40 protein-coding genes and 1 pseudogene are annotated in these 43,051 nt (G+C 71.1%); 40 read left to right on the top strand and 1 reads right to left on the bottom strand.

Annotated features, from left to right (window positions below; genetic code table 11):
• From VFO26_RS04350 to VFO26_RS04330, 5 genes and pseudogenes are all read left to right on the top strand, one after another.
• Window positions 1–1,511: pseudogene (locus tag VFO26_RS04350) on the top strand (hypothetical protein); the annotation flags it as partial.
• A gap of 120 nt (window positions 1,512–1,631) precedes the next feature.
• Complete coding sequence (gene glyA / locus VFO26_RS04345; protein ID WP_325113661.1) at window positions 1,632–2,930, top strand: serine hydroxymethyltransferase; 1,299 nt, start codon at window positions 1,632–1,634, stop codon at window positions 2,928–2,930.
• On the top strand, window positions 2,931–3,587 hold the full coding sequence (gene upp / locus VFO26_RS04340; protein WP_325113660.1) for a uracil phosphoribosyltransferase: 657 nt from the start codon (window positions 2,931–2,933) through the stop codon (window positions 3,585–3,587).
• A 41-nt stretch (window positions 3,588–3,628) separates the two neighbouring features.
• The gene (locus VFO26_RS04335; RefSeq protein ID WP_325113659.1) at window positions 3,629–4,753 is read left to right on the top strand and encodes an MraY family glycosyltransferase; all 1,125 of its coding nucleotides are present in this window, start codon (window positions 3,629–3,631) and stop codon (window positions 4,751–4,753) included.
• Window positions 4,750–5,523: an adenylate/guanylate cyclase domain-containing protein gene (locus VFO26_RS04330; protein WP_325113658.1), complete on the top strand. Its 774-nt coding sequence runs from the start codon at window positions 4,750–4,752 to the stop codon at window positions 5,521–5,523. The genes VFO26_RS04335 and VFO26_RS04330 overlap by 4 nt, the downstream gene beginning before the upstream one ends.
• Before the next feature lie 21 nt (window positions 5,524–5,544).
• Here VFO26_RS04330 and VFO26_RS04325 read toward each other — a convergent pair whose 3' ends face one another.
• Window positions 5,545–6,285, bottom strand: coding sequence for an alpha/beta hydrolase (locus VFO26_RS04325; protein ID WP_325113657.1), 741 nt, complete (start codon window positions 6,283–6,285; stop codon window positions 5,545–5,547).
• Between the two features lie 75 nt (window positions 6,286–6,360).
• On the opposite strand from VFO26_RS04325, the gene VFO26_RS04320 reads away from it, so the two are divergent.
• The 35 genes from VFO26_RS04320 to VFO26_RS04150 form a co-directional block, all read left to right on the top strand.
• Entirely contained in the window at window positions 6,361–6,567 is a 207-nt protein-coding gene (locus VFO26_RS04320; RefSeq protein WP_325113656.1) for a hypothetical protein, read from the top strand.
• Window positions 6,564–6,959, top strand: a complete 396-nt coding sequence (locus tag VFO26_RS04315) for a hypothetical protein (protein WP_325113655.1) — start codon at window positions 6,564–6,566, stop codon at window positions 6,957–6,959. Before VFO26_RS04320 ends, VFO26_RS04315 begins: the two co-directional genes overlap by 4 nt.
• Window positions 6,956–7,828 carry a F0F1 ATP synthase subunit A gene (atpB, locus tag VFO26_RS04310; protein ID WP_325113654.1) on the top strand — a complete coding sequence of 291 codons (873 nt, stop codon included), beginning with the start codon at window positions 6,956–6,958 and terminating at the stop codon, window positions 7,826–7,828. Before VFO26_RS04315 ends, atpB begins: the two co-directional genes overlap by 4 nt.
• 32 nt (window positions 7,829–7,860) lie before the next feature.
• Window positions 7,861–8,127 (top strand): F0F1 ATP synthase subunit C, encoded by a 267-nt coding sequence (locus tag VFO26_RS04305; protein WP_325113653.1) that lies wholly within the window; start codon window positions 7,861–7,863, stop codon window positions 8,125–8,127.
• A gap of 13 nt (window positions 8,128–8,140) precedes the next feature.
• A complete protein-coding gene (atpF, locus tag VFO26_RS04300) occupies window positions 8,141–8,698 on the top strand; it encodes a F0F1 ATP synthase subunit B (protein ID WP_325113652.1) in 558 nt (185 codons plus the stop codon).
• Between the two features lie 10 nt (window positions 8,699–8,708).
• Complete coding sequence (gene atpH / locus VFO26_RS04295) at window positions 8,709–9,242, top strand: ATP synthase F1 subunit delta (RefSeq protein ID WP_325113651.1); 534 nt, start codon at window positions 8,709–8,711, stop codon at window positions 9,240–9,242.
• Window positions 9,243–9,426: 184 nt separating this feature from the next.
• On the top strand, window positions 9,427–10,956 hold the full coding sequence (gene atpA / locus VFO26_RS04290) for a F0F1 ATP synthase subunit alpha (RefSeq protein ID WP_325113650.1): 1,530 nt from the start codon (window positions 9,427–9,429) through the stop codon (window positions 10,954–10,956).
• 3 nt (window positions 10,957–10,959) lie between these two features.
• Complete coding sequence (gene atpG / locus VFO26_RS04285) at window positions 10,960–11,850, top strand: ATP synthase F1 subunit gamma (RefSeq protein ID WP_325113649.1); 891 nt, start codon at window positions 10,960–10,962, stop codon at window positions 11,848–11,850.
• Window positions 11,851–12,031: 181 nt separating this feature from the next.
• On the top strand, window positions 12,032–13,081 hold the full coding sequence (locus VFO26_RS04280; RefSeq protein ID WP_325113648.1) for an ABC transporter permease: 1,050 nt from the start codon (window positions 12,032–12,034) through the stop codon (window positions 13,079–13,081).
• A gap of 172 nt (window positions 13,082–13,253) precedes the next feature.
• Window positions 13,254–14,867, top strand: a complete 1,614-nt coding sequence (locus VFO26_RS04275) for an ABC transporter substrate-binding protein (RefSeq protein ID WP_325113647.1) — start codon at window positions 13,254–13,256, stop codon at window positions 14,865–14,867.
• A gap of 108 nt (window positions 14,868–14,975) precedes the next feature.
• Window positions 14,976–15,947 carry an ABC transporter permease gene (locus tag VFO26_RS04270; RefSeq protein ID WP_325113646.1) on the top strand — a complete coding sequence of 324 codons (972 nt, stop codon included), beginning with the start codon at window positions 14,976–14,978 and terminating at the stop codon, window positions 15,945–15,947.
• A 10-nt stretch (window positions 15,948–15,957) separates the two neighbouring features.
• Window positions 15,958–16,989: an ABC transporter ATP-binding protein gene (locus tag VFO26_RS04265; protein WP_325113645.1), complete on the top strand. Its 1,032-nt coding sequence runs from the start codon at window positions 15,958–15,960 to the stop codon at window positions 16,987–16,989.
• 5 nt (window positions 16,990–16,994) lie between these two features.
• Window positions 16,995–18,041: a dipeptide ABC transporter ATP-binding protein gene (locus tag VFO26_RS04260; RefSeq protein WP_325113663.1), complete on the top strand. Its 1,047-nt coding sequence runs from the start codon at window positions 16,995–16,997 to the stop codon at window positions 18,039–18,041.
• A 23-nt stretch (window positions 18,042–18,064) separates the two neighbouring features.
• Window positions 18,065–18,448 carry a hypothetical protein gene (locus tag VFO26_RS04255; protein ID WP_325113644.1) on the top strand — a complete coding sequence of 128 codons (384 nt, stop codon included), beginning with the start codon at window positions 18,065–18,067 and terminating at the stop codon, window positions 18,446–18,448.
• Window positions 18,449–18,476: 28 nt separating this feature from the next.
• The gene (locus tag VFO26_RS04250; protein ID WP_325113643.1) at window positions 18,477–18,989 is read left to right on the top strand and encodes a zf-HC2 domain-containing protein; all 513 of its coding nucleotides are present in this window, start codon (window positions 18,477–18,479) and stop codon (window positions 18,987–18,989) included.
• 50 nt (window positions 18,990–19,039) lie between these two features.
• Window positions 19,040–20,065 carry a MoxR family ATPase gene (locus VFO26_RS04245; protein WP_325113642.1) on the top strand — a complete coding sequence of 342 codons (1,026 nt, stop codon included), beginning with the start codon at window positions 19,040–19,042 and terminating at the stop codon, window positions 20,063–20,065.
• Window positions 20,062–20,979, top strand: coding sequence for a DUF58 domain-containing protein (locus tag VFO26_RS04240; RefSeq protein ID WP_325113641.1), 918 nt, complete (start codon window positions 20,062–20,064; stop codon window positions 20,977–20,979). Before VFO26_RS04245 ends, VFO26_RS04240 begins: the two co-directional genes overlap by 4 nt.
• The gene (locus VFO26_RS04235) at window positions 20,976–21,890 is read left to right on the top strand and encodes a hypothetical protein (protein ID WP_325113640.1); all 915 of its coding nucleotides are present in this window, start codon (window positions 20,976–20,978) and stop codon (window positions 21,888–21,890) included. Before VFO26_RS04240 ends, VFO26_RS04235 begins: the two co-directional genes overlap by 4 nt.
• Window positions 21,887–22,789, top strand: coding sequence for a VWA domain-containing protein (locus tag VFO26_RS04230; RefSeq protein ID WP_325113639.1), 903 nt, complete (start codon window positions 21,887–21,889; stop codon window positions 22,787–22,789). Before VFO26_RS04235 ends, VFO26_RS04230 begins: the two co-directional genes overlap by 4 nt.
• A complete protein-coding gene (locus VFO26_RS04225; protein WP_325113638.1) occupies window positions 22,786–23,421 on the top strand; it encodes a hypothetical protein in 636 nt (211 codons plus the stop codon). Before VFO26_RS04230 ends, VFO26_RS04225 begins: the two co-directional genes overlap by 4 nt.
• A 14-nt stretch (window positions 23,422–23,435) precedes the next feature.
• The gene (locus VFO26_RS04220) at window positions 23,436–24,398 is read left to right on the top strand and encodes a VWA domain-containing protein (protein ID WP_325113637.1); all 963 of its coding nucleotides are present in this window, start codon (window positions 23,436–23,438) and stop codon (window positions 24,396–24,398) included.
• A 49-nt stretch (window positions 24,399–24,447) separates the two neighbouring features.
• Window positions 24,448–25,023, top strand: coding sequence for a hypothetical protein (locus VFO26_RS04215; RefSeq protein ID WP_325113636.1), 576 nt, complete (start codon window positions 24,448–24,450; stop codon window positions 25,021–25,023).
• A 225-nt stretch (window positions 25,024–25,248) separates the two neighbouring features.
• Window positions 25,249–26,670: a F0F1 ATP synthase subunit beta gene (gene atpD, locus VFO26_RS04210; RefSeq protein ID WP_325113635.1), complete on the top strand. Its 1,422-nt coding sequence runs from the start codon at window positions 25,249–25,251 to the stop codon at window positions 26,668–26,670.
• A 32-nt stretch (window positions 26,671–26,702) separates the two neighbouring features.
• The gene (gene atpC / locus VFO26_RS04205) at window positions 26,703–27,140 is read left to right on the top strand and encodes an ATP synthase F1 subunit epsilon (protein ID WP_325113634.1); all 438 of its coding nucleotides are present in this window, start codon (window positions 26,703–26,705) and stop codon (window positions 27,138–27,140) included.
• 93 nt (window positions 27,141–27,233) lie between these two features.
• Window positions 27,234–27,482 carry a ribbon-helix-helix domain-containing protein gene (locus VFO26_RS04200; RefSeq protein ID WP_325113633.1) on the top strand — a complete coding sequence of 83 codons (249 nt, stop codon included), beginning with the start codon at window positions 27,234–27,236 and terminating at the stop codon, window positions 27,480–27,482.
• Window positions 27,476–27,796: a type II toxin-antitoxin system PemK/MazF family toxin gene (locus tag VFO26_RS04195; RefSeq protein ID WP_325113632.1), complete on the top strand. Its 321-nt coding sequence runs from the start codon at window positions 27,476–27,478 to the stop codon at window positions 27,794–27,796. The genes VFO26_RS04200 and VFO26_RS04195 overlap by 7 nt, the downstream gene beginning before the upstream one ends.
• Before the next feature lie 377 nt (window positions 27,797–28,173).
• Entirely contained in the window at window positions 28,174–31,815 is a 3,642-nt protein-coding gene (metH, locus tag VFO26_RS04190) for a methionine synthase (RefSeq protein WP_325113631.1), read from the top strand.
• 103 nt (window positions 31,816–31,918) lie between these two features.
• On the top strand, window positions 31,919–32,611 hold the full coding sequence (locus tag VFO26_RS04185) for a hypothetical protein (RefSeq protein ID WP_325113630.1): 693 nt from the start codon (window positions 31,919–31,921) through the stop codon (window positions 32,609–32,611).
• Window positions 32,612–32,669: 58 nt separating this feature from the next.
• A complete protein-coding gene (locus tag VFO26_RS04180) occupies window positions 32,670–33,656 on the top strand; it encodes a HEAT repeat domain-containing protein (RefSeq protein ID WP_325113629.1) in 987 nt (328 codons plus the stop codon).
• A complete protein-coding gene (locus tag VFO26_RS04175; protein WP_325113628.1) occupies window positions 33,653–35,062 on the top strand; it encodes a glycosyltransferase family 2 protein in 1,410 nt (469 codons plus the stop codon). The genes VFO26_RS04180 and VFO26_RS04175 overlap by 4 nt, the downstream gene beginning before the upstream one ends.
• A complete protein-coding gene (locus tag VFO26_RS04170) occupies window positions 35,059–36,135 on the top strand; it encodes a PAS domain S-box protein (RefSeq protein WP_325113627.1) in 1,077 nt (358 codons plus the stop codon). The genes VFO26_RS04175 and VFO26_RS04170 overlap by 4 nt, the downstream gene beginning before the upstream one ends.
• Window positions 36,136–36,206: 71 nt before the next feature.
• A complete protein-coding gene (locus VFO26_RS04165) occupies window positions 36,207–37,571 on the top strand; it encodes an MFS transporter (RefSeq protein WP_325113626.1) in 1,365 nt (454 codons plus the stop codon).
• A 10-nt stretch (window positions 37,572–37,581) separates the two neighbouring features.
• Window positions 37,582–38,553 carry a methylmalonyl Co-A mutase-associated GTPase MeaB gene (gene meaB, locus VFO26_RS04160; protein ID WP_325113625.1) on the top strand — a complete coding sequence of 324 codons (972 nt, stop codon included), beginning with the start codon at window positions 37,582–37,584 and terminating at the stop codon, window positions 38,551–38,553.
• Window positions 38,550–39,743, top strand: coding sequence for a threonine ammonia-lyase (gene ilvA / locus VFO26_RS04155; protein ID WP_325113624.1), 1,194 nt, complete (start codon window positions 38,550–38,552; stop codon window positions 39,741–39,743). Before meaB ends, ilvA begins: the two co-directional genes overlap by 4 nt.
• A gap of 217 nt (window positions 39,744–39,960) precedes the next feature.
• On the top strand, window positions 39,961–43,051 hold a 3,091-nt coding region (locus tag VFO26_RS04150; RefSeq protein ID WP_325113623.1), incomplete at its 3' end, for an AAA family ATPase.

Below are 43,051 nucleotides of genomic sequence, written 5' to 3'. Positions count from 1 at the left end.
CCACGCGCGGCGCCCCGGAGGTCGTGACCGGTTCGGCGACGCAGCTCGGGCCGACGTCCGCCACCCTCGGCGGGAGCGTCGACCCGAACGGCCGCTCGACCGGCTGGTGGATCGAGTACGGGACGACGACGCGCTACGGCGCGCGCACCGACACGCGGTCGGCCGGCTCGGGGGCGAGCCCCGTCGCGGTCTCCCTCCGCGTCGGTGGGCTGCGCCCGGGCGTGACCTACCACTTCCGCGTCGTCGGCTCCAGCGACCTCGGGACGACGCGTGGCTCCGACCGGTCGTTCCGCACCGACCGGGCGCCGTCCGTCTCGACGGGCGGTGCCGACACGATCACGGTCTCGTCCGCGCGCGTCAACGGGGCCGTCGACCCGCAGGGCAGGGGCACGGTCGCCTGGTTCGAGTACGGCACGACGGCCGCGCTGGGAAGCCGGACAGGGGAGATCGACGCCGGCTTCGCGACCCGCGCCACCAGGCACTACGCGCAGCTCACCGGCCTCCAGCCGGGGACGCGCTACCACTACCGCGTCGTCGCGAGAAGCGACGCCGGCACGACCGCCGGTGCGACGCGGGCTTTCACGACGAGCGCCGGCCCGCTCGTCGTCACCGGGGCGCCCCGGCCCTCCGGGCTGTCGGTCGTCCTGACCGGGAGCGTCGACCCGGTCGGGCGGTCGACGAGCTGGTGGTTCGAGCTCGGTCCGACGACGTCGTACGGCATGACGACCGTGGTTCGAAGCGCCGGGGCAGGCCGCGGCGCAGTCGCGGTCTCGGAGCCCGTCGCCGGTCTCGCCGCGGGCACGGAGTACCACGCCCGGCTCGTCGCGCGAAGCTCGGCCGGCACGACGCGCGGTACAGACGTGGTCTTCCGCACGTCCGGCGTCCCGGTCGTCGGCAGCGCCGCCGTGTCGGCGATCTCCCTCCACCGCGCGCGGATCACGGCGGACATCGGCACGAGCGGGCTCGAGACGCGGGCCTGGGTCGAGGTGACCCGGCGCGGCGTGCTCGTCTCTCGCACCGCCGAGACACTCGTTCCGGCAAACGCGAGCACGCGCCGCATTCCCTTCCGGATCGCGGGTCTCGGGCCGGGGGCCCGCTACACCTTCCGCATCGTCGCCGTCAACGGCGTCGGTACGGCGACCGGGGCGACGGCCTCCTTCGGGACGGCCGCCCGCCCGCGCGACGAGCGCGGCCGGCTCCTCCGCTGCACGATCGTCGGCACGAACGGCCCCGACCGCCTCGTGGGGACTCGGCGGCGGGACGTGATCTGCGGGCTCGGCGGGGCCGACGTGCTCGTCGGGCGGGCGGGTGAGGACGTCCTCGTCGGGGGGCCTGGCGCCGACTACCTCCTACCGGGTACGGGTCGCGACAGGGTCGTCGCGGGGCCGGGCAACGACTTCGTGGTCGCCCGCGACGCCAGGACGGACATGATCTTCGGCGGCCTCGGCTTCGACCGCGCCCGCTCCGACCGCCGTCTCGACTTCACGCAGTCCGCCACGCGGGTTCGCTAGCACCTCGACAAGGCGGTGTCGGCCCTGCGCCGTCCAGGCGGGGTGTCCTGGTGCCGGGCACGTCGACATGTCCGGACGGGCCGGTCGGCTCCCGCCTTCCCTGCGAGTAGCATCAGACCCGTGGCAGTCGCCGCCGACCACCTCGAGCGCTTGCGGATCGGGGGCCTCGCGGAGCACGACCCCGAGATCGCGGCCCTGATCGGTCGGGAGGCCGAGCGCCAGCGGGGCCAGATCGAGCTGATCGCCTCCGAGAACTTCACGTGGCCCGCCGTGCTGGAGGCGACGGGCTCGGTGCTCACGAACAAGTACGCGGAGGGGTACCCGGGCCGGCGGTACTACGGTGGCTGCGAGGTCGTCGACGAGGTCGAGCAGCTCGCGATCGACCGCGCGAAGTCGCTGTTCGGTGCCGAGCACGCCAACGTCCAGCCCCACGCGGGGGCGCAGGCGAACATGGCCGTGTACCTCGGGCTCCTCCAGCCGGGGGACACCGTCCTCTCGCTGCGGCTCGACCACGGCGGGCACCTGACCCACGGGCTCAAGGTCAACTTCTCCGGGCGGCTCTACACGATCGTCCACTACGGCGTCTCGCGCGAGACCGGCGTCGTCGACGAGGCGGAGGTGACGGCGCTCGCCCGCGAGCATCGGCCGAAGATCGTCATCTGCGGCGGCTCCGCCTACCCGCGCACGGTCGACACGGCGATGTTCCGCCGCGTGGCCGACGAGGTCGGCGCCCTCCTCTGGTGCGACATGGCCCACTTCGCGGGCCTCGTCGCCGCCGGGCTGCACCCCAACCCGGTCGAGGACTGCGACGTCGTGACGTCCACGACGCACAAGACGCTCGCGGGCCCCCGCGCCGGGCTCGTCCTCTGCCGCGAGGAGCACGCGCAGGCGATCGACCGCGCGGTGTTCCCCGGGATGCAGGGCGGTCCGCTCGAGCACGTGATCGCGGCCAAGGCGACCTGCTTCAGGATCGCCGCGACGGAAGGCTTCCGCGCGTACCAGCACCAGGTGCGCGTCAACGCCGACGCGCTCGCGGAGACCCTGCTCGCCGGTGGCGTGGACCTGCTGACCGGCGGGACCGACACGCACCTGCTGCAGCTCGACCTGCGGTCGACGGAGTGGTCGGGGAAGGACGCCGAGGAGCGTCTCGACGAGGTCGGCCTGACGACGAACCGGAACACGGTCCCCTTCGACGAGCGGCCCCCGACGATCGCCTCCGGCGTGCGGGTCGGCACGCAGGCCGCGACGATGCGCGGCTTCGACGACGAGGACTTCCGCGAGGTGGGGAGGATCGTCGTCGACGCGCTCGCCGCCGACGCGGAGCCGGGCGCGCTCGCCGCGCGGACGGCGGCCCTGTGCGAGCGGCGCCCGCTCTATCCCGGGTTCCGCGGGTACCCGGCCTACCTCACGGACGCCTGAGTGACCGGCACCGAGACCGAGATCGAGCTCGGAACCGTCACCGAGGTGACGCATCCCCTCGTCCAGCACAAGCTGGGGCTCCTCCGCGACGTCACGACCACGACGCAGATGTTCCGCCAGCTCGTGAACGAGCTGACGCTCCTCCTCACCTACGAGGCGACGAAGGGCCTCGCCGACGAGGCGGTCGAGATCGAGACGCCCCTCGAGCGCATGACCGCGCGGCGGATCTCCGGGAAGAAGGTCGCCGTCTGTCCGATCCTGCGGGCCGGGATCGGGATGCTCGACGCGGTCCTGTCCCTCGTCCCGGGCGCGCGAGTCGGCTTCATCGGCCTGTACCGGAACGAGGAGACGCTCCAGCCCGTCGAGTACTACGTGAAGCTTCCGGGCGACATCGCCGACCGCGACGTGATCCTGCTCGACCCGATGCTGGCGACCGGCAACTCCACGGCGGCCGCGGTCGAGACCGTGAAGCGGGCCGGCGCCACCTCGGTCCGGCTGATCGCCCTGATCGCGGCCCCGGAGGGGATCGAGCGGATCCACCGCGACCACCCCGACGTCTCGATCGTCGTCGCCGCGGTCGACCGCGCCCTCAACGAGCAGGGCTTCATCGTCCCGGGCCTCGGCGACGCAGGCGATCGCCTGTACGGCACGAAGTAGGGCGGGGTGCCTGGGACACGCTGCCGGGGGACAGACGTCTGATGTTCCACGACCTTCGAGCCAACCCGGAGGTCCTCTGGGGCGCGCTGATCGCCTTCGGGGTCGTCGTGCTGCTGACACCCGCCGTCGGCGGCATGGCCCGCCTGCTCGGCGTCGTCGACGAGCCGGGCACCAGGCGCCTGAACAAGCGGCCGATCCCGCGCCTGGGAGGGCTCGCGATCTTCCTGGGGATCCTCGTCCCGTCCCTCGCGTTCCTCGACCTCTCCGGCGAGATGCGCGGGATCGTGCTCGGAGCGGCCGTCGCGTGCGTCGTCGGCGCGATCGACGACTTCCGCGGCCTCGAGCCGCTTCCCAAGCTCGCGGGTCAGGTGGCGGCGGCGGCCATCCCATGCGCGTTCGGCGTCTGGATCGACCACTTCACGTTCCCGTTCCTCGGTGTCGTGGACCTGCCGGCGTGGGTCGGGATGCCGCTCACCGTCGTCTGGATCGTCGCCGTCATGAACATGGTCAACTTCCTCGACGGGATGGACGGGCTCGCCTCCGGCGTCTGCGCGATCGCCGGCCTGACCTTCGCGACCCTCGCGCTCTCGCTCGGGAAGATCGACGCGGCGGTCCTCTCGGCGGTCGTCGCGGGCGCGTGCATCGGGTTCCTGCGCCACAACTTCTTCCCCGCGCGCATCTTCATGGGCGACTCCGGCGCGCTCGTCCTGGGGTTCACGCTGGCGACGGTCTCGGTGGCGGGGCTCCTGAAGACCGCGTCGACGGTCGTGCTCGTCCTGCCGCTGCTCGTGCTCGCGGTGCCGATCATCGACACGTCGTTCGTCGTCGCCAAGCGGCTCAAGTACGGGCGGCCGATCTCCTCGCCGGACCGTTCGCACCTGCACCACCGGTTCATGGCGATCGGGTTCTCGCAGCGGCGTGCCGCAGCGACGATGTGGGCGTGGACCGCGAGCCTCGGCGCGGCCGCGCTCGCGACCCGGTTCATCCCCTTCCGTGCCGGAGGCGAGTGGCATCCCTGGGAGACGCTCGCAGTCGTCGCGATCGCGCTCGCGGCGATCGCGTTCTCGCTGTACGTCGTCTACCTGCTCGAGATCGTGAAGCTGGCGAACCCGCGGGTGCGCCGACGGCGGTCGCAGGCCGCGGAAGAGGAGAGGCTGAGCGCGTGACCGCGCTCCGCGGCGGCACCGTCACGTTCGTCTTCACCGACATCGAGGGCTCGACGAAGCTCCTCGAGCGGCTCGGCGAGCGCTACGCGGGTGCCCTGGCCGAGCACCGGCGCCTGATCCGCGAGGCGTTCGCCGCACGAGGTGGCCAGGAGATCGACACCCAGGGCGACGCGTTCTTCTACTGCTTCGAGCGGGCACGCGACGCCGTCGCCGCGGCCGTCTCCGGCCAGCGCGCGCTCGCCTCGCACGAGTGGCCCGAGGGGACCGCCCTGCGGGTCCGGATGAGCCTCCACACCGGCGAGCCGATCGTGGGGGAGGAGGGGTACGTCGGGATCGACGTGCACCGCGCGGCTCGGATCTGCTCGGCGGGACACGGCGGACAGGTGCTGCTCTCCGCGACGACGGCCGCCCTCGTCTCCGGGGCGATGCCGGAGGGCGTCTCGAAGCTCGATCTCGGCGAGGTGCGCCTCAAGGACATGGAGGAGCCCGAGCACGTCACCCAGCTCCTGATCGACGGCCTCCCGCAGAGCTTCCCGCCGCTCCGCGTCGAAGAGGAGGAGCCGATGGACTTCGGCGAGCGGCTCGCCCGGAAGATCACGGCGGACGTCGAGCGGCAGATCGAGGCAAGCCTGACGGGGGGCACGCACGTGGGCGAGGGGCGCAAGGCCGGCACGGCCCTGACCGGCCTCGCGCTGGTGGGCCTCGTCGGGCTCGTGCTGCTCGTCGCCGCGGTCGTGGCGATCGTCCTGCTCCTCCTGGCCCTGCTGTAGGGCCCACCGGGCCCCGCGAGCTCAGTCGGTTCCGCGAGCTTTCTCGGCGCGACCGACGAAGTCGAGCAGCGCCCCGGTGAAGGCGGGGTCGAGCTGGGGGTTGTGTCCGTGGCCGGGGACGACGACCCTCTCGGCGCGGAGCTCGCGCTCGAGGACGTCGCAGATCGCCTCGAACGCCGGGTGGTGGTCACCCGAGACGACGAGCGTCGGGAGGTCGAGCGCGGCGAGCTCCTCGAGCGGGATCTCCGCCTCCCATGGGCCTCGCTCGACTGCCAGCGCCCGCGCGCCCTGCTCGAGCGCGGGCGGGAGCGGGGTGGGCGGATCGAAGTCCGAGCCGACGGCCCCGAGGAACGTACGCAGGAACGTCTCCGGTTCGAGGTGTGCGCCGCTCGCGTAGAGCTCGGCTCCAGCGCGGGCGAACGCGGCCACCCCGGGGACGTCGAGCGCGACACGCGTGCAGGGCGGCTCGATCACGGTCAACGACCCGAGCCGCTCCCCGACCGTCGCCGCCGCGAGCAGGGCGATCACGCCTCCGTAGGAGTGACCGACGAGGTGATCCCCCGCGACGACGCGCTCCGCGACCCACTCGGCGTGCCGCTCGAAGTCGACCTCCTCGACGGGGCCCGGTGGGAAACCGGGCCGCTCGAGCACGACCAGCCGGGCCTCACAGGTGATCGATCGCCGTTGCTCTCGCCATGTCGGGCGGCCTCCGACGACGCTTCCGTGGACGAGGACGAGCCTCGGAGCACCGGCCGAAGGCATGTGACGAACCTAGCCGATTTTCGGCTTTGCATGGGCGATCGGGCTGTTACAAGCAGGGTGGTATGCTCCGGCCGGATGGCCGCCGCGACCGCCTCTTCGCCGCACTCGCTCGCGACTGCGTCCGGGCTCCTGCTCGGGACCACCGGCCTCGCGATGGGGGTCGGCGCGCTCCTCGGCTGGCTGTTCGATGCGCCGGGGATCGGGCTCCTGATCGGCGCGATCGCGGGCATCCCGCTCGCGGTCGCGGTCGTCTACGCCGTCTACTCGCGCGCGGGGGCATGAGCGCACGCGTGTTCGAGACGCCGCGCCCGGTCCCCGGGCGCCTCGTTCCCGCGCTGGCGGGGACCGCGGTCGTCGTGCTCGCACTGCCGGTCTTCGCCGCCGCCGGCTGGCCGCTCCGCGGCTGGCTCCTCGCAGCGACCCTGTGGGCGGCGGGCCAGCTGTTCGCGCTGCTGCTGGCGCGACTCCCGCTCGGCACGGGTAACCTCGCCGCCGCAGGCATGCGGGGCATCGGCACGAGCTTCAGGGCAATGGCCATCGGGATCCCGCTCGTCGTGGCCACGGTCGCGGACGAGAGCGTGGGGCTGGCTGCGGCCCTCGTCTACGCGATCGCGTTCACGGTCGAGCTGGCCGTCTCGCTGCTCGAGTACTTCGGCGCCGAGGCCCGGGCGTGAGCCGCCTCCTGACGCTGGCCACCGCGCTCCTCCTCGCGCTTCCGTCCCTGGCGCTCGCGTCCACCACGGAGGTCGCCGAGGAGGAGTTCGACCCGGCGCACGAGTGGGAGTTCAAGACCTGGATCGACCTCCCGTTCGGCCTCGACATCACCAAGCCGGTCGCGTACCTCATCCTCGGGACGATCGTCACCTGCCTGCTGGGCATCGTGCTGATGCGCGTCAAGGTCGGTCGCGATCCGACGAAGCGGCAGGCGGTCGGCGAGATGATCTACGAGATCGCCCAGGTGCAGGTCGCCGAGCAGGGCCTGCCCACGAAGGCGATCGGTCGTTGGTTCCCGTACGTCGCGTCCCTGATGCTCTTCATCTGGACGATCAACATGCTCGGGTTCATCCCGCTCCCGCTCTCCGACGAGACGGTGGACGTCGGCGGCATCGAGCTGCCGACGCTCGCGATCTTCGCCGCGACCTCGACCCTCTCCGTGACCCTCGCCCTGGCGCTGATGACGTGGGTCTTCACGCACGTCGAGGGCATCCGTGCCAACGGCGTCCGGGGGTACTTCAAGAGCTGGATCCCCGAGGTGCCCAAGGCGCTCCTGCCCATGATCATCCCGCTCGAGATCCTCGGCCAGTTCATGCGCCTGATCAGCCTCTCGGTCCGGCTCTACGCGAACATGCTCGCCGGCCACCTGCTGATCCTGACCTTCATCGGCCTCATCTTCCTCACCCACTGGGCCGTGTTCCCGCTCTCCGTCGTCGCCGGCACGGCCTTCTACCTGTTCGAGGTCGTGATCGTCGTCTCGATCCAGGCCTATATCTTCGCCGCCCTGTCCGCCATCTACATCGGCTCGGCGATCGAGCCGGACCATTGAAGTCCTAGCCCACCAAAGGAGGAGCCCTACCCATGCTGTCCTCGTTCTTCTTCCTCGCCGCCGCCGAAGACGGCGCCGATGCGGGCAAGGCGATCGCCCTCGCGCTCGGCATCGGCCTCGGCGCCCTCGGCGCCGGTGTCGGCCTCGGCAACATCTTCGGATCCATGATCCAGGCGGTCGCCCGGCAGCCGGAGCTCCGTGGCGAGCTGACGGGCATCCAGTGGCTCGGCTTCGCGCTCGTCGAGGCAGTCGTGTTCTATGGCCTGATCGGCGGCCTGCTCGCCTTCGTGCTGATCTGAGGCCCTGGACCCGATGCTGACCCTGCTCGCACAGACTGCGGATTCGGACGAGGGCGGAAGCGGCCTGATCGAGGTCGTCCCCGGCCTCATGATCTGGACGCTCATCTGCTTCGGGATCGCGTTCTTCGTCCTCAGGAAGTACGCCTTCGGCCCCATCCAGAAGACGATCGACGACCGCCGCGAACGCATCCGCCAGGCGGTCGAGGAGGCGGACAACGCACGCAACGAGGCCCGGCAGCTGCTGGAGCAGAACCGCGCGATCCTCGCGCAGGCACGCTCGGAGTCCGCCGACATCCTCGCCGAGACCCGCAAGGTCGCCGATGCGCAGATCGAGCGGGCGAAGAAGGAGGCGGAGACCGAGCGCCAGCGCCGGCTGGAGGACACGCGCAAGCAGATCGAGGCAGAGACGGCTCGCGCGATCGGGCAGATCCGCGCCGAGGTCGCCGACCTGACGATCGAGGCGACCGAACGTGTCGTCGGCAAGGTGCTCGACGCCGAGGACCAGCGCCGGCTCGTGCAGGAGGCCGTGCAGAGCCTCGACTTCTCCGCTCTCGAGGGCCGGAAGAGCTGAGCCCGTAGAGATGGCCGTCGCCCACCGCATGTACGCACGCGCCCTCTACGGGGCCGCGCAGGAGCAGGGACGCGTCGACATCGTGCGCGACCAGCTCGACGAGCTCGCGTCGGCGCTCGAGGCGACGCCCGAGCTCGAGGCGTTCCTCGTGAACCCACAGCTCGATCCGGCCGCGAAGGCGAGCGTGCTCGACGAGGTGGCGACCGGCGCCGATCCCATCGTCACGAACTTCCTTCGGGTCGTGGCGTCGAAGGGGCGCGCGGGCCAGCTCCGCGCGATCGCCGAGGAGTTCGAGGAGATCGTCGATCGCGAGCAGGGCCGTCTCAAGGTGGAGCTGACCACGGCCTACGAGCTCGACGAGGGCGAAGCCCAGGCGATCGTCCGCAGGATCGAGCAGTCGTCCGGGCAGAGCGTCGAGGCAAGCCGCTCCGTCGACCCCGACCTGATCGGCGGGATGATCCTCCAGGCAGGCTCGCTCCGCGTCGACGCGAGCGTGCGCGGCCGCCTCGCCCGCCTCCGCCGCGAGCTCGTCCAGCGTGGGTGAGCCCATGGTCCTCCACGAGCCCTCTCCGTTCGAGTCGTGCAACACAAAGGACTGCAGATCGGCCTCCCGCCGGGCATCTCTCGGGGCCTCCGGGAGGCGCGCAGCACTCCCTCGGGCTGAAAGCCCGGCTCCGCCCGCCAACCGCGCCGCACAGGTGTAGCGCAGAGACCAGGAGCGTTTTCCCTTGAAGCTACGGCCAGAAGAAATCACCTCGATCCTCAAGCAGCGGATCGAGCAGTACGACGTCGAGACCGATCTCTCCGAGGTCGGCACCGTGCTCCAGATCGGCGACGGCATCGCGCGCGTGTACGGGCTCGAGAACTGCGTCGCCCTCGAGCGGCTCGAGTTCGAGCACGGCGTCGTGGGCATCGCGTTCAACCTCGAGGAGGACAACGTCGGCGTCGCGCTCTTCGGCGAGTGGCAGCACGTCAAGGAGGGCGAGCCGGTGCGGCGCACCGGCGAGGTGATGAGCGTCCCGGTCGGCGAGGCCCTGCTCGGCCGCGTGGTCGACCCGTTGGGCAACCCGCTCGACGGGCAGGGGCCGATCGAGGCGGCCGAGAGGCGCCCCCTCGAGTTCAAGGCGCCCGGCGTGATTCAGCGGCAGCCCGTGCACGAGCCGCTCTCCACCGGGCTCAAGGCGATCGACTCGATGATCCCCATCGGGCGCGGGCAGCGCGAGCTGATCATCGGCGACCGCGGCACCGGCAAGACGGCGATCGGGGTCGACGCGATCATCAACCAGCGCGGCGCCGATGTGATCTGCATCTACGTCGCGGTCGGCCAGAAGGCGTCCACCGTGGCCCAGGTGGTCGAGCGGCTTCGCGACACGGGCGCGATGGACTACACGATCGTCATCTCCGCGCCTGCGCAGGAGGCGGCCCCGATCAAGTGGATGGCGCCGTTCGCCGGCGCGGCGATGGGGGAGTACTTCCTCTTCAACGGGAAGCACGCGCTCGTCATCTACGACGACCTCACGAAGCACGCCGACGCGTACCGGCAGCTGTCGCTTCTCCTGCGGCGCCCGCCGGGCCGGGAGGCGTTCCCGGGCGACGTCTTCTACCTCCACTCGCGCCTGCTCGAGCGGGCCTGCAAGCTCTCGGACGAGCTCGGGGGCGGATCCCTCACCGCGTTGCCGGTGATCGAGACCCAGGCCGGTGACGTCGCGGCGTACATCCCGACGAACGTGATCTCGATCACGGACGGGCAGATCTTCCTCGAGTCGGGTCTCTTCTACTCCGGGATCCGGCCCGCGATCAACGTGGGGATCTCGGTCTCGCGGGTCGGCGGGAACGCGCTGACGAAGGCGATGAAGAAGGTCGCCGGCCGCCTCCGCCTCGACCTGGGCCAGTACCGCGAGCTCGAGGCGTTCTCCCAGTTCGGCTCGGAGCTCGACGCGGCGACCCAGCAGGCGCTGGCGCGCGGCGAGCGGATGGTGGCGACGCTGAACCAGCCGCAGTACCAGCCCTGGCCCACGGAGGAGCAGGTGGTGGCCATCTACGCCGGCATCCACGGCTGGCTCGACAAGGTCCCGGTGGGTCAGGTCCCTCGCTTCCAGGAGGAGCTGCGCGAGACGCTTCGCGCCGAGGAGTCGATCTATCGGACGATCCGCGAGAGCGGCGACCTCTCGGACGAGACGGCGGCGAAGCTCGACGAGGCCCTCACGAGGTTCGTCGAGGCGTTCAACGTGCAGGAGGAGGCCGGCCTCGTCGGCTGAGCGATGGCGACCGTCCAGGACTACAAGCGCAGGATCCGCTCGGTCCGCAACACGCGCAAGATCACGCGCGCGATGGAGCTCGTCGCGGCCGCGAAGCTGCGGCGCGCGCAGGCGCGGATCGAGGCGATGCGGCCGTATGCGGACACCATGCGGGAGCTGATCTCGGGCGTCGGGCGCGCGGCGGGCTCCGTCCGCGGCCTTCCGCTCCTCCAGCAGCGGGAGACGACGGCGACCACGCTGCTCGTCCCGCTCACGGCCGACCGTGGGCTCGCCGGCGCGTTCAACGCGCAGGTCATGCGCCGTGCCTTCGCGCTCGACCGGAGCCTCTCCGGCGAGGGCCAGACCGTGCGCTGGCTCGGGGTCGGCAAGAAGGGCCGCTCGACGCTCACGTTCCGGCGACGCGAGCTGCAGGGGGCCTTCGCCGGCTTCACGGACGCGCCGGCGTACTCCGACGCCCAGGCGATCGCGCACCGCGCGGCCGAGCTGTTCGTCGAGGGCGAGGTCGACCGCGTGGTGCTCGTCTACAACACGTTCGTCTCGCCCCTGACGCAGACCGTCACCGAGCAGGAGATCCTCCCGATCTCGGCCGACATCCTCGAGACCGACGAGGAGGAGCGCCGCGACGACGCGCTGCGCGGGGACTTCATCTTCGAGCCGGAGCCCGAGGAGATCCTCGAGCGGCTGCTCCCGGTGTACGTGGAGACGCAGGTCTACCGCGCGCTTCTCGAGTCGTCGGCCTCCGAGCAGGGCGCGCGGATGACGGCGATGCGGAACGCGTCGAAGAACGCCGGCGAGCTGATCGACACGCTCACGCTCGAGATGAACCGCGCGCGGCAGGCCGAGATCACGCAGGAGATCCTGGAGGTCGTCGCCGGCGCGGACGCGCTGGCCTAGAAGTCCGGGGTCTGTCCCGGTGGGGACCGACCCCCGAGACGCACTCCTCGTTCATCCGGCGGGGATGTGGGGCGAGAGCCTCGCCGGGGACAGGCCCCTACGGGCCAGCCCCCGTGCAAACAAATTCCCGCTCGCAACGTCCTATTGCGGACAGCGCTGCGCTATTCTCCTCCCGCTCACCGTGTCCACCACGAGCCAGTCATCGGATGTCCTCAGCGGCCGCGAGCTCGGCGAGGCCGACTTCGCGCCCGGCGTCGCTCCGGAGACCCAGCAGGGCCAGGTCCAGGCCCGGGGATACTGGGAGCAGGTCTGGCGCCGCTTCAAGCGGGACCGGGTGGCGCTCGCAAGCGTGTGCTTCCTGATCGTGCTCGTGCTGGTCGTCTACCCCGGCGCATGGATCGCGGAGCGGCTCGTCGGGCACGGCCCGAACGACATCTTCCCGGACGCGCTCGACGACGGCCTTCTCCCGGTGGGGCCGATGAGCCGTGTGACGAACTTCGAGACGGGCGAGACCCAGCTGCTGATCCTGGGCGCAGACGGGACGCTCGGCCGGGACGAGTTCCTGCGCCTCCTGTACGGCGGCCGAGTGTCGTTGCAGGTGGCCGTCATCTCGACCTTCATCGTGATGATGATCGGCGTGACGCTCGGGGCCGTGGCGGGCTACTACCGCGGCTGGGCCGACACGATCGTGGCGCGCATGACCGAGATCACGATGGCCTTCCCGGCGCTCCTGTTCGCGATCGCGCTCGCGAGCACGGCGGGCAGCCGGTTGAACAACATCACGTTCGGCGGCCTGCTCGGCAACGGCGTCGTCACGCTCGTGCTCGTGTTCACCATCTTCGGCTGGTACTACCCGGCCCGGATCATCCGCGCGAAGGTCTTCTCCCTGCGCGAGAAGGAGTTCATCGAGGCGGCGCTGATGACAGGCGCGAGTGACCTGCGGATCATCCGCTCGCACCTGCTCCCGCATCTCGTGGCGCCGATCATCGTCTACTCGACCCTGATCGTCGCGACCTTCATCCTCAGCGAGGCCGCGCTCTCGTTCCTCGGCGTCGGCATCCAGCTGCCCACCGCGTCATGGGGCAACCTGCTCGCCGAGGCGCCCAACTACTACACGACGGTGCCGCTCCTGATGCTGTGGCCCGGGCTCGCCGTCGTGTTCACCACGCTCGCCTTCAACCTGCTCGGCGACGGACTGCGCGACGCCTTCGACCCTCGCTCCCGACTCTAGGGCCGAGCCGCCACATGACGCACGACCCAGGCGCCGAGCCGCGCGCGCGAATGCATCAAAAGAGAAATTCTTCTCCGGTCTCTAACAAACCACCACGCCCTCCGTCATACGAGACGGGCGAATGGTGCCTATTGCCCGGAACCCAGCCGGGCTGCACTCGGAAAGGAGTGAGATGAAGGGACGCATCCTGGGCTCCATCGTGATGACCACGATCGGGGCCTCTTTGCTCGCCGCGGCGATGTTTGCCGGCTCGGCGAGCGGCGCAGGTGCTGCCGCTGAGGCGAAGAAGGGCGGGACGATCACGACGGTCAGCCGGAGTGACTTCGACTACGTCGACCCCGCGCTTGCCTACTTCAGCCACAGCTGGAACATGATGTCGGCGACGAACCTGACGCTGACGTACTACCCGCACACCGAGGGCCCTGCACGGCAGCGGCTCGCGGGGATGGCGGCACCGCTTCCGCGCGTGTCGAACAACGGTAGGACCTACACGTTCCGGATCAAGAACGGCTTCAAGTTCTCGAACGGGGCGAACGTGACGGCCGCGAACTTCAAGCGGGCCTTCGACCGCGGTCGCAACCCGGCCTCGCAGTCGCCCGCCCAGTCGTTCATGGACGACGTTGCGAGCTACCGCGCTGCGGGGCAGGTCTTCACCGTCACGCTCAAGAAGGCGGCTCCGGACTTCATGGCCCGGATGTCGATGCAGTTCTTCTCGGCCGTGCCGGTCAACCTGCCGTTCACCGCCGAGGGCATCAAGGCCCCGGTCGTGTCGGCCGGTCCGTACTACCTCAAGGAGTGGAACGAGAAGAACTCCGCCCTTGCGGTGCGCAACCCGCACTGGAAGAACAACCAGGAGCCGTTCAAGTCGCTCGGCTTCGCCGCCAACGTCGATCAGCTCCGCTGGATCGTCGGGCCCGACCCGGCGACGCAGCGGCTGATGTGCGAGCGGGGCGAGGCGGACGTCTGCGCGTTCCCGCCTGCCCAGGCGAAGGAGCTCGCCGACAAGTACGGCATCAACAAGAGCCAGTTCTTCGTGAAGCCGCAGATCGGCAACTGGTATCTCGCGATGAACACGTCGCGGGGGATCTTCCAGAACAACACGAAGCTGCGCCAGGCCGTCGCCAACGCGATCGACCGTCGGTTCATGGTCGCCCAGCACGGGTACCTCGCCGGTCAGCGGACGGACCAGTTCATCCCGATCGGGATGCCCGGCTTCAAGAACTACGACATCTACTCGCTGAGGGGCCCGAGCATCGCGAAGGCCCGGACGCTCGCACAGGGCAACACGCGTGACGGCAAGGCCGTGTTCTACACGTTCAACACGAGCCAGGGCCCGCCGATCGCGCAGTCCGTGCAGTTCAACCTCAAGCAGATCGGTGTCGACGTCGAGATCAAGCTGTTCGACCGCGTCGTCCAGCACGAGAAGACGGCGACCCGCGGCGAGCCGTTCGACCTCACGCTCGAGGGCTGGCTGGCGGACTATCCGGACCCGGCCAACTTCGTCAACGTGCTGCTCGACGGCCGCCGGATCCAGGCAGACAACAACGTCAACGCGTCGTACTTCAACAACCCGACGTACAACGCGCGGATGGACCGCGCCTACGCGACGTCCGGCGACGCCCGGGCGAACGCGTACGCGATCCTCGACCGCGACATCATGCGTGACCAGGCTCCGGTCGCCCCGTACATCTCCTCGGGCGCACGGTGGCTGACGAGCACCAAGACGGGCTGCTTCGGCTACTCCGGGTCGCAGGGCGTCCTGCTCACCCAGATCTGCACGAAGTAGGTCGAAGGACCACCAGAACCACAGAACCGAAGAACGACAGCGCGGGGGGAGCAACGGCTCCCCCCGCGCCTATCCATCAGAGACGGATTCGATTACCCTCACGACGACGTGGCGCGATACCTGGTCAGACGGTTCCTCTGGGCCTGCGTCCTGTTCATCGCCGTCACGTTCGTCACCTACGTGATCTTCTTCGTCGTGCCGGCCAACCCGGCACGACTGGCGGCCGGGCAGTCGGCGACGCCGGAGCGTGTCCACGAGGTGGAGAAGTTCCTCGGGCTCGACCAGCCGTTCTACGTCCAGTACCTGAAGTTCCTCAAGCGACTCGTGCTCGAGGGGTCGATGGGCCAGTCCTTCGTGACACGCCAGTCCGTCAACGAGGAGATCCTGCGCGCCGCGCCGATCACTGCCTCGCTCGTCTTCGGGGCGATGATCCTCGTGCTCTCGATCTCCATCCCCCTCGGCATCTTCTCGGCCCTCCGGCCCCGATCGCTGCTCGACCGGGCGGCGATGATCTACGTCCTGATCGGCATCTCGCTGCCGTCCTTCTGGATCGGCCTGGTGCTCTCGTACCTCGTCGGCTTCAGGCTGGGCTGGACACCGATCGCCGGCTACTGCGAGGTCTTCAGCGTGCCCGAGGCCGCCGCCTGCGGCGGGCTGTGGGACTGGGCCTACCACATGATCCTCCCGTGCCTCACGCTGGCGATGGTCGTGGCGGGGACCTACGTGCGCTTCGTGCGGGCCGAGGTGATGGACACGCTCAACATGGACTTCGTCCGGACGGCCCGCGCCAAGGGCGCGCCGGAGCGCACGGTCATCCGCACGCACGTCCTGCGGAACGCCATGCTGCCCGTCGTCACGATGGTCGGCATGGACATCGGCCTGCTTCTCGGCGGCGCGATCTTCATCGAAGCCGTCTTCGGCCTGAACGGCCTCGGCGGCACGGCCCTCGAGTCGATCGGGCGCTTCGACCTCCCGGTCCTGCAGGGCGTCGTGATCTTCGGCGCGGTCGCGATCATCATCTTCTCGCTGGTGGTCGACCTCCTCTACGCGTGGATCGACCCGCGCATACGCCTGACGTAAGCTTCCCGCGATGAGCGAGCCGCTCCTGGACGTCCGCGACCTGCGGACCGAATTCGTCACGGACGACGGGATCGTGAGGGCGGTCGACGGCGTCAGCTTCACGGTCGAGCCGGGCCAGGTGCTCGGCATCGTCGGCGAGTCCGGCTCGGGCAAGAGCGTGACGTGCCTGACGGTGATGGGCCTGAACGACCGGAAGCTCTCCCGGTCGACCGGTGAGGTGCTCTTCCGCGGCCAGGACCTGCTGCATGCCTCGGGGCATCGCCTGCGCGAGGTGCGCGGGAACGAGATCGCGATGATCTTCCAGGACCCGATGACCTCCCTGAACCCGGTGCACAAGATCGGCCGGCAGCTCGCCGAGGCGGTGCTCCTCCACCAGGACGTCTCGCGCAAGCAGGCGTACGAGCGTGCGCGCGAGATGCTCAAGGCGGTCGGCATCCCACGCGCCGAGCGGCGGATCGACGACTATCCCCATCAGTTCTCGGGCGGCATGCGCCAGCGGGTGATGATCGCGATGGCGCTCATCAACAATCCGGACCTGATCATCGCCGACGAGCCGACGACGGCGCTCGACGTCACGACCCAGGCGCAGATCCTCGCGCTGCTCAAGCGGCTGCAGGAAGACTTCGGCTCCGCCGTGATCCTGATCACCCACGACCTGGGGGTCGTCGCCGAGACCGCCGACGACGTGATGGTGATGTACGCCGCGCACATCGTCGAGCGCGGCCCCGTGCGCGCCATCTTCAACGAGCCGCGCCACCCCTATACGTGGGGGCTGATGGGCTCCCTGCCGCGGCTCGACGTCAACGTCGAGCGCCTCTACCAGATCCCGGGTCAGCCTCCCTCGCTGCTCAACCCTCCGGCCGGGTGCCGCTTCCACCCGCGCTGTGCCTACGCGATGCCGGTCTGCCGCGAGAAGGAGCCGCGGCTCACGCTCGTTCCGGGCGACCCCGACCACGCACAGGCCTGTCACCTCGACGAGGAGACGAAGCGCCGCGAGGCTGCGGCCCTGCTCGCACAGATCACCGCCGGGGCAGCGACGTGAGCGAGATGACCGGCGACGAGCTCCTCTTCGTCGAGGACCTGAAGAAGCACTTCCCGGTCACCCGCGGGATCATCTTCCAGAAGGAGGTCGCGACGGTGAAGGCGGTCGACGGCGTCTCGTTCTCGCTGCGCGAGGGAGAGACGCTCGGCATCGTCGGCGAGTCGGGATGCGGAAAGTCGACGCTCGTGCGTTGCATCCTCAAGCTGCTCGAGCCGACCGGCGGCCGCATCTTCTACCAGGGGCAGGAGATCACGCGTCTCTCGCGCCGCGAGATGCGGCCGCTGCGCAGGAACATGATGATGGTCTTCCAGGACCCGTACGCGTCGCTCAACGCCCGCAAGCGGGTCGGCTTCATCGTCGGCGAGTCGCTCGAGCTCCACGGGATCGGAACGCCGGCCGAGAGGAAGCGCCGCGTCCAGGAGCTGCTCGAGGTGGTCGGCCTCAACCCGGAGCACTACAACCGGTTCCCGCACGAGTTCTCCGGCGGTCAGCGCCAGCGGATCGGCGTGGCGCGCGCGCTCGCCGTCAACCCCAAGCTGATCTTCTGCGACGAGCCGGTGTCGGCGCTCGACGTCTCCGTCCAGGCGCAGATCCTCAACCTGCTCAAGGACCTCCAGCGCGAGTTCGGCCTCACGTACGTGTTCATCGCGCACGACCTCAACGTCGTGCGTCACATCTCCGACCGCGTGATGGTGATGTACCTCGGCAAGGCGGCCGAGCTGGCGGATCGCGACGAGCTCTACACGAGCCCCAAGCACCCCTACACCGGGGCGCTGCTCAAGGCCGTCCCGCTGCCGAGCCCGGACGCCGGACGGGCGCGCAAGCAGGTGGTGCTCGAGGGGGACGTGCCGAACCCGATCAACCCTCCGGCCGCCTGCAACTTCCACCCCCGCTGCCCGCGCTTCCAGCAAGGGCATTGTGACGTCGAGACTCCGCCGCTCGCGCCGATCGGCTACCGCCACCTCGTCGCCTGCCACTACCCGCTCGAGCGCTGGCCGATGGACATCACCGCGCAACCCGCGACCGCGCAGGCGGTCGAGTCGACCGGCTGAGACAGCGCCCGCGGCGGACCCACGTGCGGGCTGCAGCGCGACGGATCGTCCTCCTCTTCGGCAGCGCGATCGTCCTCATCGCCGCCCTCGCCGCGGCGATCGGGCTCGCCCTCGGCTCCTCCGCCGCCCGGTCGGCGGCCACGGGCCTGTACCTCGTCGGCTGCTTCCTCCTCGTGCTCGGCGTCTTCGCCGGGGTGCGGGGGCCGCTGCGGCCGTCGGGCGAGCCGGGGGAGGACGGCGACGCGATCGGCTCGCTGCTCGGCGTCGGGATCTTCTCGAAGGGCGTTCGCACGGCGACCAGCGACGAGCGCGCCGACGCTCACTCGACCGCCTGGCTCTTCCTCGCCATGGGGATGGCGATGATCATCGTCGGGATCGCGGTCGACCCGCGCACGAAGCTCTTCTGAGCGCCGCATGCGCTAACCATCGGGTCGAGTGTTCGTCTCAGTCGGCATGACGGGTATGCCTCCGTCGCTGTGCCAGCGCACGCGCGCGCTCCTCTCGGAGCGTCTCGACGTCACCCTGTCCGAGGTCGAGCGCCGCGCCGTCGACCGCCACACGAGCGAGTGCGCTGCCTGCGCCGGGTACGAGGCCCAGACCGGCTGGCTCACGGAGGAGCTCCGGTCGGCACCTCTCGAGTCCCCTGCTCGGCCCGTGGTCGTCTCACCGGCCAGGGTCCGCCGCGTGCCGAGCCGTGTGGCTGCGAATGCCGCCTCGGCGGCCGCGATGCTCGTGATCGTCATCGGCGGGCTGGCCATCGGGACCGACGCCCCGGTCGACCAGGCGGAGGAGCTGGCGATCGCGACCGGCCCCACCGCGGAGTCCACGCTCGGTGATCCGCTCCGGGCGATCAGGGTCGAGGCGCTCCGCGCCGGCGAGCTGCCGATCCTGCCGGCCACGGAGCTGCGGCCGGCCGCGAAGCCCGCACGGCCCGCGACCGACTCGTAGCCTCTCGACGGACGAAGAGCCTGGAAACCCCGACTACACTCGTCGGCGTGTTGGCCGACCCCGTTCGCTCGGACGACCTCCAGGAGGCCGTGGCGGTCGCCGATCGGCTGCTCGCGAACATCGAGACGGTGGTCCACGGCAAGCGCGACGAGATCAGGCTCGTCATCACCGCTCTCGCCTGCGGCGGGCACGTCCTGTTCGAGGACGTGCCGGGCACGGCGAAGACCGTCCTCGCCCGCGCCGTCTCCCAGTCCATCGAGGGCGCCGTCGGCATGAGGATCCAGTGCACGCCCGACCTCCAGCCAACCGACGTCACGGGGCTCGCGGTCTACGACCAGCGCACGCGTGACTTCGAGTTCCGGCCAGGGCCGATCTTCGCGAACGTCGTGCTCGTCGACGAGATCAACCGGGCGACGCCGAAGACGCAGTCCGCCCTGCTCGAGGCGATGGCCGAGCGCCAAGTGACCGTGGACGGGGCGACGAAGGCCGTCCCGCGACCGTTCCTGCTGCTGGCAACGGAGAACCCGATCGAGTACGAGGGGACGTTCCCGCTGCCCGAGGCGCAGCTGGACCGGTTTTTCCTGCGCACCTCGCTCGGCTATCCCTCGGCCGAGGAGGAGCTCCAGGTGATCGAGGACCAGCGCGTCCTGCATCCGCTCGCGACGCTTGGCCCCGTCGTCGGGGTCGAGGAGATCGAGGTGCTCGAGCGGGCCGTCGCCGCGGTGTATCTCGACCCGCTGATCGCCGAGTGGATCGTGGCACTCGTCCGGGCGACGCGCGAGATGACGGCGACCTCGGTCGGAGCCTCCGTCCGGGGCAGTCTCGCGCTCGAGCGCGCAGCCCGCGGATGGGCACTGCTCCACGGACGCGACTACGTCGTCCCGACGGACGTCGAGCTGCTGCTCGTCCCCGTCCTCGGCCACCGGGTCGTGCTGACGCCTGCCAAGCTCGCCGAGGCCCGCCAGCGCGGCATGGAGGCGGTCCTCGAGGGGTTCGCCGAGGAGTGCTTCGCCCTCGCCCCGCCGCCGGCCGCGGTGCTCGAGGCTCCCGCGCCGGACGACGCGCACGGCGAATGATCGGCTCGTCGCTCACCTTCCCACTGGTCTCCAGGCGCCGCCTGATCGGACTGGCGTTCGGGTCGATGCACGGGGCGCGGCGTGGTGCCGGCTCGGATATCGCGGGCTCCCGGGCGTACGTGCCGGGCGACGACCCCCACCGGATCGACTGGGGCTCGTCCGCCAGGCTCTCCGCAGCGCACGCGACCGACGAGTTCATCGTCCGGGAGTACCTCGCCGACGAGGCCCCGCGTGTCGTCGTCTGCGTCGACCGCCGGCCCGGGATGTCGTTGTGCCGACCCGGCCTGCCGTTCCTCGACAAGGCGGCCGCCGCGGACGTCGCCCGCACGCTGATCGCGGCGAGCGTCGCCGAGTCGCGCGGGCTGGTCGGGTACCTCGAGCTCGAGCGACCGGAAGTGGTGGGCTGGTGCCCGCCGACGAGCGGGCGGCGGGAGGCGGCGCTCGTCGACCATGCGCTCGCGGAGCGGAGCGGCCCGGACGACGGGATCACGACGATGTTCGAGTTCCTGACGCTCCACCGTCGCCAGGTACCGTCCGCGAGCTTCGTCTTCGTCCTCTCCGATCTCATCGAGCCGACGCCGCTCGAGACCTGGGAATGGGCCCTCGACCGCGGATGGGACATCGTGCCGGTCGTGATCCAGGATCCCGTCTGGGAGCAGGGCTTTCCCGACGTCGACCGGATCGTTCTCCCGCTCCAGGGCTCCGACGGTCGGCTGCGACCCGTCCGGCTCGGCACCGGCGAGTCCCGGCGCTGGCGGGAGCGGCACGAGGAACGGCTCGCCGGCCTCGTCGAGGGGCTGCGCTCGCTGGGGATCGAGCCCGTGCTCGTGAGCCAGGCCGAACGCGAGCACGTCTTCGAGGCCTTCCTGACCTGGTCCGGCGAGCGGCAGGCCGCCTGGGGGCACGCCGCATGAGGCGTGCGGCCCTGATCGGCGTGCAGGTCGTCGTCGCCATCCTCGTCGGCCTCGCGATACGCGAGCTGTGGCAGGCGACGAGGGGGGACGACGTGACCGGCTCCCCGCAGGAGACCATCGGCGTCACGACCAGCGTCACGCCAAACGTCCACACGTTCGGGGCACCCGTGGTCGCGACCGCCGACGTCGTCGTCGACGCACGGCTCGTGCGCCCCGACACGGTCCGGCTCGAGACGGACTTCGACCCCTACGAGCTCGCAGGGGAGCCCACGATCGAACGTCAGGACAGCGGGGACATCGCCCGCGTCGTGTTCCGCTTCCCGCTGCGATGCCTGCGAGAAGGATGCGAGCCCGCCGAGGCTCGGGGCGTCGCCCAGTTCGAGGCCGGCTTCGTCAGGTACCGGTTCCGGAACAGCCCCGGCACCGGCCGCGACCTCGTCGACTGGCCGCCGGTCGAGGTCGTCTCGCGCGTCGCGCCGGTGGACGTCGAGCGCATCCGCTGGATCGCGAGCGAGACCGAGCTTCCCCGCGTGACCACGCGCTTCGGGCCCACGGGGCTCGGCATTGCTCTCCTCGTCGCCGGCCTCGCGCTCGCGGCGGCGGCGGTGTGGCTCGCGCGGCGTCTCTGGCACGTGGAGCCCGTGAAAGAAGAGGTCGACACCCGTCGGGAGCGGCCGCCGCTCGAGCGGTCCCTCGAACTCGCGCGCGCCGAGCACCAGAACGGGGCCGCGGCACCCGACCGCCGGCGGGCGCTCGAGCGGGTCGCCCGCGAGCTCTCGGCAATCGGCCTCGACGATCTGGCCGGCGAGGCGCGCGCGCTTGCGTGGTCGCCGGTGCTCTCGACCTCGGAGGAGGTCGAGAGCTTCGCCCGCAGGACCGAGTCGCAGACGCGCACCGGAGCGCCCCAATGACCGAGCTGCTCCTTCGCCGGCGTGCCACGGGCCTCCCGACCTCTGCCGCGGACGAGCTCGGGCGGGAGCACCGGCGAACCCGGTGGGTGCGCGCGATGCTCGGGGCCGGAGCCCTCGGGCTGCTGCTCGTCGCGTTTCTCGCGTCCCGCGACCTCCACGCGCTGCCGACGAGCTATTTCGCGACCGGCAGCGGAGGCGTGGTCGTGCTCGACCTGTCGACGAGCGTCGACGCGCAGAAGTCCCAGCGCGTGCAGCGGGTGCTGCGGTCGCTGGCCGAGACGGAGGGCCGGGTCGGCCTCGTCGTCTTCTCCGACAGCGCCTACGAGATGCTGCCGCCCGACACCCGGAGCGAGGAGCTCAGGCCGCTGCTGCGGTTCTTCGATCCCGGACCGGGAGGCTTCCGCGGCCCGAGGGGGTTCGGGAGCCGCCGCGGCTCCGATCGGAGCGAGACGCCGACGCCGCGTCGCGAGGAGAGCCCGTGGTCGCTGACGTTCCGCGGCGGGACGCGGATCTCGACCGGGCTCGCAGAGGCTCGCGCGGTGATCGACCGGGAGGGCGACAGGGGGCTCTCGGTGCTCCTCCTCAGCGACCTCGACGACTCCGGGTTCGACACGTCGGCGCTGATCGAGGAGCTCGTGACGTACGAGCGCAACGGGATCGAGCTGCGCGTGATCCCGCTCTTCCCGGCACAGGAGGACCGTGACCTGTTCGCCCGCATCGCGGACGAGCGCGTCTTCGTCGAGCGGGCCGAGCTTCTCCGCAACACGACGGTGCGCGAGACGCTGACCCTCGTCGGCTCGTCTCCCTGGTGGCTTGTCGCGGCCGGCGCGGCCCTCCTCGGGCTCCTGGCCCTGAACGAGCGCTGGTGCACCCGTCTTGCCTGGGGGAGGGTCGCATGAGCAGGCACGCCTGGCTCCGCCCGGTGGCCGGCTCCGTCGCGATCGTGGCGCTCATCGCCGGCGCGGCGCTGCTCGTCGCGCTCGCGGTCGACGTCCTCCGCGTCGATCGCCAGCTCCGGGAGGGAGATACGGCGTACGCCGCGCGCGCCGAAGCGACGTGGGAGCCCGACACGCTGTTGCCGCGGGGGATCACCTCGTCACTCCTCGGAGTCGGGGACGACGTCGCCTTCCGGCGCGCAGTGGACCAGTTCTGGCGCAGCGAGCCCCGGGCCCCGATCCGGGTGTTCGAGGACGTCACGCGTCGAAGCGCGGCCGAGCGAAGGCTGGCGCGGACCGCCGACGACGAGGACAGCCCCCAGCGCCGCTCCGTCCTCGCGATGCTCCGCGGCACGCTCCTCCTCGAGGAGGCTCGGAACTCGCCGACCCAGAGGCAGGTCTTCGTGCGCCGCGCGATCGAGCAGCTCAAGCGCGCGACGACGCTCGACCCGGGCAACGACACGGCCGCCTACGATCTCGAGCTCGCGCTGAAGCTGCTGCGCGCGTCCGGCGCTGGTGAGGCCGGGAGCGGGGACACCCGCGCGCCTCTGCCGAGCCCCGGCGCAGGCTCTGCCACCTCCGGCGGCGGTTTCTGAGCCGACGCTAGGCAATGTCGGTCAGCTTCCTCACCCCGCTCGGCGCGCTCGTCGGCGTGGTCGGGCTGCTGGCGGTCTGGGCGCTCCTCCGCGGTCGGCGTCGCTCCGTCTCGGCCGCGGCGACCCTCGGGCTCCCCCGGGACGGCAGGCGCTCGCTGCTCGTGGACGCGACGCTGCTCGGGCTGGTGGCCGGGCTGATCGCGCTGGCTGCGGCCCAGCCGGTCGTCGCGCGCTCGGAGGACACGAAGGGCCAGGAGAACGCAGAGGTCCTCGTCGTGGTGGACGTCACGCGGTCGATGCTCGCCCGGCGGGCGCCCGGTCACCCGAGCCGCCTCGAACGCGCGCGTACGGTCGCCAAGCGCCTGCGCGCCCAGTTGCCGGAGACCCGTGTCGGCGTGGCCTCGCTCACCGACCGCGTGCTGCCGCATCTGTTCCCGACCCTCGGCGAGAACTCGTTCGCAGCGGTGATCGACCGCGCGATCGGGATCGAGCGCCCTCCTCCGGACAGGCGCAGCCGGCGCGCGACGGCGCTGCTCGCACTCGGCGACCTGGGGCGGGTGGCGTTCTTCAACCGCGAAACCGAGCGGAAGCTCGCGGTCGTCCTGACCGACGGCGAGACGATTCCCGTCGACTTCGAGGCACTGCGCGACCGGCTCGCGAACGGCCGCGTCTCGACCGTCTTCGTCCAGATCTGGCGCGGCGACGAAATCGTCTTCGACGACAACGGCGAGCGCGACCCTGCCTACCGACCGGACCCGACGAGCAGCCGCTCGCTGCGTCGCGTCGCAGGCGCCGTGGACGCCCCCGTGCTCAACGAGGGAGACACACGGGCGCTCGTCGAGGTCGTGCGCGAGCGGGTCGGCTCCGGGCGGCTGGTGCCGCAGGGCAGGCAGCTCGTGTCGAGGGAGCTCGCACCGCCGGTGCTCCTCGCGGCGTTCGTTCCGCTGGTCGTGCTGCTGTACCGCCGTAACTTCTAGTTCACATGCGCCGCACGAAATCGCAAACCCCCTTGGCTACCCTTCCGCCGTGATCGAGCGCCTTCGTTCGCCCGGCTTCGCGCGGGCACTCGTCTGGGTCTCCGCACTCGTCCTGATCGCCGGTGTCGTCGCGTTCGTGACCGTCCAGCTCGGGTCGAGCGACGACACCACGCCGGCGACCGCGGCGAACACGTCGACGGAGGAGGTGGATCCCTTCGCGACACCGCCGTTGCCGAAGGAGAGCGACGTCCCGAAGGCGGCCCGCACGGCCGCCGGCGAGTTCGTCCTCGCCGCGGTGGGGCGCGAGGACCTGCCGAAGGCCTGGAGGCTCGCCGACCGGGAGCTGAAGCAGGCCTGCGGGTGCACGTACAAGCAGTGGCTCACCGGCGACATCCCGGTGCAGTACTTCCCGACGAACGGGCTCAGGGGGGCGGCGTTCTCGGTCAACGAGGTGACGCCAGGCCGTGTCGTCCTCCAGGTGCTGCTCACCCCGGGGCCGAACAAGGACGGGCTCGAGGCGCAGGCCTTCTACATCGGCCTGCGGCAGCGCGGCGGGGCGAAGGCGCCGTGGCTCGTGGACTACTGGGCGCCCGTCAACGTCGTGGCCGTCCCGGCCGCGCCCTAGCTCGCCCCGGCACGTACGCTTCGGGCGTGATCGTGACGCCCACCTTCGTCACCTCCGACGTCTGACGGCTCGACCACGCCGAGCGTGTCGAGGCGCTGACGCAGGGCTCGTGGGATCCCGACGGGGTCCGGCTCGGGCTGCGCGATCGCTTAGCTAGACTCCGTCGCCGGCGGCCCGCCTGGGCGCCTCCCGGTCAATCGACACGCCCATCGGAGCCCGAGCCTCATGCCTGAATCCAATACCTCCGGCCGCAACGTCGGGAAGATCATCGAGATCAAGGGCGTCGTCCTCGACGCCGTCTTCCCGGACAGCCTTCCCGAGATCCTGAGCGCCCTCGAGATCGAGCTCGAGAGCGGCACGCTCGTGGCCGAGGTGCAGCAGCACCTGGGCGACGACAGGGTGCGCGCGGTCGCGATGGACTCGACGGACGGGCTCGCCCGCGGCGTCGACGTCGTCGACACCGGCGGCCCGATCTCCGTCCCCGTGGGGCAGCCGACGCTCGGACGCCTCTGGAACGTCATCGGCCAGAGCATCGACGGCGAGGCCGATGCCCCCTCGGACACGGAGCGCTGGCCGATCCACCGTGACCCCCCGGCCTTCCGCGACCTCTCGCCGAAGATCGAGATCTTCGAGACCGGACTCAAGGTCGTCGACCTGATCGCTCCGTACATCAAGGGCGGCAAGGTCGGGCTGTTCGGCGGTGCCGGCGTCGGCAAGACGGTGCTGATCCAGGAGCTGATCCACAACCTGGCGAAGGAGCACGGCGGCGTGTCGGTGTTCGCGGGCGTGGGCGAGCGGACGCGCGAGGGCACGGACCTGCTGCTCGAGATGACCGAGTCCGGCGTGATCGACAAGGTCGCGCTCGTCTACGGCCAGATGAACGAGCCGCCCGGCGCGCGCCTGCGCGTGGGCCTCTCCGGCCTCACCATGGCCGAGTACTTCCGGGATCAGGGCCAGGACGTCCTGCTGTTCATCGACAACATCTTCCGCTTCGTCCAGGCGGGCTCCGAGGTGTCCGCCCTCCTCGGCCGCATGCCGAGCGCCGTCGGCTACCAGCCGACCCTGGCCACCGAGATGGGGCAGCTGCAGGAGCGGATCACGTCCACGACCACGGGCTCGGTCACCTCGGTGCAGGCCATCTACGTCCCCGCGGACGACCTCACCGACCCCGCGCCCGCGAACACGTTCGCGCACCTCGACTCGACGACGGTCCTCTCGCGGGCGATCGTGGAGAAGGGCATCTACCCCGCGATGGACCCGCTCGACTCGTCCTCGCGCGCGCTCCAGCCCGGGATCGTCTCCGACGACCACTACCGCGTCGCGACGAGCGTCCAGCAGATCCTCCAGCGCTACAAGGACCTCCAGGACATCATCGCCATCCTCGGCATGGACGAGCTCACCGACGAGGACAAGCTCGTCGTGTCCCGGGCGCGCAAGGTCGAGCGGTTCCTCTCGCAGCCGAACTTCGTCGCCGAGCAGTTCACCGGGACGCCCGGGAAGTACGTCAAGCTCGAGGACACGATCGCGGGCTTCGACGCGATCATCAAGGGCGAGCACGACGAGCTTCCGGAGGCCGCCTTCTACATGGTCGGCCCCATCGAGGACGTGCAGGAGAAGGCGCGCGACCTCGAGCAGGTCGCCGCCTGATGCGGCGCCCCGTCTCCGCCTAGGAAGCACGGATGGCCGACGTCAGCGACCACCCTCCCTTCGACGTCGAGGTCGTCACCCCCGACGGCCCGGTCTTCCAGGGGGAGGCGCGCATGCTCATCGTCCCGGGGGCAGCCGGCGAGATCGGCGTGCTCGCCCGCCACGCACCGCTCGTCGCGACGCTCAAGGCGGGCTCGACGCGCGTCCACCTCGGGGGCAGCGAGATCCTCGAGTTCGCGACGGGGCCCGGGTTCTTCAAGGTCGAGCTCGACCGGGCCCTGGCGCTCGTGGACGACGCCGTCAACGTCAAGGAGATCGACGACGGGCGCGCGCAGTCCCAGCTCGAGGCCGCGCGGGCGGAGCTGGAGAAGGTCGAGGCCGGGGAGTCCACCGCGGACCGCTGGCAGCTCGAGCAGCGGATCCGGCACGCCGAGAACCAGCTCGCGGTCTCCGGCCGCACCACCGGCTGAGCCGCCCGGGCGCTACTCGTACGAGTGCTCGGACGGGCCGTCGCGCGATGCCTGCGTGTGCGCCGTTGTAATGCACATTGCTATGCTGTGTGTATGGCGCAGTTCGTTACACGGCTCGAGGACTCGCTCGCCGACCGCGTCGACTCGCTCGTTGCCGCGGGGGTGTTCGCGAGCCGCTCGGAGGCGATCCGCATCGGGCTCGAGCGGATCGTCGACCAGCTCGAGCGCGAGCAGATCGGCCGGGAGATCGTCGATGCCTACACACGGATGCCCCAGACCGAGAAGGAGATGGCCTGGGCCGACGAAGCGGCACGGCGGATGATCGCCGACGAGCCGTGGTGAGATCGACCCCTCGACAGGGCGACGTCTGGTGGGGCGAGGCCGAGGACGAGCGTCGGCCGGTGCTCGTCGTCACACGGACGGAGGCGGTGCCCGTACTGGACTGGATCGTCGTCGCCCCCATCACCCGCAGGATTCGCGCAATCCGAACCGAGATCCGACTCGGTATCGACGACGGTCTGTCGGAGGAGTGCGTTGCGAGCTTCGACAATCTGCAAACGGTGCCCAGGTCGCTTCTCAGCGAGCGCGTGAGCGACGGTACGGCCGCTCGTCGCTCACAGATCTGTCGAGCCCTCGCCGCGCTCGCCGATTGCTGAGGTGGGCAACGCTTTTCGTGCTGCGCCGGCGCCCGCTCGGGTCGGCCTGCGCTACGCTCTGTCGACCTGGAGAGCTTTGACAGGCAGCTTGGCGACCAGGAGAAAAAAACGCCTAAAGAGCCGGTGAGCCTCGATCGGGGCCTCTCCGTCTCGGCGGCAGAAGAGGCCATGGTGAGCGCGACCGACCAACTGAAGGAGATCCTCGCGAAGCGCATCGTGATCCACGATGGCTCTTGCGTGGGGGAACCCATGGTTCCCCCACGAGCCCCCTCCTCTAGGGTGCTTCATGGATCAGCCCTGTGTGGCCTCCCGCCGGGCAAGGCCCGGCTCCGGCCGGGCACGCGCAGCGCATCGGTCGACCGTAGTCAGGGTGTCACGTGAGCGCGACCGACCGACTGAAGGAGATCCTCGCAAAGCGCATCGTGATCCACGATGGCGCGTGGGGCGTCCTCATCCACCGGAAGGGGCTCTCCGAGGCGGAGTACCGTGGCGAGCGGCTGCGCGAGCACGCGCGCGACGTCAAGGGTGACCCGGATCTCCTCAACCTGACTCGCCCCGACATCGTGGCCGAGATCCACGACGAGTACTTCGCGGCCGGGGCAGATCTCGCGACCACGAACACGTTCACGGCCACGTCGATCGGCCAGTCCGACTACGCGCTCGAGGGCCTCGCGGCCGAGATGAGCCTCGAGGGCGCCCGCCTCGCGCGTCGGGCCGCCGACGAGTGGACCTCGCGGACCCCTGACCGGCCGCGCTTCGTCGCCGGAGCCCTCGGCCCGCTCAACGTCTCGCTCTCCGTGTCGCCGAAGGTCGAGGACGCGGCGTTCCGCTCCGTCACCTTCGGGGAGGTGCGCTCCACCTACGCAGAGCAGATCGCCGCGCTCGCCGAGGGTGGGGTCGACCTGCTCCTCGTCGAGACGATCTTCGACACCCTCAACGCGAAGGCGGCGATCGTCGCCGCAGCGGACGTCGCGCCCGACCTGCCGCTGTGGCTCTCGTTCACGGCGATCGACCGCAGCGGCCGCAACCTCTCGGGGCAGACAGCGGAGGCATTCTGGGTCTCCGTCGAGCACGCGAGGCCGCTCATCGCCGGCGTCAACTGCTCGCTGGGCGCGAGCGAGATGCGGCCGTTCCTCGAGGACCTGTCACGCGTCGCGGACACGTACGTCTCGTGCTACCCGAACGCCGGGCTCCCGAACGCGATGGGCGAGCACGACGAGCAGCCGGGCGACACGAGCCGCTACCTCCGCGCGTTCGCCGAGGACGGGCTCGTGAACATCGTCGGGGGCTGCTGCGGCACGACCCCCGAGCACATCCGTCAGATAGCGGCGGCCGTCGAGGGCATCCCGCCGCGGCGAATCCCGGTGCGGGAGGCACGGACGCGCTGGAGCGGGCTCGAGCCCTTCGAGCTCGGCCCGGACACCGGGTTCGTCATGATCGGCGAGCGGACGAACGTCACGGGCTCGGCGCGGTTCCGCTCGCTCGTCGAGGCCGGCGACCTCGAGGCCGCGGTCGACGTGGCGCTCGAGCAGGTGCGATCCGGCGCCAACGCGCTCGACGTGAACATGGACGCCGACCTGCTCGACAGCGAGCGGACGATGACGCAGTTCCTCAACCTGCTCGCGACCGAGCCCGAGGCGGCACGCCTGCCGATCATGGTCGACAGCTCCCGCTGGCCCGTGCTCGAGGCGGGCCTTCGGTGCCTCCAGGGCAAGGGGATCGTCAACTCGATCTCGCTCAAGGAGGGCGAGGAGATCTTCCTCCGACAGGCGGCCACGATCCGCCGCTACGGCGCCTCCGTCGTCGTCATGGCCTTCGACGAGCAGGGCCAGGCGGACACGGTCGATCGCAAGGTCGAGATCTGCGAGCGCGCCTACCGCCTGCTCACCGAGCAGGCCGGCTTTCCGCCCGAGGACCTGATCTTCGACCCGAACGTCCTCGCGGTCGCGACGGGGATCGAGGAGCACAACGAGTTTGCGAAGGCGTTCATCGAGGCGCTGCCCGCCATCAAGGAGCGCTGCCCCGGAGCGCGAACGAGCGGCGGCATCTCCAACCTGTCGTTCGCGTTCCGCGGCAACCAGCAGGTGCGCGAGGCGATGCACTCTGCGTTCCTCTACCACGCCATCCGCGCCGGGCTCGACATGGGCATCGTCAACGCCGGGCTCCTGATGGTCTACGAGGACATCGAGCCCGAGCTGCTCGAGCACGTGGAGGATGTGATCTGGAACCGGCGCCCGGACGCGACCGAGCGTCTCGTCGAGCTCGCGCGCCGCTTCGAGGGGGGCGAGGCCGCCCGGCGGGAGGAGGACCTCTCCTGGCGCGAGGCACCCGTCGAGAAGCGGCTGGAGCATGCGCTCGTCCACGGGATCGTCGACTTCATCGAGGAGGACGCGGAGGAGGCGCGACAGGCGCTCTCCCGCCCGCTCGACGTGATCGAGGGGCCGCTGATGGACGGCATGCGCGTCGTCGGCGACCTCTTCGGCTCGGGGCGCATGTTCCTCCCGCAGGTCGTCAAGAGCGCGCGGGCGATGAAGCGCGCCGTCGCCTACCTCGAGCCGTTCATGGAGGCGGAGAAGGCCGGCGTCGCCCGGAGCGCCGGGCGCGTCGTGCTCGCAACCGTCAAGGGCGACGTGCACGACATCGGCAAGAACATCGTCGGGGTGGTGCTGGGGTGCAACGGGTACGAGGTGATCGACATGGGCGTCATGGTCCCGGCCGAGCAGATCCTCGACACCGCGCTCGAGCAGGACTGCGACGTCGTCGGCCTCTCGGGCCTGATCACCCCGTCGCTCGACGAGATGGTCGTCGTCGCAAAGGAGATGGAGCGGCGCGGGCTGCAGCTGCCGCTGCTGGTCGGCGGGGCCACGACGTCCCGGCAGCACACGGCTGTCCGGATCGCCCCCGAGTACACGCAGCCGACCGTGCACGTGCTCGACGCGTCGCGCGTGATCGGCGTCGTCGGGGCTCTCCTCGAGCCGGAGCGGCGGGCGACCCTCGACGCCGAGAACCGTGTCGAGCAGGAGCGCCTGCGGGCGTTGCATGCCGAGCGCGAACGCCGGCCGCTGCTGCCCATCCGCGCCGCGCGCGAGCGCCGGACGCCGATCGCGTGGCGGGCCGAGGACCTGGCAGTCCCCGGGTTCTCCGGGTCCCGGGTCGTCGAGCCGGCCCTGGCCGAGCTGCGTGGCTACATCGACTGGACCTTCTTCTTCCACGCCTGGGACCTGAAGGGCCGCTACCCGGCGATCCTCGACCATCCGGAGAAGGGCCATGCGGCCCGGGACCTGTTCGAAGCCGCGACCGCGTTGCTCGACCGGATCGTCGACGAGGACCTGCTCACGGCCCGCGGCGTGCACGGCTTCTGGCGTGCGGCCGCCGACGGGGACGACATCGTGCTCGCCACGGGGAACGGCGACGTCCGCCTCCCGATGCTGCGCCAGCAGGGCGCCCACGACGACTCCCGCCCGAACCGCTCGCTCGCGGACTTCGTGGCCCCTGCCGAGACCGGGCTGGAGGATCACATCGGTGGCTTCGCAGTCGGCATCCACGGAGCCGATGAGCTCGCGGGCTCGTTCGCGGCCGAGGGCGACGACTACAGCGCGATCATGGTCAAGGCGCTCGCCGACCGGCTCGCCGAGGCGTTCGCAGAGTGGCTGCACCTGCAGTCGCGCCGCGACTGGTACGCGCCCGACGAGCGACTCGCGACGGACGACCTCGTATCGGAGCGCTTCCGCGGGATCCGGCCGGCCTTCGGCTATCCCGCGTGCCCGGACCACTCGGAGAAGCCGAAGCTCTTCGGCCTCCTGCAGGCCGAGCGCGCCGGGCTCGCCCTCACGGAGTCGTGCGCCTCGACGCCCGGCTCGAGTGTCAGCGGGCTGTATCTCGCGCATCCGGCGTCGCGGTACTTCTCGATCGGCAGGATCGGCCGCGACCAGGTCGAGGACTACGCGGAGCGGAAGGGCGAGGCGCTCGCCGTGGTCGAGCGCTGGCTCCGGCCGAACCTCGCGTACGACCCGCGCTAGACGCTCGAGGTGGGTCAGGAGCGCGCCGCGCGCAGGCCGCCCCCAACCGCGCGTGCCCATCACCCAGATCGAGCCTCTTGATCCCCAGGAGTACAGTGGAGCGATGCGCGCGCTCGCCGCGTCGATCGCGATCGCGTTCCTGGCAGCCCCTCTGGCGGCGAGCGCTGCCGACGGCCAGCCTCGCAAGGCCCTGACGAAGGCCGGCCAGGAGGCCGCGCGCTCGGTCGTCCTGAAGCGCGGCGATCTCGGCCCGGGCTTCGCACCACATGCACGGGGCAAGGACGAGGGCACCCCGAAGGGGGCGCGCTGCCGCGCACTCGACGAGGACGACCTCACCGTGACGGGCGACGCCGCGTCCCCGGACTTCCGGCTCGCGCAGGGTGCGCTGTTCGTCACCGTCGGCTCGAACGCGCAGGTCTACCGAACCCTTCGGGAGGCGAACACCTCGTGGCGGCGCGGAGCGTCGTCCCAGACGACGACGTGCCTGTCCGACATCGTCCGGCTCTCGGCGGGTCCCGGGCAGAAGATCACCGTCGTCTCGGCGAAGCGCGTCCCCTTCCCGGCGATCGCGCCCAAGACCACCGCGTACCGGCTCGTGCTCACCATCGGCCTGGGCGGAAACCAGCGGATTCGCACCTACGTCGACGCCGTCATCCTCCAGCACGGTCGCATTCAGACCGGGCTCCTGTTCACGTCGGTCGGGAGACCCGTCGCGAGCGTCGACCTGGTCGCGCTCGCCTCGGTGGTGGCGGCGCGAATGGCGAAGGCGGCAGGCCCGAAGGGGCCCGTGGCCTAGCCCGCTCCCCCGGAAGGGTGAGCGCTCACCCTTCCCGGTTGCCGACAAAGAGTGGGCGGTGGACGGGCGGACGACCCTGGCGTTGATCTGCGCCCTGGCGGGGGGCGCGTGGCTGCTGCTCGCCGCCGGAGTGTTGGCGTCCCGAATCGGCTCGCGAACCCGGACCGATCTCGCCGCGATCGCCGGGGAATGGCCGCTCTACGACGAGGGTGACAGGACCCGCAGCCCCACTGGAGCGCGCGAGAGCGAGACGCGAATGCTCCTCGAGCGCGGCCTTCGCAGCGACGAGCAGGACGTGCGCGTCGCCAGCATCACGGCGCTCGCCGGCCTTGCCGACCGGTACGAGTGGGCGATCGACGGTCTCGTCGAGGCGCTTGCGAGCGGCCTGGAGAGCCCGGTTCGGGTCGCGGCGCAGCTCGACCGGCTCGCGCCGCGTCCCGGCAGGCGATTGACGCCACTCCTCGGGCACCCGAGCGACGCCGTTCGCTTCATCGCCGTCCGGCTGCTCGCGCGCTACCCGACGCTGGCGGGGCTGCATGTCCCCGATCTGACACGGGACCCGGCTCCCAGGGTCCGCGCCGCTGCGCTCGAGACCCTGCGCGCCGCGCATTCCGCGGAGGCACTGCGATGCTCGCTCCAGCTCATCGGCGATCCGCAGCCGCTCGTACGCGCGCATGCCTGTCGCACGGCGGTCGCAATCGCCGGGCCGGTCACGGCCCCGTACGTCGCCCCTCGCCTCGCCGACGATTCGTGGTGGGTGCGCGAGGCCGCCCGGGAGGCGCTCGTCGGCATCGGACGGGACGTCGCGCTCGTCGTCGAGCCGCTGCTCGAGAGCGACGATCCGGTACTGCAGATGGGTGCTGCGCTCGTGCTCCAGGACATCGGTCCGGTCGACGACCAGCGGGGTGAGAGGTCGTCGGACGGTGAGCTCGGAAGGATCGTCGCCGCCGGCGGCCGCCGCCTCCACGAGGCCGCGGCCGAACGGGCGCGTCGCGGGGTAGGGGTCGACGGACGGACGTGGCCACTTGCCGAGGCCTCGCCTTGACCGCAGAGGCCCTCCTCCAGGGCCTGGTGGTCGGCTGCGCTGCCTACCTCGTCCTCCTCTACGCGACCTACCTGGCGCTGATGCTGGTCGGGTTCGTCGAGAGCCGAAGGACGAGGCGGGAGCTGCGCATCGACGATCTCGCCGTTCTCGGTGGCTCGCGCTTCTCTCCCTCCGTCAGCGTTGTCCTTGCCGCCTACAACGAGGCTGTCGCCCTCCCGCACGCGGTTCGGTCGCTCCTCGAGCTCGACTACGCCGAATTCGAGGTGATCGTCGTGAACGACGGCTCGACCGACGACACGCTGGAGCGACTCGTCGAGGCGCTCGAGCTCGTATCGGTGGAGGCGACGTCGCGTGGCGTCGTCGCGACCGAGCGGATCGCCGCGTACTACCGGTCCTTCCGTCATCCCCGACTCCTCGTGATCGACAAGGCCAACGGAGGGAAGGCCGATGCCTTGAACGCGGGGCTCAACCACTCTCGTTTTCGGTACGTCTGCGGGGTCGACGCGGACATGGTCTTTGCGCGGGACGCGCTTTCGCGCGCAATGCGCGCGATCACGCGCGATCCGGCGAGGATCGTCGGCCTGACGAGCTTCGTCGAGATCGCCGAGGACCCGTCGCGAGCCCTCGTCGGGGGCGTCGAGTACGACATCCCCGAATCGAAGCCGCTGATCGCGTACCAGACGCTCGACTACCTGCGCGCGTTCTACAACAACCGAATCGCATGGTCGCGCTTCGATTTCATGCTCTGCGCGATCGGCGCATTCCAGGTGTGGAGACGTGACCTCCTGGACGAGCTCGGCGGGTGGTCGCGCGACTACACGTGCGAGGACATCGAGCTCACCTTCCGTGTGCACAGAACTCTGCTCGACGCGAAGCGGCCCTACAGAGTCGTCTGCCTGCCCGATCGCGTGGGCGTGACCGAGGGGCCTGACACGGTCCGGAAGCTCGTCGCGCAGAGGGAACGATGGCAGCGGGTGATCCTCGAGACGTGGTGGGCGTACAGGCACATGAGCTTCAACCGCCGGTACGGGGCCGTCGGACTCGTCGGCATGCCGTTCTATCTCCTCTCCGAGATCGTCGCCCCCGTGTTCGAGCTGACCGCGATCGCGACGCTGTTCGCCGGTGCCGCGACCGGTCTCGTGGACTGGTGGCACTTCGTGTTCGTCACGGCCGCGATCACGCTCGTGAACAGCGCATTCAACGCCGGCGCACTCCTGATGAGCGACCTCAATGCGCCGGTCTACCGGTTGGGTGGGATGCTGCGGCTGCTCATGCTGATGCCGCTCGAGCTGCTCGTCTACCGCCCGATCATGGCGTGGGCGCGGGTCAAGGGCACGTGGCGCTTCCTGCGCGGGGACCGGGCATGGCACAAGTTCGAGCGGAACGTCCGGGTCGAGGCGGCATGAGGCTGCCGGCCGCCGCACGGACGAAGGAGGACGCGCTGCTCCTCGGCATTGCGGCCGCCGCGGCTGCGGGCGCAATGGTGGCGGTCAGGGAGGCGATGCCGCCGAGCCTCGGCCTCTGGATCGCGACCGCGGCCGCGCTCGCGCTCGCGCTCGCCGCGGTGTTCGCGTTCTGGCTCGGTGGAGAGGCCCGCCGCGTGGTGGGCGCGACGCTGTTCGGCGAGTGGGAGGCCGCCCGCACCCTGCTCTCCGCGATCCCCGACGGCCTGCTCCTCGTCCACGACGGGCGCGTGCTCTCCGTCAATCGCCGTCTCTGTGAGCTGCTCGGCTTCGAGCGGGAGGAGCTGCTCGGAGCCGCAGCGCCCTTCCCGTTCTGGCCGCCGGAGCACCGGCACGAGATCGAGGCCTGGCACGCCGCGCTCGGGAAGCTGGGCGACCACGACGCCGAGCTCACCTTCCGGCACCGGAACGGGGATCGCATCCGCGTGCTCGTGGCGGGGCGAACGGTCGCCGACCGACGGGGTACCGCCCGGTACCTGGTCACTGTCCGCGACGTCTCGGACAGCTACCGGCGTGAGCGGCGCCTCGCCGAGCTGTCCACGCGTGACCGCGAGACCGGGCTGCTCGACCGGCGTGAGTTCGAGATTCGCCTCGGGGACGCCGTGCGGAGGGCGTTGACCTCGGGAGCGAACGTCACCGTCGCGCTCGCCGTGCTCTCCGTCGACGGCCGCACGGGGCAACAGGTCTTCTGCCGGCCCGAGGGGCTGGTGGCGGTCGAGCGACTCCGGGCGCTCGTGCGCGCGGGCGACGAGCTCGCACGCACGCGCGAGGACGAGCTGGCGTGGATCCTCTCCGACACGGACGCCCACGGGGGCGTCGGCGCGGTCGCGAGGGCGCGGACAGACCTCGCCGTGCTCGACGGCGTCGCGCTGACGGCCGGCATCTGCGACCTCGCGACCGCGGGCGACCCGCTCGCGCTCTACGCCTTCGCCGACCGCGCGCTCGAGACGGCGCGCCGCCGGGGCATCGGGGCGACTGCGGAGTTCGCGGCACCCGCCTCATCGCCGGCCTCCTGACCCGCCGCACGGTCTCGCACTGGCGTTTTCGGCCACTGTTCCGCGTCGCGCGCCGGTGGTAGCGTCGGGCCGTGCTCGACGGAGCGACCGGCCGTCTGTCTCTCCTCCGCCGCAACCGCGACTTCGCGCTGCTCTTCTGGGCGACCGCAGGCTCGGCGGTCGGGACGTACCTCGCGGCACTCGCGCTCTCCGTCCACATCTTCGACAACACGGGATCCGGCCGCTGGCTCGCCGCCCTGCTGATCGCGGACTTCCTCCCGATCGTCGTGATCGGGCTGACGCTCGGCCCGCTCGTCGACCGCCTCTCCCGGCGCCGGCTGATGGTCGTCTCGGACCTCGTCAGGGCGGGAACGTTCGCCGCGCTGCCGTTCGTCGACCGTCCCGCGGTGATCGTCGCGCTCGCGGGGGTGAACGGCATTGCGACGGGCTTCTTCCGGCCCGCCGTGTGGGCGGGCCTCCCGAACCTCGTCACGGACGAGGAACGGGAGCAGGCGACCTCGCTCCTCTCGACCGTGGAGCACCTCGCCTGGACGATCGGGCCGGCCGCAGCCGGGCTGCTGCTCGCCGCATCCGGCGCGGACATGGCCTACTGGGTGAACTGCGTCACGTTCCTCGTCTCGGCCCTGCTGGTCGCGCGGATCCCGGCAAACGCGCTTCGCTCCGACGAGCCGATCACCAAGGGCCACTGGAGCGACCTCCGCGAGGGGATCGGCCTCGTTCTGAGCTCCCGGCACCTCGTCACGGTGCTCGTCGTGTGGAGCACCGCTGCCGCCGCCACGGCCTGCGTCAACGTCGCGGAGGTCGTGCTCGCGAAGGACGACCTCGACGCCGGGAACGTCGGGCTCGGCTTCCTCGTCAGCGCAACCGGCGTCGGCCTCGTGATCGGGAGCTTCTTCGCAGCCTCTGCCCTCGCCGCGTTGGGCATGACACGCGTCTACGGCGGGGCGCTGAGCCTGATGGCCGTCGGCTTCGGCTTGGCGGCCGCCTCGCCGACCATCGTCGTGGCGGCACTGCTCGCGGCGATCGCGACGATCGGGAACGGCGCCGCGATCGTCTGCAACCAGGTGCTCGTCCAGCGCGGCGCACCGGATGCGATGAGGGGGCGCGCGCTGTCCGTCCTGATGTCGGTCTACTACGCGGTGCTCGGGGTCTCGATGGCGGGCGGCGGGTTGCTCGTCGACTACTGGGGCGCGAGGGCCGCATGGGGGCTCGCAGGGTGCGTCTACCTCCTCGCCGCGCTGATGGCGTTCGCGCTCACGCGCCGGATTCCCGAGGCCGCGGGGTCCGAAGGGGCCGGCGACGGGCCCGCGGGGCTCGCGCGGATCAGGTCGTTGATGGACGAGATCGAGGACACCCGCCGACGCGAGCAGCAGCGCGCGAAGGCGGACCTGGCCGTCGTCGCGACCCGCGACGCGGAGGGCCGACCGGCGCCCTAGAGTCCCTCGGGTGGCACGCCGCGGCTGGAGGCAGGACGAGCTCGTCACCGGCGTCCTCGCCGGGGATCGCCGGGCGCTCGCACGCGCGATCTCGTTGGTCGAGGACCGTGCCCCGGCGGCGGAGGAGATCGTCCGGCGGGTGTACCCGGACACCGGCCGGGCGGCGTCGATCGGAGTGACCGGCCCTCCCGGCGTCGGCAAGTCCTCGCTCGTGAGCGCTCTCGTCGGCCATGTGCGTGGCCTGGATCGGAGCGTGGGGGTCGTCTCCGTCGACCCTTCCAGTCCGTTCACGCAGGGCGCCCTGCTCGGCGACCGGATCCGCCTGGCCGATCACTTCCTCGACCCCGACGTCTACATCCGCTCGATGGGCACGCGAGGGCACCTCGGCGGGCTCGCCGAGGCCACCCTGCAGACACTCCTGCTCGTCGACGCCTCCGGGAAGGACGTCGTCTTCCTCGAGACGGTCGGCACCGGGCAGAGCGAGGTCGAGGTGATCGGCCTCGTCGACGTCGTGCTCCTCGTCCTGATGCCCGGCTCCGGCGACTCCGTCCAGGCCCTCAAGGCCGGGATCATGGAGATCCCCGACGTGATCGCGGTCAACAAGATGGATCACCCGGCGGCCAAGACGATGCTGCAGGAGGTGCGCTCGATCGTGGCCCTCGACCCGGTACGGGAGCGGCGGCCGCCGATCCTGCTCACCGAGGCGCTCCGCGGCGAAGGCGTGCCGGAGCTCTGGGGCGCGCTCGAGGAGCGGCGCCGCGGGCTCGCAGAGCGCGGCGAGCTCGAGCAGCGGCGGCGGCGCAACCTGAGCGGGGAAGTCGAGGCGCTCGCGGTCGCGCGGCTTCGTCAGCTCGCGCGGCGGGCGATGACCGAGGACCCCGCGGTGCGGGAGCTCGTGGAGGGTGTGCAGCGGCGTGAGGTGGACCCGCTGGCCGCGGTCGGCGCGGTCGTCGACGCGGTCACGCGGGGGCCTGCCTCGTGAGCGACCGCCCGACCGTCGACGACGTCCGCGCCGCCCAGGAACGACTCCACGGCGTCGCGCGCGTGACACCCGTCTACTCGTCCGAGACACTCTCGCGGCTGGCGGAGCGGCCGGTGCTGCTCAAGGCCGAGAACCTCCAGCGCACGGGAGCCTTCAAGATCCGCGGCGCGTACAACACGATCGCGCAGCTGTCCAGCGAGGAACGGGGCCGGGGCGTCGTGACCGCGAGCGCGGGGAATCACGGCCAGGCGGTCGCGTGGGCGGCGAGGGAGGCCGGCATCGCCGCGACGATCGTGGTGCCCGAAGCCGCGCCGATGGCGAAGGTCGAGGCAGCCCGCAGCTACGGCGCGAACGTGGAGCTGGCGGGCGAGGGATTCGACGACACCCTCGCGATCGCGCGGGAGCGAGAGGCGGAGACGGGTGCGACGTTCGTGCACGCCTTCGAGGACCCGCGCGTGATCGCCGGCCAGGGCACGCTCGGCCTCGAGCTGACCGGACAGCTCCCCACCGGGGAGGCCGTAGTGGTGATCCCGGTGGGCGGAGGTGGGCTCGCGGCGGGCATCGCGATCGCGCTCCGTGCGCTGCGCCCGGAAGTCAGGCTGGTCGGCGTCCAGTCGGCCGCATGCGCGCCGTTCGCCGGGCGCGAGCCCACGGGCACCACGATCGCCGACGGGATCGCTGTGAAGCACCCCGGCGTGCTCACCCGCCCGATTCTGGAGGACCTCCTCGATGACGTCGTCGTCGTCGACGACGAGGAGATCTCGCAGGCGATCGTGCTCCTGCTCGAGCGCTCGAAGCTGGTCGTCGAGGGAGCAGGGGCGGCGCCCGTGGCCGCGATCCTGGCGGGACGCGCGGGCGGTCAGGGCCCTGCGTGCGCCGTCCTCGCCGGTGGGAACATCGACGCCACAACGATGAGCTCGGTGATCCGCTACGGGCTGACGGCGTCCGGGCGGTACCTCGTCGTCGCACTGCTGATCCCCGACCGGCCGGGCGAGCTGGCCCGCATCGTGGGGCTGATCGCTGCGCAGCGCGCGAACATCCTGGCGATCCAGCACCATCGCGAGGGACGCAACATCGGCGTGCTCGAGACCGAGGCCGAGCTGACGCTCGAGACCCGCGACGAAGAGCACTCCCAGCTGCTGATCCGGGCGCTCGCGGACGGGGGGTACACCGTCCGTCGCTTGCGCTGATTCCTGTTCGCAAGGCGGAATCCGCAGGAGCGGATTCCGCCGCTCGGATCCCCGCCTGCGGCGGGGCGGATCCCTGAAGGCGGCGGCTTCCCGCCGCAACTACCTCTGCTGATCCGGGCGCTCGCGGACGGGGGGGTACACCGTCCGTCGCTTGCGCTGCCTGTTCGCCCTCGAAATCGCCTGGATCGAGGACGACCGGGCGGAATACACTCGCCGCGTGATCGCCTGCTCGCACTGCGGCCGCGAGAACCCGGACGATTCACGGTTCTGCAACACCTGCGGAGCAGTGCTGGCCGCCGGGACGCGAGCGACGGAGGAGCGGAAGGTCGTCACCGCGGTCTTCGTCGATCTCGTCGGGTCGACGGCGCGCGCGGAGCAGCTCGATCCCGAGGACGTCCGCGCGCTCCTGCGCCGCTACCACGAGACGCTACGGCGCGACCTGGAGCGCTACGGCGGCACGGTCGAGAAGTTCATCGGCGACGCCGTGGTCGCCGTCTACGGCGCGCCGGCGGCGCACGAGGACGATCCCGAACGCGCCGTCCGCGCAGCGCTCGCGGTGCGCGACTCCATCGCGGAGCTGAACGAGCGAGACGATACGCTCGATCTCCACGTGCGGATCGGCGTCGCGACCGGCGAGGCGCTGGTCACCGTCGACGCGACGCCCGCGGCAGGGGAGTCGATGGTCGCGGGTGACGTGATGAACACCGCCGCGCGGATCCAGGCGGCCTCTCCGGTCGACGGGATCCTCGTCGGGGCTGCGACCCAGCGCGCGACCGAGCGGATGATCGTCTATCGGCCACACGATGCCGTCGCCGCGAAGGGCAAGGCCGAGCCGATCGAGGTGTGGCAGGCGATCGAGGCCCTCGGTCGGGTCGGCGAGCTGGGCGGCGACCCCTCCATGCCACTCGTCGGCCGCGAGCACGAACGTGCGCTCCTGCTGGGCGCCTTCGCACGGGTCCGGGTCGACCGCTCGCCGCAGCTGGTGACGCTCGTGGGCGTCCCGGGGATCGGCAAGAGTCGGCTCGTGGCAGAGCTCGGCGAGGCGGTGGCCGACGACGAGGAGATCATCGCGTGGCGGTACGGCCGCTGCCTGCCGTACGGCGAGGGCGTCACCTTCTGGGCGCTCGGAGAGGTCGTCAAGGCCCAGTGCGGCATCCACGAGAACGACACGGCCGCGGTCGCCGGCCAGAAGCTCGGCCGGGCCGTCACCGACCTCATCCCCGAGGGCGAGCGCCGTTGGGTCGAGACGAGCCTGCGACCTCTCCTGGGGCTCGCACCCGAGGACGTGGGCATGCAGGATCGCCGCGCGGAGCTGTTCGCCGGGTGGCGAATGTTCCTCGAAGGGCTCGCGGCCCGGCGCCCGCTCGTAGTCGTGATCGACGACCTGCAGTGGGCCGACGACGGCCTCCTGGATTTCGTGGACGGGCTCGTCGACCTCGTCGAGGGGGTGCCGCTCTTCGTGGTCTGCTGTGCACGGCCCGAGCTGCTCGAGAGACGGCCCGACTGGGGCGGAGGGAAGCGAAACGCCCTGACCGTGTCGCTCGGCCCGCTCTCCGTCGAGGAGACGGAGCACCTCGTCGAGTCGCTCCTCGGACGGGATCCGGCGGACGTGGACCTGCGGGCGAGGGTGGTCGAACGCGCCGCGGGGAACCCGCTGTACGCCGAGGAGCTCGTCCGTGTGCGGACGTCCGGTGGGACGACATCGGGGTTGCCGGACAGCATCCTCGGAATCGTCACGGCCCGCGTCGACCTCCTTCCGCCCGCCGAGAAGGAGCTGCTGCGCGACGCCGCGGTCATGGGGGCGGTCGTCTGGTCGGACGGGCTCCGCGTCGTCTCCGGCCGCGAGGCGGAGCAGGAGGTGGCCGACCTGCTCCGCTCGCTCGGGCGCAAGGAGTTCCTGCGTCGCGAGCGGCACTCGGCCGTCGCGGGGGCGACGCAGCACGCGTTCGTCCATACCCTCGTGCGTGACGCCGTGTACGCGCAGTTGCCTCGCCCGGACAGGGTCGAGCGACACGTGCGGGTCGCGAGATGGATCGAGTCGCTCCCGGAGGACCGGCGAGAGGACCGCTCGGAGCTGCTCGCCCACCACTACGTCGAGGCGATCGGGCTCGCTCGCAGCGCCGGCCTGGACGCGGCCGAGCTCGAGCCTGCGGCCGGCGCGGCGCTGCGCGAGTCCGGCATGAGAGCATTTGCGATCGGCGCCTATCCCGCGGCAGCCCGTGCGCTCCGGGATGCGGCCGCCTTGACGCCGGACGGTCTCGACCCCCGCGCGCTTCGTGCCCTCGGCAAGGCCCTCGTGTTCGCGGAGCAGGGGGGAGCCGACGAGCTTCAAATGGCGTTCGAGCGGTCCGTCGCGGCCGGGGCGCACGCGGAGGCCGCCGTGGCCGGCGTCGACCTCGCACACTCCCACTGGCAGCACGGCGACGGCCAGGGCACGGCGGATTGGGCGGCCCGGAGCCTCGAGCTCGTCGAAGGTGCCTCGCCGTCCCCCGAGCACGCGCATGTGCTCGCGCAGGCCGCACGGTTCCAGATGCTGGCGGGCGATCAGGAAGCCTCGATTCCAACCGCCGAGCGGGCGATCGAGCTCGCCGAAAGGTTCGATGCGCAGTCCGCCCGAGCGTCTGCTCTCATCACCCGGGCGACCGCGCGCGCGAGCGTGGGCGACTACGCGAGGGTGATCGAGGATCTCGAGGAGGCTCGCGTCCTGACGCTGAAGCACGACCCCACCGAGGTCAGCCGCGCCTACATCAACCTGAGCAGCATCCTGCTCGACCTCGGCGATCTCGTCGGGGCGATGTCCGCGGCTCGGGAGGGTCTCGTCCACAACGAGCGAACCGGAACGGCGGGTGGGGCCGGAGGCTTCGTCTACGGCAACCTCTGCGAGACCTGCTTCCTGTCCGGCGCGTGGGACGAAGCGGTCGAGATCGCCGACGCAGAGCTCCAGCGAGCCCTGAAGGTCGGCGGGCTCTACTACGAGCCGTTCTTCGTGTTCGTGATCTCGGAGCTCGGCCTCGTCCGGGAGGGCCTCACTGCGGAGGCGGCCGACTCCGCACGGCGACAGGTTGAGCTCGCATACGACCGGGGGGACGACCAGGCCGTGATGCCGATCGTCGCGGCCGCCGCCTGGACGCTCGCTCGTGCAGGGCGCGCCGACGAGGCCTCGTCGTTGCTCGACGACCTCCTCGACCGCCGTCGGGCGAACCCACATGGCTTCATGCCCGGCTACTGGATCCTTCTCGCCTCCCTCGCACTCGAGCGTGTCGGTCGGAGCGGGGCGCTCGGATCGCTCGACGAGCCGCCCGGCTCGC

Source organism: Gaiella sp., assembly GCF_035710885.1.
GTDB lineage: Bacteria > Actinomycetota > Thermoleophilia > Gaiellales > Gaiellaceae > Gaiella.
The sequence above is the reverse complement of the archived record's forward strand: the minus strand, read 5'-3'. Positions and strand labels throughout refer to the sequence as shown.

What these genes read in the sequence shown, in the direction of transcription:
- VFO26_RS04335 (WP_325113659.1), top strand. Translation starts at nt 3,629, where the DNA reads ATGTTCCACGACCTTCGAGCCAACCCGGAGGTCCTCTGGGGCGCGCTG.
- VFO26_RS04325 (WP_325113657.1), bottom strand. Translation starts at nt 6,285, where the DNA reads ATGCCTTCGGCCGGTGCTCCGAGGCTCGTCCTCGTCCACGGAAGCGTC.
- VFO26_RS04320 (WP_325113656.1), top strand. Translation starts at nt 6,361, where the DNA reads ATGGCCGCCGCGACCGCCTCTTCGCCGCACTCGCTCGCGACTGCGTCC.
- VFO26_RS04315 (WP_325113655.1), top strand. Translation starts at nt 6,564, where the DNA reads ATGAGCGCACGCGTGTTCGAGACGCCGCGCCCGGTCCCCGGGCGCCTC.
- VFO26_RS04305 (WP_325113653.1), top strand. Translation starts at nt 7,861, where the DNA reads ATGCTGTCCTCGTTCTTCTTCCTCGCCGCCGCCGAAGACGGCGCCGAT.
- atpF (WP_325113652.1), top strand. Translation starts at nt 8,141, where the DNA reads ATGCTGACCCTGCTCGCACAGACTGCGGATTCGGACGAGGGCGGAAGC.
- atpH (WP_325113651.1), top strand. Translation starts at nt 8,709, where the DNA reads ATGGCCGTCGCCCACCGCATGTACGCACGCGCCCTCTACGGGGCCGCG.
- atpG (WP_325113649.1), top strand. Translation starts at nt 10,960, where the DNA reads ATGGCGACCGTCCAGGACTACAAGCGCAGGATCCGCTCGGTCCGCAAC.
- VFO26_RS04275 (WP_325113647.1), top strand. Translation starts at nt 13,254, where the DNA reads ATGAAGGGACGCATCCTGGGCTCCATCGTGATGACCACGATCGGGGCC.
- VFO26_RS04265 (WP_325113645.1), top strand. Translation starts at nt 15,958, where the DNA reads ATGAGCGAGCCGCTCCTGGACGTCCGCGACCTGCGGACCGAATTCGTC.
- VFO26_RS04260 (WP_325113663.1), top strand. Translation starts at nt 16,995, where the DNA reads ATGACCGGCGACGAGCTCCTCTTCGTCGAGGACCTGAAGAAGCACTTC.
- VFO26_RS04240 (WP_325113641.1), top strand. Translation starts at nt 20,062, where the DNA reads ATGATCGGCTCGTCGCTCACCTTCCCACTGGTCTCCAGGCGCCGCCTG.
- VFO26_RS04235 (WP_325113640.1), top strand. Translation starts at nt 20,976, where the DNA reads ATGAGGCGTGCGGCCCTGATCGGCGTGCAGGTCGTCGTCGCCATCCTC.
- VFO26_RS04230 (WP_325113639.1), top strand. Translation starts at nt 21,887, where the DNA reads ATGACCGAGCTGCTCCTTCGCCGGCGTGCCACGGGCCTCCCGACCTCT.
- VFO26_RS04225 (WP_325113638.1), top strand. Translation starts at nt 22,786, where the DNA reads ATGAGCAGGCACGCCTGGCTCCGCCCGGTGGCCGGCTCCGTCGCGATC.
- VFO26_RS04220 (WP_325113637.1), top strand. Translation starts at nt 23,436, where the DNA reads ATGTCGGTCAGCTTCCTCACCCCGCTCGGCGCGCTCGTCGGCGTGGTC.
- atpD (WP_325113635.1), top strand. Translation starts at nt 25,249, where the DNA reads ATGCCTGAATCCAATACCTCCGGCCGCAACGTCGGGAAGATCATCGAG.
- atpC (WP_325113634.1), top strand. Translation starts at nt 26,703, where the DNA reads ATGGCCGACGTCAGCGACCACCCTCCCTTCGACGTCGAGGTCGTCACC.
- VFO26_RS04200 (WP_325113633.1), top strand. Translation starts at nt 27,234, where the DNA reads ATGGCGCAGTTCGTTACACGGCTCGAGGACTCGCTCGCCGACCGCGTC.
- VFO26_RS04185 (WP_325113630.1), top strand. Translation starts at nt 31,919, where the DNA reads ATGCGCGCGCTCGCCGCGTCGATCGCGATCGCGTTCCTGGCAGCCCCT.
- VFO26_RS04170 (WP_325113627.1), top strand. Translation starts at nt 35,059, where the DNA reads ATGAGGCTGCCGGCCGCCGCACGGACGAAGGAGGACGCGCTGCTCCTC.